This is a genomic window from bacterium SCSIO 12643, from assembly GCA_024398135.1.
In the GTDB taxonomy this organism is placed as follows: domain Bacteria; phylum Bacteroidota; class Bacteroidia; order Flavobacteriales_G; family Salibacteraceae; genus CAJXZP01.
In genome coordinates, this window is the sequence record CP073750.1 from 1,095,759 (window position 1) to 1,153,429 (window position 57,671).

At 36.5% G+C, this 57,671-nt stretch carries 47 protein-coding genes (2 of these 47 cut by a window edge); 20 read left to right on the forward strand and 27 right to left on the reverse strand.

All coding sequences use genetic code 11. The annotated features are described in order from the left end of the window. The 3 genes from KFE94_04790 to metK all read right to left on the reverse strand — a co-directional run. On the reverse strand, positions 1-2,456 hold the 5' portion of the coding sequence (locus KFE94_04790; protein UTW67432.1) for a right-handed parallel beta-helix repeat-containing protein. It extends 889 nt beyond the left edge of the window; the window shows 2,456 of its 3,345 coding nt (coding positions 1-2,456); its start codon is at positions 2,454-2,456; its stop codon lies off the left edge, out of view. A 140-nt stretch (positions 2,457-2,596) separates the two neighbouring features. Further along, positions 2,597-5,947, reverse strand: coding sequence for a T9SS type A sorting domain-containing protein (locus KFE94_04795; protein ID UTW67433.1), 3,351 nt, complete (start codon positions 5,945-5,947; stop codon positions 2,597-2,599). Positions 5,948-6,255: 308 nt separating this feature from the next. After that, complete coding sequence (gene metK / locus KFE94_04800) at positions 6,256-7,530, reverse strand: methionine adenosyltransferase (protein UTW67434.1); 1,275 nt, start codon at positions 7,528-7,530, stop codon at positions 6,256-6,258. Between the two features lie 275 nt (positions 7,531-7,805). Here metK and kynU point away from each other — a divergent pair, with 275 nt between their 5' ends. From kynU to KFE94_04820, 4 genes are read left to right on the forward strand one after another with little or no spacing between them, the layout of a single operon-like run. Next, entirely contained in the window at positions 7,806-9,086 is a 1,281-nt protein-coding gene (gene kynU / locus KFE94_04805; protein ID UTW67435.1) for a kynureninase, read from the forward strand. Positions 9,087-9,090: 4 nt separating this feature from the next. Then, positions 9,091-9,252: a hypothetical protein gene (locus KFE94_04810; protein ID UTW67436.1), complete on the forward strand. Its 162-nt coding sequence runs from the start codon at positions 9,091-9,093 to the stop codon at positions 9,250-9,252. A gap of 33 nt (positions 9,253-9,285) precedes the next feature. Further along, positions 9,286-10,626 (forward strand): FAD-dependent monooxygenase, encoded by a 1,341-nt coding sequence (locus KFE94_04815; GenBank protein UTW67437.1) that lies wholly within the window; start codon positions 9,286-9,288, stop codon positions 10,624-10,626. After that, complete coding sequence (locus tag KFE94_04820; GenBank protein ID UTW67438.1) at positions 10,626-11,444, forward strand: hypothetical protein; 819 nt, start codon at positions 10,626-10,628, stop codon at positions 11,442-11,444. The genes KFE94_04815 and KFE94_04820 overlap by 1 nt, the downstream gene beginning before the upstream one ends. Here KFE94_04820 and KFE94_04825 read toward each other — a convergent pair. From KFE94_04825 to KFE94_04835, 3 genes are read right to left on the reverse strand one after another with little or no spacing between them, the layout of a single operon-like run. After that, positions 11,441-12,055, reverse strand: coding sequence for a deoxynucleoside kinase (locus KFE94_04825; GenBank protein ID UTW67439.1), 615 nt, complete (start codon positions 12,053-12,055; stop codon positions 11,441-11,443). The two genes, KFE94_04820 and KFE94_04825, sit on opposite strands and share 4 nt — an antisense overlap. A gap of 53 nt (positions 12,056-12,108) precedes the next feature. After that, positions 12,109-12,885, reverse strand: coding sequence for a hypothetical protein (locus tag KFE94_04830; protein ID UTW67440.1), 777 nt, complete (start codon positions 12,883-12,885; stop codon positions 12,109-12,111). A gap of 13 nt (positions 12,886-12,898) precedes the next feature. Continuing rightward, positions 12,899-14,413 (reverse strand): GH3 auxin-responsive promoter family protein, encoded by a 1,515-nt coding sequence (locus KFE94_04835; protein UTW67441.1) that lies wholly within the window; start codon positions 14,411-14,413, stop codon positions 12,899-12,901. Positions 14,414-14,521: 108 nt separating this feature from the next. Here KFE94_04835 and KFE94_04840 point away from each other — a divergent pair, with 108 nt between their 5' ends. Further along, the gene (locus KFE94_04840; protein ID UTW67442.1) at positions 14,522-15,745 is read left to right on the forward strand and encodes a hypothetical protein; all 1,224 of its coding nucleotides are present in this window, start codon (positions 14,522-14,524) and stop codon (positions 15,743-15,745) included. A 68-nt stretch (positions 15,746-15,813) separates the two neighbouring features. Then, a complete protein-coding gene (gene recG / locus KFE94_04845) occupies positions 15,814-17,913 on the forward strand; it encodes an ATP-dependent DNA helicase RecG (GenBank protein UTW67443.1) in 2,100 nt (699 codons plus the stop codon). Between the two features lie 42 nt (positions 17,914-17,955). Here the strand turns inward: recG and KFE94_04850 are convergent, their stop codons facing one another. The 8 genes from KFE94_04850 to KFE94_04885 form a co-directional block, all read right to left on the reverse strand. Further along, entirely contained in the window at positions 17,956-18,408 is a 453-nt protein-coding gene (locus tag KFE94_04850) for a hypothetical protein (protein ID UTW67444.1), read from the reverse strand. Then, entirely contained in the window at positions 18,401-20,914 is a 2,514-nt protein-coding gene (locus KFE94_04855; GenBank protein ID UTW67445.1) for a T9SS type A sorting domain-containing protein, read from the reverse strand. The genes KFE94_04850 and KFE94_04855 overlap by 8 nt, the downstream gene beginning before the upstream one ends. Before the next feature lie 178 nt (positions 20,915-21,092). Next, positions 21,093-22,745, reverse strand: a complete 1,653-nt coding sequence (locus tag KFE94_04860; GenBank protein ID UTW67446.1) for a tetratricopeptide repeat protein — start codon at positions 22,743-22,745, stop codon at positions 21,093-21,095. A gap of 55 nt (positions 22,746-22,800) precedes the next feature. Continuing rightward, entirely contained in the window at positions 22,801-23,412 is a 612-nt protein-coding gene (locus KFE94_04865) for a class I SAM-dependent methyltransferase (GenBank protein UTW67447.1), read from the reverse strand. Between the two features lie 9 nt (positions 23,413-23,421). Next, a complete protein-coding gene (locus tag KFE94_04870; GenBank protein ID UTW67448.1) occupies positions 23,422-24,300 on the reverse strand; it encodes a hypothetical protein in 879 nt (292 codons plus the stop codon). Between the two features lie 82 nt (positions 24,301-24,382). Continuing rightward, complete coding sequence (locus KFE94_04875; protein UTW67449.1) at positions 24,383-24,973, reverse strand: transferase hexapeptide repeat family protein; 591 nt, start codon at positions 24,971-24,973, stop codon at positions 24,383-24,385. A 39-nt stretch (positions 24,974-25,012) separates the two neighbouring features. Beyond that, positions 25,013-25,345 (reverse strand): DUF962 domain-containing protein, encoded by a 333-nt coding sequence (locus KFE94_04880; GenBank protein UTW67450.1) that lies wholly within the window; start codon positions 25,343-25,345, stop codon positions 25,013-25,015. Next, the gene (locus KFE94_04885; protein ID UTW67451.1) at positions 25,338-27,110 is read right to left on the reverse strand and encodes a long-chain fatty acid--CoA ligase; all 1,773 of its coding nucleotides are present in this window, start codon (positions 27,108-27,110) and stop codon (positions 25,338-25,340) included. The genes KFE94_04880 and KFE94_04885 overlap by 8 nt, the downstream gene beginning before the upstream one ends. Before the next feature lie 90 nt (positions 27,111-27,200). Here KFE94_04885 and KFE94_04890 point away from each other — a divergent pair, with 90 nt between their 5' ends. Then, positions 27,201-28,217 carry a nitronate monooxygenase gene (locus KFE94_04890; GenBank protein UTW67452.1) on the forward strand — a complete coding sequence of 339 codons (1,017 nt, stop codon included), beginning with the start codon at positions 27,201-27,203 and terminating at the stop codon, positions 28,215-28,217. Here the strand turns inward: KFE94_04890 and KFE94_04895 are convergent. Both KFE94_04895 and KFE94_04900 read right to left on the reverse strand, forming a co-directional pair. Then, positions 28,214-28,846 carry a CAP domain-containing protein gene (locus KFE94_04895; protein ID UTW67453.1) on the reverse strand — a complete coding sequence of 211 codons (633 nt, stop codon included), beginning with the start codon at positions 28,844-28,846 and terminating at the stop codon, positions 28,214-28,216. The genes KFE94_04890 and KFE94_04895 overlap by 4 nt on opposite strands. Before the next feature lie 78 nt (positions 28,847-28,924). Further along, positions 28,925-30,556 (reverse strand): amidohydrolase, encoded by a 1,632-nt coding sequence (locus KFE94_04900; protein ID UTW68213.1) that lies wholly within the window; start codon positions 30,554-30,556, stop codon positions 28,925-28,927. A 139-nt stretch (positions 30,557-30,695) separates the two neighbouring features. Between KFE94_04900 and KFE94_04905 the strand changes: the two genes are divergently transcribed. Continuing rightward, a complete protein-coding gene (locus tag KFE94_04905; protein UTW67454.1) occupies positions 30,696-31,661 on the forward strand; it encodes a hypothetical protein in 966 nt (321 codons plus the stop codon). Next, complete coding sequence (locus KFE94_04910; protein ID UTW67455.1) at positions 31,658-32,833, forward strand: hypothetical protein; 1,176 nt, start codon at positions 31,658-31,660, stop codon at positions 32,831-32,833. Before KFE94_04905 ends, KFE94_04910 begins: the two co-directional genes overlap by 4 nt. Position 32,834: 1 nt before the next feature. On the opposite strand, the gene KFE94_04915 is transcribed toward KFE94_04910, so the two are convergent. From KFE94_04915 to KFE94_04945, 7 genes are all read right to left on the reverse strand, one after another. After that, positions 32,835-33,686, reverse strand: coding sequence for a CDP-alcohol phosphatidyltransferase family protein (locus tag KFE94_04915; protein UTW67456.1), 852 nt, complete (start codon positions 33,684-33,686; stop codon positions 32,835-32,837). Positions 33,687-33,830: 144 nt separating this feature from the next. Then, entirely contained in the window at positions 33,831-36,359 is a 2,529-nt protein-coding gene (locus KFE94_04920) for a T9SS type A sorting domain-containing protein (protein UTW67457.1), read from the reverse strand. 22 nt (positions 36,360-36,381) lie between these two features. Beyond that, a complete protein-coding gene (locus KFE94_04925) occupies positions 36,382-37,212 on the reverse strand; it encodes a hypothetical protein (protein ID UTW67458.1) in 831 nt (276 codons plus the stop codon). Continuing rightward, a complete protein-coding gene (locus tag KFE94_04930) occupies positions 37,212-37,940 on the reverse strand; it encodes a tail fiber domain-containing protein (protein ID UTW67459.1) in 729 nt (242 codons plus the stop codon). The genes KFE94_04925 and KFE94_04930 overlap by 1 nt, the downstream gene beginning before the upstream one ends. A 292-nt stretch (positions 37,941-38,232) precedes the next feature. Further along, entirely contained in the window at positions 38,233-39,468 is a 1,236-nt protein-coding gene (gene odhB / locus KFE94_04935) for a 2-oxoglutarate dehydrogenase complex dihydrolipoyllysine-residue succinyltransferase (protein UTW67460.1), read from the reverse strand. Between the two features lie 3 nt (positions 39,469-39,471). Beyond that, complete coding sequence (locus KFE94_04940; GenBank protein UTW67461.1) at positions 39,472-42,168, reverse strand: 2-oxoglutarate dehydrogenase E1 component; 2,697 nt, start codon at positions 42,166-42,168, stop codon at positions 39,472-39,474. A 169-nt stretch (positions 42,169-42,337) separates the two neighbouring features. Further along, positions 42,338-43,786 (reverse strand): oligosaccharide flippase family protein, encoded by a 1,449-nt coding sequence (locus KFE94_04945; GenBank protein UTW67462.1) that lies wholly within the window; start codon positions 43,784-43,786, stop codon positions 42,338-42,340. Positions 43,787-43,989: 203 nt separating this feature from the next. Here KFE94_04945 and KFE94_04950 point away from each other — a divergent pair, with 203 nt between their 5' ends. Genes KFE94_04950 through KFE94_04960 form a run of 3 tightly spaced genes read left to right on the forward strand, consistent with a single transcriptional unit; the run spans position 43,990 to position 46,497 of the window. Continuing rightward, positions 43,990-45,120, forward strand: coding sequence for a glycosyltransferase family 4 protein (locus KFE94_04950; protein ID UTW68214.1), 1,131 nt, complete (start codon positions 43,990-43,992; stop codon positions 45,118-45,120). Further along, positions 45,110-45,700 carry a ribonuclease HII gene (locus KFE94_04955; GenBank protein ID UTW67463.1) on the forward strand — a complete coding sequence of 197 codons (591 nt, stop codon included), beginning with the start codon at positions 45,110-45,112 and terminating at the stop codon, positions 45,698-45,700. The genes KFE94_04950 and KFE94_04955 overlap by 11 nt, the downstream gene beginning before the upstream one ends. Then, positions 45,700-46,497, forward strand: a complete 798-nt coding sequence (locus KFE94_04960) for a peptidylprolyl isomerase (GenBank protein UTW67464.1) — start codon at positions 45,700-45,702, stop codon at positions 46,495-46,497. The genes KFE94_04955 and KFE94_04960 overlap by 1 nt, the downstream gene beginning before the upstream one ends. 2 nt (positions 46,498-46,499) lie before the next feature. Here KFE94_04960 and KFE94_04965 read toward each other — a convergent pair whose 3' ends face one another. The 3 genes from KFE94_04965 to KFE94_04975 are packed head-to-tail and all read right to left on the reverse strand — an operon-like array spanning position 46,500 to position 48,242. Next, on the reverse strand, positions 46,500-46,745 hold the full coding sequence (locus KFE94_04965; protein ID UTW67465.1) for a hypothetical protein: 246 nt from the start codon (positions 46,743-46,745) through the stop codon (positions 46,500-46,502). 1 nt (position 46,746) lies between these two features. Further along, the gene (locus tag KFE94_04970) at positions 46,747-47,316 is read right to left on the reverse strand and encodes a leucine-rich repeat domain-containing protein (GenBank protein UTW67466.1); all 570 of its coding nucleotides are present in this window, start codon (positions 47,314-47,316) and stop codon (positions 46,747-46,749) included. Next, entirely contained in the window at positions 47,313-48,242 is a 930-nt protein-coding gene (locus KFE94_04975; protein ID UTW67467.1) for a bifunctional riboflavin kinase/FAD synthetase, read from the reverse strand. Before KFE94_04975 ends, KFE94_04970 begins: the two co-directional genes overlap by 4 nt. A 240-nt stretch (positions 48,243-48,482) precedes the next feature. Here KFE94_04975 and KFE94_04980 point away from each other — a divergent pair, with 240 nt between their 5' ends. The 8 genes from KFE94_04980 (at position 48,483) to KFE94_05015 (ending at position 56,797) form a co-directional block, all read left to right on the forward strand. Beyond that, positions 48,483-49,706: a T9SS type A sorting domain-containing protein gene (locus KFE94_04980; protein ID UTW67468.1), complete on the forward strand. Its 1,224-nt coding sequence runs from the start codon at positions 48,483-48,485 to the stop codon at positions 49,704-49,706. Positions 49,707-49,772: 66 nt separating this feature from the next. Next, on the forward strand, positions 49,773-52,037 hold the full coding sequence (locus tag KFE94_04985; GenBank protein ID UTW67469.1) for a TonB-dependent receptor: 2,265 nt from the start codon (positions 49,773-49,775) through the stop codon (positions 52,035-52,037). A gap of 11 nt (positions 52,038-52,048) precedes the next feature. Next, a complete protein-coding gene (locus KFE94_04990; protein ID UTW67470.1) occupies positions 52,049-52,291 on the forward strand; it encodes a ferrous iron transport protein A in 243 nt (80 codons plus the stop codon). A gap of 1 nt (position 52,292) precedes the next feature. Further along, a complete protein-coding gene (feoB, locus tag KFE94_04995; GenBank protein ID UTW67471.1) occupies positions 52,293-54,407 on the forward strand; it encodes a ferrous iron transport protein B in 2,115 nt (704 codons plus the stop codon). Between the two features lie 11 nt (positions 54,408-54,418). Then, positions 54,419-55,414, forward strand: a complete 996-nt coding sequence (locus KFE94_05000) for an HmuY family protein (protein ID UTW67472.1) — start codon at positions 54,419-54,421, stop codon at positions 55,412-55,414. 120 nt (positions 55,415-55,534) lie between these two features. After that, positions 55,535-55,933 carry a hypothetical protein gene (locus KFE94_05005; GenBank protein UTW67473.1) on the forward strand — a complete coding sequence of 133 codons (399 nt, stop codon included), beginning with the start codon at positions 55,535-55,537 and terminating at the stop codon, positions 55,931-55,933. A 15-nt stretch (positions 55,934-55,948) separates the two neighbouring features. Next, complete coding sequence (locus KFE94_05010; protein UTW67474.1) at positions 55,949-56,386, forward strand: hypothetical protein; 438 nt, start codon at positions 55,949-55,951, stop codon at positions 56,384-56,386. A gap of 210 nt (positions 56,387-56,596) precedes the next feature. Beyond that, positions 56,597-56,797 carry a hypothetical protein gene (locus KFE94_05015; GenBank protein UTW67475.1) on the forward strand — a complete coding sequence of 67 codons (201 nt, stop codon included), beginning with the start codon at positions 56,597-56,599 and terminating at the stop codon, positions 56,795-56,797. Positions 56,798-56,801: 4 nt separating this feature from the next. Here KFE94_05015 and KFE94_05020 read toward each other — a convergent pair whose 3' ends face one another. Then, positions 56,802-57,671, reverse strand: partial view of a T9SS type A sorting domain-containing protein gene (locus KFE94_05020; GenBank protein ID UTW67476.1) — the 3' portion only. Its footprint extends 582 nt past the window's final position; only the last 870 of its 1,452 coding nucleotides appear in the window; the start codon falls outside the window, past its right edge — the gene reads right to left on this strand; the stop codon is at positions 56,802-56,804.

The following is a 57,671-nucleotide window of genomic DNA, read 5'->3' on the forward strand; positions in this document are numbered from 1 at the left end:
GCAGAAGTTCCCTCACATAAGTTCGTATCTCCTACAGTGGCTACCTGCTGTGGCATTACTGTGAACACAGATGTATCTGATCCACATAAATCATATACAGCCACTTGTTGCGTACCAGGAGCGGTAATATCATAAGTGTTTGAAGTATCTGTTGTATTCCATACTACAGTATCAAAATAATCCTGTACCAGAGTTAATGTATCTCCACTACATAAAACCGGACTATTTGTAAATCCAAATTGAGAAATTGGCATAAACTCATCTGCTCCAATACATGGAGGATCTTGCCTCACATCTCCCTCATAGTCTACAGCATACATTGGCATTGCTGTACCCACATTCCATAACGAATCATTACATACTTTAAATGAAGCAGTATCGCTCATTACATTATTTACGTTCACAGAATTTGAATCTAATTGTGTTGCAGCAACCCAATCAGTTAAGGTAGCTTGATTAGAACCGTTATAACCAATATTACCTCCGTTTGGCGCACTTAAGTTATTATAATCCATTTCATAGATTCCAGATCCCGACATGTAAACTGCAGCTCCAGAACCTCCATTGATGAAAATATTATTTTTTACAGTGTTAAAACTACCACCCGTAAAGTATAAAGCTCCATAAGAAGTTGAACTACTATTCATGTAAACCGAATTATGAGCTACTTCCACAAACAAACAACTTGATGCATATATTCCATAATAACCGCTTGATTTTGGCATTATAATTCGGTTATTATAAACAGGCAAAAATGTATTTAAGTCACCAGTTACAGATGTTAAATACAATCCATATCTCGGCCAATTTGCGTTTCCTTCAATATGGTTGTTAGAGATTTCAGTTCTTAGAGTCTGCCCAATATAGAATGAATAACCAGAGTTATAAGTTGTATTTGAAGTTGCATGATTTCCTGTAAACATACCGTCTTCTTGATAATAGAAATACGCAGATCTATAATACTGATCCATGAATTCATTATTTTCAACTATATTGTTTTTACCATTAGCACTAAAGTTTCCATAAAGATACAAACCGTAGTTACCATTCATAATCGTATTATTTACAATCGTCCAATTATCATTACCTGGACCATAGATGTATGAAACATATTCATCAGAATCCCATGTTGATGTTGAAGGCATACCTACCCACTTACATCCATCAATAGTAATATTTGTATTTCCACCCGAAGTTGGAGTGGTTACTACTCTTGAATAATCTGCTCCTAAATTTTGAAGCGTCATATTGGCAATCGTAATATATGAAGCTTCATCAAAGTTCAAAATATAGTTATCTGCACTTCCAGTAGCTGAATATGAAATAATCACACTATCCGCATTTCCAGACTGAGAACGGAAGGTTAAAGTATTCATAGAAGACATACCTGGAAAAGTAGAAAGATTTAACTGTTCTACATAAGTTCCGTTTACTGCCTCAACAATCAAACTACCACATACACCGTAGATATCAATATTATTAATCGCATCTGTAAATGAAACGAAATCACCTGCTCCAGAAGGATCAATAGTCATTACACCACTGTAACCTTGAATATACTCCAATTGTGTAGAATCATTGTACGCAGCCGAATCCATAATACCATTTGGCATAGAGGTCCATACATCAATAATATCACCAAAAGCAATATTTGAATTTGTACCTACAGTAACAGTATCTAAATCGCTTGTCGCCAAAGATCCCGTCCAGGAATAAGGCATTTGGAGATTACCATTAATTGACCAGTTGATTTGAGCAGAAGTCAGGTTTCCCGATCCATAATTTTTCAACTCTACTGTAACCACAGAGTCTAAAGTACAACCTGGAAGTTCTGGATTTAACACTGCTGTTAAACCTGCATTATTCACTAAATCAGAAAAAATCTCAACGTCATCTAAAGCGATATCATTCCAGTAAGGTGTCCCTCCTGTTTGATCTACATTAAAACGAAATTTAGCAGGTCCACTAAAAGTGTATGCTGATAAAGAAACAGAGAATTGTTCCCAATCTTGATTAGCCGTATTATTAGCAAATGTAAATGCTCCGGTATGCCAGGTAGCTCCGTCAAATACATCTACACTAAATGTATTAAAAGTGGTATTGTATCCTGTAATATCACTTTTTAACCAAAAACGTAATTCAGGATTCACAACACCAGTCATATTCACGTTATCGGTTTCTAAAATTGAAGTCAGATTGTTAGGAGTAGAACCGTCAACCCAGGCATAAGAACCACCATTTCCAGTATGATCAGATGTACCACTCATCGCGTAATCCGGATCGCCATCAAATTTCCACAATGCATTGGTACTTGTACTACCTGTAGATGAAGTATTTGACCACCCCACAGGCATAGTTGTGTTATCAAATGTTTCTGTATACTGAGCAGAAACGGAAAGTCCACACGCTGTTAACACCCCCAGCATGAGGCTTTTAATCGGATAATTTTTACTCATAATTTATATTTGTGTTCACTAAATAAGCCCCCAAATATATCCGATATAACTACTTACACAAAGTTTTTTTTGCTTCAAAAAAAAGAGCCATGGCAACAATTGTCACCACGGCTCCTACCAATTTAGTATATTGATTTGGTTTATTTCACAGACACTCTATAAACTGCTGTTTCACCATCTAAGGTTACTTTAACAAAATAGATTCCTTGTGCTGCTCCTTCCAAGTTAATGGTTCTGTTTACTTCACCATTTACTTTTCCGTAAGACTGTACAAATACCTGAGCACCTCTGATATCAAGTACTTGTACTGACATATCTTTAGCCTCATCAGATTTTACATTTACTGTAAAGATTCCAGCATTTGGATTCGGATACACAGAGATTAATGATGCTAGCTCCACTTCAGATACGCTTACCATCACACCCACTCTTACACAATCGTTTGTATAAGTGTGAGATCCACAGCTATTTGTTACAGTTAATGTCACCACATAACAAATACTATCTTCATTGGTCCATGGGTATACATGAACTGGATTTTCATCTGTAGAAGTTGTTCCATCACCGAAATCCCATAAGTATGAAGTTCCGTTTTGAGACGTATTTGTAAACGCTACAGTATAGAATGAAGATGAATCAGAGAATGCAGCTACTGCATCTAAAATCTCAGTTACATTCGTAGACGCTGAACTTACACAGTTTTGATCTGTTACAGTTACTGAATAAGACCCAGGAGATGTTACTGATAAAGTTTGGTTTGTTGAACCATCACTCCATAAGTAAGTCCCTTGCATGTTTGCATCTAATACCACATTAGCTCCTTCACAGAAACTTGCTGAATCATCTAGTACCACATCAAAACTTTGAGTCACAATAGCTGTATCCATAGAACTACATCCATGCATATCCACTACTTCAACATAAACAGTCATCGCAGTATCCACTACTACAACTGAATCTGTAGATGTATCAGAGTTTAAGTCATTACTCCACATATAAGTACCACCAGAAATTCCAGTATTTAATGTTGCAGAAGTTCCTTCACATAAGTTAGTATCTCCAACTACTGCTACTTGTTGCGCCAGTACATCGAATACAGAAGTATCAGATCCACATTGATCATATACCGCAACTTGTTGTGTACCAGGAGCGGTAATATCATAAGTGTTTGAAGTATCTGTTGTATTCCATACTACAGTATCAAAATAATCTTGTTGTAATGTTAAAGTATCACCATCACATAATACAGGATTATCATTAAATCCGAACTCAGAGATTGGCATGAATTCATCTGCACCAATACATGGAGGATCTTGTCGCATATCTCCTTCAAAATCCATTGAGTATGCAGGCATATACATACCTACTCCGTAAAGAGAATCATTACACACCTTAAAAGTAGCTGTATCACTCATTACATTATTTACATTCACAGAATTTGAATCAAAACCTGTTGCCGCAACCCAATCAGTCAATGTCGCTTGAGCAGAACCATTATAACCAATCACACCACCATTAGGGGCACTTAAATTATTATAATCCATTTCATATACACCAGAACCTGAAATATACATAGCCGATCCTGTTCCTCCATTGATCAGGATATTATTCTTAACAGAGTTAAAACTACCACCAGTGAAATACAACGCTGGACTGAAGTTTGAAGTACTGTTCATATAAACTGAGTTATGCGCAAACTCTACAAATAACCAGTTAGACGCGTATACACCTCTTGACGCATTCGGTCTTGGCATAACCACTCTATTATTCACTACAGGCATAAATGTATTTAGATCACCTGTAAGGTTGATCATATACATACCATATCTTGGCCAAACATTTGTACCGTCAATGTGATTATTTGTAATCTGAGTTCTACTATGTCCACTCAAGTACATTGCGTACCCACTAGTATAGGTAGAAGTAGAAGCTACATAGTTATTATCAAATATCGCATCTTCTTGATAGTAGAAGTGAATACCTCTATAACGTTGATCGATACACTCATTGTTAGCAATAACAGTATTCTTGTTATAATTTGAGAAGTTACCATAGAAGTAAATTCCATAACTACCATTAATAAACTGGTTATTGGTAATTGTCCAGTTATCATTATCCGCACCATAGATATACGTCAAACTTCTTAATGTAGAAGTCGAAGTTGTTGTACTTGCTTTAATAATACAGTTGTTAATGGTATTATCATGGCTACCTCCAGAAGTTGGTGTAGTCAATACGCGCAAATAAGTTGACCCAAGGTTTTCCATGGTAATATCTTCAAACGTAAAATAAGAAGCACCATTAAAGTTTACCACATAATTATCAGCTGATCCGGTTGCTGCGTACGATAAAATTACGCTATCCGCATCTCCAGCCTGAGATCTAAATGTTACATTATTTGTACTGGACATACCTGTGTAAGAACCTAATTCAATTTGCTCTACATAAGTATTACTTAATACCTCAAATACTGTTGGACCACATAGCCCATATGCATCCATAGCGTTAACCGCATCTGTAAAAGTGGTATAATCTCCACCTGTACCAATAGTATATGTACCATTTAATGCAGGTTCAAATACTCCAGACGCAGTATCATTACTGGTATCCGTATCCTGAACCCCATTTGGCCATTTTGTCCAAACAGTAATGTTCGTTGCTCCAGCAGGCATAGTTAAAGTATCCAAGGTAACTATTGTATCCGTTGCACCAGTACCTCCAAAAGTATCTAATGGTGCAATAAACCATGCTGAATCCATAACACTGTTCACATCCCAAACAACCATAAAGCTGTCTACCTGATTTGTTCCGAAGTTAGACACTTTCACGCTAATAGAATCAAAACCACCGGCACAATAAACTCCCGGAGTTTCAATTGAAGATAAACTAACGTTATCTGGCGAAGTACTTGCTGGCACATAAGTTACACTACCATTAAATTGTCTTGTACTAAATGTAGGATTTGGAATTGAACCTCCATATCCAACACCAGGACCTGTTTCAATAGTTGTAAACGCATCTGTAAAAGTACTTTGATTAGACGAGTTGTAAGTCGTATATACTACCGATGAAGACGCTCCTCCAACGTAAAACCCATAAGTTCCAGGACCCAATACTAATGGCGTATTTAATGTCAAACTTGAAACTACAGGTGTTAAACCTATTGATTGACCTGTCACAGTACCAGATTGAATCATCGTCCAACCATTTGCTGCTGAAATTGTAGGTGGTCCACTAATAGGCGTTGTGCTATACCAAATCTCGTACGGTTGCGTACTACTTTGGAAAGCCTGACCAATTTCAGTAACGATAATTGGTGCAGTAACGGTCAGGTTGAACGTACTACCTCCTGATCCATTTCCACCATTTAACGGTGGAACCGTAGAATTGACAAACTGCCCGTTCACTGTAATCGTTGCACTCACGAAAAACAGGGTTAACATGGCAGCTATCGTTAAAAAATTCTTTTTACGAAGTAAAATTTTTCTCATACACTAAGCTGTTAAAAGTTGATAATTTTATTGATTTTAAGGGTACTAAAATAATTTATAAATACTTTAACTGAAAAACAGAAGCGTATTTTTTAATTCCAATTCAATACGAAACAAATTTATTTTTATGACTTTTATCATAAAACATAAGGGCTACAGCAATTTTAATGATGTTAAAAAAAATTAACTTTTTCATAACTTTTGAGTACCCAACCTTTCTAAAAAATGGAACAATCAGCTCTATTTAAAACAAAAAAGCCCCTAACTTTTATCAAGTTAGAGGCTTCAATCTCTATATTTTAAACTACTTAGTTCATTAACGCTTTAATCGCATCTACTTTATTCAACTTTTCCCAGGTAAACAACTCCACTTCTTCTTTCTTACTTCCTCCGTCCAGAGTTTTAAACTCTTTTACAACCGTTTCATTCTTTCTTCCCATATGTCCATAAGCTGCAGTTTCAGAATATATCGGATTTCTTAATTTTAAATCTCTTTCAATAATTCCTGGTCTTAAATCAAACACTTCCTTAACAATCTCAGCAATACGAATATCAGTCAATCCATTTTTTGCAGAACCATATGTATTTACGTTAATACCTGTAGGCTCAACAACACCAATTGCATAAGAAACCTGAACCAACACCTGCTTAGCTACTCCTGCGGCTACCAAATTCTTGGCGATCCATCTTGTGGCGTATGCAGCTGAACGATCCACTTTACTCGGGTCCTTTCCTGAAAAAGCCCCACCTCCATGTGCACCTTTTCCACCATAGGTATCCACAATAATTTTTCGACCTGTCAATCCGGTATCTCCATGAGGACCTCCAATCACAAATTTCCCGGTTGGATTAATATGATATTTAATATCTGTTGTAAACAGACTTTGAATATGTTCCGGCAACTTCGACTTTACACGTGGAATCAAAACATTTACAATATCATTATAAATCTTTTCTTGCATTTGTTGCTCAGCCAACTTTGGATTTCCTTCGTCAACTATAAACTCATCATGTTGAGTTGAAATAACAATAGAATCTATTCTAATCGGATTATGGTTCTCATCATACTCAATTGTCACCTGCGACTTGGCATCCGGTCTTAAGTATTTGATTTCAGATTCTTCTCTACGAATAACAGCTAGCTCTCTTAGAAGCAAGTGTGATAAATCCAACGCTAATGGCATGTAGTTTTCTGTTTCGTCAGTGGCATATCCAAACATCATCCCCTGATCACCTGCACCTTGCTCTTCCACACCACCTCTATCAACTCCCTGGTTGATATCGTTAGATTGTCCGTGAATGGCAGTGAGCACTCCACAAGAATTTCCATCAAACTTGTATTCGCTTTTTGTATATCCGATTTTATTAATTGTTTCTCTTGCGATTTGTTGCACATCAACATAAGCATCAGTTTTCACTTCTCCTGCTGCTACTACCTGCCCGGTGGTCACTAATGTTTCACAAGCTACCTTAGAGTTTTTATCAAATGCTAAAAAGTGATCTAACAAAGCATCACTAATTTGATCCGCTACTTTATCCGGATGACCTTCAGAAACTGATTCTGATGTAAAAAGGTAAGACATATATAATTATATAATTAATTTAAAATACTTTCTTCATGTCAATTCTAAGAATATTACGTCAATAAGAAAGTATCCAATTTTGTTTTTTGACTTTATTTAGACGAAAGGGTCGTGCGGCTTACAATTTAGCATTTTTTACTGTGGTTGCAAGCGTTCAAATCCTTCCACCGTGCAAATGTAATTTTTTTATATTAGCATTTGTCAATCTCCTGTTTCATATTATCAAATAACCATTCAAAACCTTACATTTGACGCTCATATAGAATTACAATTAAATGAGCGATTTTGAATTTTCTTTAGCATATGCTAAAAAACAAGATGAACTAGATCCACTTAAAGATTTTCGTCAGAAATTCCACTTTCCACAACATAACAATCAAGACACGGTATACTTTACCGGTAACTCATTGGGGTTAGCTCCCAAAACCGCTCTATCCGCTCTTGAACAAGAAGTCAATGATTGGAAAAAATATGGTGTTGAGGGCCACTTTCAAGCTAAAAACCCGTGGGTAAGCTATCATGAAATGTTTGCTGAGCCTTTAGCCAATTTAATGGGGGCTAAACCTGAAGAAGTGGCTGCCATGAATGGCCTTACTTCAAACCTTCATTTACTGATGGTTTCGTTTTATCGCCCAACAAAAGATCGATATAAAATTATTTGTGAAGGCAAAGCATTTCCTTCTGATCAGTATGCACTTCAAAGCCAGGTAAAGCATCATGGTTTAAAACCTGAAGATGCTATTATTCAATTATTCCCTCGTGAAGGTGAGCATACATTAAGAACTGAAGATATTATTCAAACCATTCAGGACACGGGCTCTGAACTGGCATTGGTTATGATTGGTGGAGTCAATTATTATACGGGGCAATATTTTGACATTCCTCAAATTACCAAAGCAGGTCATGAAACCGGAGCAATCGTTGGATGGGATTTGGCACATGCTGCAGGAAATATTCCTATGCAGCTGCATGAGTGGGAGGTTGATTTTGCTGCATGGTGTTCATATAAATACATGAATTCCGGGCCAGGAAGTATTTCCGGTATTTTTGTACATGAAAAACACTGTAAGAATCCTGATCTTCCAAGATTTGCCGGATGGTGGGGACATAATAAAGAACGTAGATTTTTAATGGAGCCTGAATTTGAACCAATTCAAACGGCAGAATCATGGCAATTAAGTAATGCTCCAGTTTTGGCAATGGCTGTTCACAAAGCTTCTCTGGATATATTTATGGAAGCCGGAATCGAAAACTTAAGAGCCAAAAGCATCCATTTAACCGCTTATCTGGAATATGTGATTCAACAGGTTTCAAACGATGATCCAAATACGTCATTTGAAATCATTACCCCTTCAGTTCCTGAAGAAAGAGGAGCCCAATTATCCATTCTATCTCATGGAAAGGGCAAAGAACTTTTTGACCACCTCACTAATGAAGGAGTTATAGCAGACTGGCGAGAACCTAACGTGATTAGAATCGCACCAGTACCTTTATATAATAACTATGAAGATGTGTATCGATTTGGTACAATTCTTCAAAATGGGCTAAAAGCATAAACCAATGGAAGAACTCCTCCCATCTGCAATGAGAGAATTCAAACATCTGTTTTGGGTGTTTGGTGCATTACTTGTGGGTATAGTGATTATGCGTTTGGGGATCAAAAAATCAGTAAAACCTCCAAAAGGGGGTCGATTTTTTAAACGAAAAATGGAAGATAAATAAAGAATTAAACGGGACTAAATAAAGAATTAAAGCATGGAAAAAGTAGTAATTGTTGGCGCAGGATTAGTCGGGTCATTATGGGCTGTATATTTATCTAAAGCAGGATATAACGTTACCATTTATGAACGTAGACCAGATATTAGACGCGCTGATATTTCTGCGGGAAAATCTATTAACCTTGCTCTTTCTACCAGAGGTTGGAAAGCTCTTGATGCTGTGGGTATCGGAGATGAAGTAAGAAAAATGGCTATTCCAATGACTGGCAGAATCATGCATGATTTAAATGGTAATTTAACTTATCAACCGTATGGTAAAGAAGGGCAAGCCATTTACTCCATCTCGAGAGGTGGAGCCAATGCTAAGATGATGGATTTAGCTGAATCTCATGGAAATGCAAAAATCCATTACAACATGCAATGTACTAATGTAGATGTTGAAAATGGAGTTATCTATTTAAAAAATACTGAAACTGGTGAAACATCTACCGATCAGGCTGATTTAATTTTCGCATGTGATGGCGCTTTTTCAGCAGTAAGATATAATGCTTTACAAAAACTAGATCGATTTGACTTCTCACAGAAATATGTAGAAGATGGATATCGAGAAATTCTATTACCTGCCAATGAAGATGGTTCTTATAAGCTAGACAAGAATGCGCTTCATATTTGGCCTCGCGGACGTTTCATGCTGATTGCGTTAGCTAATGAAGATGGGTCTTTTACATGTACTTTGTTTATGCCTCATGAAAACGATGAAAACGCGTTTGACAAACTAAACAGTAAGGAATCTGTAGATCAATTCTTTAAATCCACATTCCCTGACTTTTACGAAATGATGCCAAATATTGCGGATGCCTGGGAAGATCATCCTCTTTCTTCTTTAGCCATAGTTCGTTGTTATCCTTGGACAGCTGGAAAAGTTGCTTTAATGGGAGACGCAGCACATGCTACCGTTCCATTCTATGGCCAGGGAATGAATGCTGGTTTTGAAGATTGTAGCATTATGTGGGAATTGATGCAAAAGCATGGCAAAGATTGGGATGCTATTTTTAAAGAGTATCAAATCTCTCGCAAGCCTAATGGTGACGCTGTTCAGGATTTATCAATTCACAATTACCATGTCATGCGCGACTTTGTAGGTGACCCAATGTTCTTATTACAGAAAAAAATTGAAGCGAAATTCTCCGCAAATCACCCCGATAAATGGATGCCTTTATACTCTCAGGTAACATTCAGCAATATTCCATATTCTGAAGCGTTAGAAGTAGGGAAACGACAAGATGCAATCATGAAAGAAATCATGAAAACAGAAAACATTGATGAGATTTGGGATTCTGTGGAAATTGAAGAAGCTATCTTAAACGCCATTAAATAATGATTCGAATAAGCCTCATATTTTTAAGCTTTTTATTCTTTTCTGCTCCAGCATGGAGTCAGAGAAAAGCATATAAAATTCAGAAAAAACAAAAGAACTACTATGAGGCTTATCCAAACCCTTTTGATTTTAGACCTACCGGATGGTTATTTGAAGGAGGTGTAACCGGAACGAAGGGTTTCGCAGATCCATCATCATTAGTTTCTGGAGATTCTACATTTTCTTTTTCTTCAGCTATTCGTCCGGGTGTCGCCTTATCTGTTGGAAGATATCTCAGTCTTAAAAAAGGTCATAAGATCATTAAATACATTGACTATACAGCCGGGTACAAGATGCTATGGAACCATGAAGGGCAAGACTTAAATGTGACGAATTCTTCTGCAAATCAATCCTTTTCAAACAATGCTGTTGCACATTATGCCAGTGCGAATCTCAATTTGAATAATGTAATCAGCATAAACGATTACAATTTTATTCAAAACTCGATTGGAATTAACTTAGATTATAGATTCGCTCAGAATTTGTCAGGAGATGGTATCAATCAACAAATTGCACCCGACAAGTTTATTATTCAATTACACTATAAATTGGCGTGGGGCTTTATGATTGATAATGACAAGGCACTTATCCCATATATTGAAATTCCAGTGTTTAATCTTACACCTTCCCAAAAGAACTTTTCTCAGTTAGATTATTTCAGTCAATCTTACCAAAGCGTAATTGTAGGAGTACGTTTAATGTTATTTAGATTGGGACAGAAAGAATGTCCGAAAGCCATAAATTACCAGGCTGATCCGAACCAAAAAAACGGATACTAAAACAAGCCGTGTAATTCAGTGTCAATCTTGTGGATGATTAGACCTAAATCTTCCTTGTCTTCCTTGAAATTATTGTCATCCACATCAATGATCAATAATTTACCACGGGTATAGGAATTAATCCAGGATTCGTATCTTTCATTCAAACTTTTTAAATAATCCAAACGAATAGATTCTTCATAATCTCTACCACGAGACTGGATTTGTCTTACCAAAGTAGGAACTGAAGCACGTAAATAGATTAATAAATCTGGTGGTTGCACGAAAGAACCGATTAGGTTAAACATAGAAAAGAAATTCTCGAAATCTCTGGTTGTCATTAAACCCATTGAATGCAAGTTCGGAGCAAAAATATATGCATCTTCATAGATCGTACGATCTTGAATAAAATCTTTGCCGCTTTCTCTAACTTTTAAAATTTGAGAAAATCTACTCGTCAGGAAATACACCTGAAGGTTGAAAGACCAACGCTGCATATCATTGTAAAAATCGTTTAGATATGGATTTTCATCTACATCCTCAAAGTGTGGCTCCCATTTATAATGATCTGACAACAATCTGGTTAGTGTAGTTTTTCCTGATCCAATATTTCCTGATACCGCAATATGCATAATCCTTAATTTCTATTAATTTCAATATTTAAAAGGTGTCCAAATTTAAAATTTTACTTCACAACTATTCTATAAATCAACAACTCATTTTGGGTAATTAATAACAATTTGTCATCATGCAGAGTAAAGTCAATGATATCAGCTTGCTCCAACTTCATTTCCGAAGTTTCAGCGGTTTTAAGATCATATGAAAATAATTTATTTTCTAATACGTAAAACATTTTATCCGATCTCAGCACCATTTTTTTCAATCCTACTACGGGAATTCTTTTAGTGTAACTACCATACCAGTCAAAGACCAAAACACCTTCATTTGGATCATTTACATATAGCCACTTATTATACTCTCGAATGTAATTAGGTTCTGGCACAAAGCCCAAGATTTGAGATAGATTTCCACTTTGTGCAGTAGGTTCTAATTGTTCATCTAATCGAGTTAACTCAAAGGTGGTTTGATCAAAAATCCAAATCCCCTCATTGTACGATCTGCAAACTGCTGTCCCCTGAACATATCCAATCATATCCAATGAAACCCGGTCACCTCTTTCTGACAGCTGATTATCTATATAAATGATTTGAGACAAATCCTTAAAAAAAGTGATCATTTTTAATGCATTAGATGCATCTAATGAAGATATTTCCCCAAATGCCAATGCACTATTTTTTAACACAAAATTACCAGACTCGGTATACTTTCTGATTTCCCCACCTTTTACTAAATAGATATTTCCAATATTATCAGACTCTATAAAATCCGCCTGGATGGAAACCTTTTTTTCCAATTCCAAATATGACTCCTGACCATTAGTTTGACTAGCCAGCAAAAGCATCCATAAGCATATTTTAAAACGCCAAAATATCATCCATGTATTTTCTAGTATTCGACAATCTCGGCACTTTATTCTGCCCCCCGAGTTTACCTTTCCCTTTCATCCAGTTATAAAACGTTCCCGCAGGCAATTTATGTATAATTGGTGCTTGCAAAACAAAATCTTTATATCGCTTAGCCTCATAATCACTATTTAAAGACTTTAACGCAGTATCCAGAATTTCATTAAACTGCTCCATACTTTGAGGCGGTTTTGAAAACTCTATCGCCCATTCATGCCCGCCTCGATCTTTATCTTTCATAAAGATGGGGCAAGCCGTAAAATCAGTCATGGAAGCCTGAGTCCGATCACATGCAATTTTAATGGCCTGTTCTGCATTTTCAACCATCAGTTCTTCCCCAAATACATTCATAAACTGCTTCGTTCTACCCGTAACTTTTATTCTAAACGGATACAGATGCGTAAACATAATCGTATCTCCTATCTGATATCTCCATAAACCCGCATTGGTAGAAATAATCAAAGCATAATGTACTCCTACCTCTACCTCATCTAAGGTAAGCGTTTCCGGGTTTTCATCATCAAGTCTATCCAATGGTAAAAACTCGTAAAACACGCCATAATCCAGCATTAAAAGTAATCCACCATCAAAACTTTCACCATATAAATCCTGAATCCCGAAAAAACCTTCAGACGCACTATAAGTCTCCATATAATTAAGTCCCGGCAAATCAAAAATTTGATCAAACTGCTTTTTAAACGGCACAAAACTGACACCACCATGCGTATAGGTTTCTAAGTTTGGCCATACTTCACGAATGGTTTTTGCGCCTTTAATCTCTAACACCTTATTCAATAAAACCAAAGTCCAGGAAGGCACTCCTGCCAACGTGGTGATATTCTGATCTGCGGTGCGCTCCGCCATTTTTGTAAGTTTTTCCTCCCACTCCGACATTAAAGCAATCTTCTTGGATGGAGTTCTATGTAATTCAGCCCAAATAGGTAAGTTATCAATGATAATTGAAGACAAGTCACCAGAATATGAAGCCGGATTCGTCTTATTGATTTCACTACTTCCACCCAGTACCAGGCCTCTACCCGTAAACATTTTAGAGTCAGGTTTATATTTGATATACAGGGAAATTAAATCCTTCCCACCCTTATAATGACACGTCTCAAGCGCTTCAGGTGTTACCGGGATGAATTTACTCTTATCATTGGTTGTTCCAGATGATTTTGCAAACCATTTCGTCTCACCCGACCATAACACATTTTGTTCCCCGTTCTTCGCACGATCAATAAAAGGTTTTAAACTATTGTAATCCTGAATTGGAACTCGATTCTTAAATTCCTGAATTGATTTTATATCTGAATAACCGTATTTCTTTCCCCATTCCGTATTTTGGGATGTTTGAATTAGCTTGTTAAACCAATCATTTTGTACTTCAACAGGGTATTTAATAAAAAGGTCGATTTGATGAATTCGTTTCTTCATCGCCCAAACCAATATCGAGTTTAGTATTTCCATTCAAAATATTTAGTGGTACACAAATGTAATCTTTGAATCTATTCTCCGAAATTGTTGCTTTTTATTTTTTGTCAAACAAAAAACTATGTTTGTAACAAATAATCTAAAATGAAACAAACTCTAGTTCTTTTTGCTTTTATATCCCTATGTATTTCTTCCTGTATTAAAGAAGAGCCTCCGGTTGGGCATCCACTACCTGAAGTTGTTATCATAGATGAAGACATTGTTTTAGACACCACATGGAAGGGGAACAAAGTATATCAAATTACCACAAACATCAACATTAGAAATTCTGCAACACTTACCATAGAACCAGGATGTATCATTAAGTGCGACCGTGATGTACTGATCAAAATTCCAGAATATAGTAATGGTGCCATCCATGCAGTCGGAACGAATCAGAAAAACATTATTTTCACTTCTTCAGGTAATCGTCAAGATTATAATGAATGGGGAGGCATTCAGATTTTTGAGTATTATACCGAATCTGTATTTGAAAATTGTATAATCGAACATGCCAATCATACTTTTTCTTATGGAGGAACCTTTAGCCCCAATATTTATGGTGGCGGTTCACTTGTTTGCTTAGGTCAATACATAACAATAAAGGAATGCACTTTTAGGAACGGAAATGGGGTATATATGTGTCCCATATCAAAATTTAATTCTTCCGGAATTGCTATTGGACCATCTTCCAGATTTACATCTTTTATCAATAACAACTTTGAGCTAAACGTGAGTGTTCCTTTGGTTATTGGAGCTAATTCGGTTTCAACAATTGGTGAGGGGAATAAATTCAACCCTCAGTCCGTCATCAATGTACAAGAAAATTTGAATGAAGCAGGCTCGCATAACTGGATTAATCCTGGCATTCCATACGTACTCAATAATTACTTTTCTATTTGGGGCGTTTCTGGCAATCCTTGTACTATGATTCTGGAACCAGGGACCGAACTCAAGTGCCCTACCGGTTTTTCTGTAGGTCAAAACTCCGGTTCCGGTGGTTTAATTGCTAATGGAACACCTGAAAACCCAATTATCTTTAGAGGAAGTTACGCAGCCGATCAAAACTCTCCTCGAGACTGGAATGGTTTATCGATAGAAAACCTAAATTCCGATGGAGTTGTATTAAATCACTGTGTGGTTACAAATGGAGGGAAATATAGAGGTAACATTTACATTGGCAGCTCTATTGTAACTCCAATAACCATATCCAATTGTGAAATTAAAAACTCGTATAAATTTGGCATTTTTAAAGAACAGTTTGCCACAGAACCTATCCTTTTAAACAACACTTTTAAAAATAATGCCAGTGGCGACAAAAACTGGTAATCCTAACTGGTTTTACATCTCATCTATTTCATAAAACGCATTACTTTTGGATTCAAACGAAATAGCATTTGAATCCACTTCAAACCAAAATAGAATTCTTAAAAGGTGTCGGACCTAAACGCGCTTTATTATTAAATAAAGAACTAGGTATTTTCACATTTGGGGATTTACTATTTCATTTTCCTTTTCGTTATGTAGATCGATCAAAATTTCATCCGGTAAGTGCGGCAAATCAGGATCAGGCGTTTATGCAATTCAAAGGACGTTTACGCAAGATCAAAAAAATTGGTCAGACCAGAAAAATGAGATTAACAGCTGAGTTCTATGATGCTTCAGGAAGTATTGAACTGGTTTGGTTTAAAGGAATTAAATGGGTTGAACCTAAACTAGATACGGATAGTGAATTTGTTTTGTTCGGGAAACCTACCCGATTCAACGGAAAATACAATATTGCGCACCCTGAACTCGAGTTAGCCAGTACGGCAAAAGTCACACAAGGACGTGCATTACAACCGATATATCACACAACTGAAAAACTGTCAAACAAAAACCTCCATTCCAAAGCTCTTGAAAAACTGGTCTATACTTTAACACAACAAATCCAGGTTAACATTCCTGAAAATCTGACTCCGGATTTGGCAAAAAAATGGAATTTAATCCCCAGGAATCGCGCCCTGTTTGAAGTTCATTTTCCAAGTAATGCCGAATATTTAAAGCTCGCCAGATATCGATTAAAATTTGAAGAATTGTTTTTTATGCAACTTCAAATTTTAAGGTTTAAAAACTTCAGAAAATCCGAGCGTAAAGGCTTTATATTTGGACAAGTTGGCCCATATTTCAAGAAATTCTATGATGAAGTTCTCCCTTTCGATCTGACTGGTGCACAGAAAAGAGTTATAAAAGAAATTCGTGCTGATGTCAAAAGTGGAGATCAGATGAATCGCCTATTACAAGGTGATGTTGGAAGTGGTAAAACCATCGTAGCAGTTCTTACCATCTTATTGGCCATCGACAATGGGTTTCAAGCTGCTTTGATGGCTCCAACAGAAATTTTGGCTACACAGCATTATGAAGGGGTATCTGAATTGCTAGACAAAGTAGGTATCAAAACAACACTTCTTACAGGCTCAACTAAAGCAAAAGCCAGAACACCAATGCTCGAACAGCTCAAAAATGGCGAGATCGAGGTAATCATTGGCACACATGCTTTACTAGAAGATCGGGTTCAATTTAAAAATCTTGGGGTAGTCATTATTGACGAACAGCATCGTTTTGGAGTCGCTCAGAGATCGCGCATGTGGGCTAAAAGCAAAGTTCCTCCACATATTCTTATTATGTCGGCCACTCCAATTCCTCGAACATTGGCCATGTCATTTTATGGTGACCTGGATGTGAGTATTATCGATGAATTGCCTCCGGGTAGAAAACCTATCCAAACCATTCATAAATATGATGCAAACCGTTTGGGAATTTTTGGTTTTATCCGAAAACAAATTCAAATTGGACGACAGATTTATATTGTATATCCACTAATTGAAGAATCTGAACATTTCCAATATAAGGATTTGATGGATGGATTTGAATCTATATCCAGAGAGTTCCCTCCGCCACAGTTTCAGGTTTCCATTGTACATGGTAAAATGAAACCTGCGGATAAAGATTTAGAAATGCAGCGTTTTGTGAATGGTCAAACGCATATCATGGTGGCAACCACGGTCATCGAAGTAGGTGTTAATGTCCCAAATGCCTCTGTTATGATTATTGAAAGTGCAGAGAAATTCGGGCTGGCACAGTTACATCAACTTCGAGGTCGTGTAGGTCGAGGTGCCGAACAGTCTTATTGCATTTTGATCACAGACTACAAACTTTCTTCTGAAGCCCGAACCCGTATTGAAACCATGGTACGTACCAATGATGGATTTGAAGTAGCAGAAGCCGATCTTAACCTTCGAGGTCCGGGAAACATTATGGGCACACAACAAAGTGGAATTTTAGACTTTGCAATTGCTGATTTAGCCAAAGACGGAAAAATCTTAAAAGTCGCCAGGGAAGCAGCTATATCCGTTTTGGAACAAGATCCTAATTTAGAGTTACCTCAACACCATAATCTTAGAAGGCACTTCATCTCATATGTAAAGAAGCATCCAAATTGGGGTAATATTTCTTAAAAAAGGGCTCCCATAATTAATTTACGGAACCCCTTTCTCATTTTAATTTCTTCGCATTTTCACACCTTCATTATTGAAATCATCCACCATCAGTTTTTGATTTTTACCATTGACATCGTAAAAAACTTCAATAGTCAGTTTTTCCGAATTAGACACCTCCTTTTTGATAGCTTTAGATGTATTCAAATAGACCGAAAATGTAGTCTGATCTACCGAATTTTTCAAGGTCTTACGTAATTCTTCATCATTTAAAACAATATCGTTATAGTAATAGTCATGCCCTTCATACCCATAGACTATCGCTTTTGTCACATGAATAGAGTCGTGCTTCGCCTTATTGAATACCAGAATAAATTCAGTGAACATTTCTTGCCCCTGATGACCCGGGCGAACTACTTTGTAAGAAGCAGTGCCCACCGTTAACGGAGACTTGCATGAAAAAACTAATAGCGTAATTAACCCCATTAAAAAAGAGCTTTTTTTAGTTCTACTCATATTTAACGATTTGATGTGTGAAGTAATCCTTTCCTTTCTTGATTGTAACGAAATAATTGCCATCAGCAAACTCAGAAATATCAATCATGGTTTTACCATCATGAATAGATTGTGTTTTTACAACCCCTCCAATTGAATTATAAATAATCACCTCATAATCAATTGCAGATTCTTTTTCGTTTAATTCAATAGTAAATACGCCTTGATTTAGAGTTGGAAAAACTTTAGAATGCTCCTTGATCTCTATACTTCCAACACTAGTCGGATTCGTATTATTTTCAAGAGGTGATTTCCAAATTCCTCTTCCATAAGTCGCGGCAAAAACACTATTTGATGCATAATGTATCTCTAATTCTTTTACTTGAGTATATGGTAAATTCGTTCTAAACTCAGTCCATGAATTCCCTCCATTTGTATTGAAGTAAACCCCTAAGTCTGTTGCCAAATATAAATCATCATTTGTCCCGGTTGCATATACCATATGGCTGGTTGGAACATTCGGTAAATTATACGTCATATTTATCCAGGTCGTTCCTCCATCCGTAGATTTAAATACTTTTTTAGAAGCATCAAACCCACTTAAGGTCGCATAAATCTCATCTGGCTTCGTTCCATTTACAGCTAATGAGGTAATCATCGTATTACCTGAAATTGGCAAACTCGTCAACTGAGACCAATTCTGCCCGTTGTCTGATGTCTTTTCTAAAACGCCACTAGATGTTGCAATATACATCACGGTTGGATCTGAAGGCGCAATTGCAAAAGCTGTCAACTCACCACCATTCACAGAATATAATGCAGTCCAATTCACGCCTTGATCTGAACTTTTCACCAATTTATTTCCTCCAAAAAAAATGGTAGAAGGATCTGTTGGATGCATAGCTACAATTACATCCCAATTGGCATAAAACCCGGCTCCAATGGTTATACTTGATGCTGTCTGCCAACCATCGGTTGTCTTCTCTACATAACCTGCACCTGTGGTAGTGATATAAGAGATATTTGGATTAGAGTAATCGATCAAACCATCATATCCATCGGAACCCGCTAACAAACCTTTCACTACATTCCCATTGATATAAACACCATCGTTATCCTGTGCTCCGGCAACCACAACTTTATCATCAGTACGTAATCCTCCCAACCCATAATATTGAGTGATATACATATTCCCGGTTACGTCAACAAACGTTGTGTTCTGAGTAAAATCTCCATAATAAACACCTCCGTCATTACCAATAAAAACTGTATCACTTCCTCCGGAAACAAACTTCATTACGTGATGATCAGAATGCACATAGAAATACGGATTACCCTGTTCCCAATAACCATCTAAATATAGCTCCCAGGTATCTCCACCATTAAAACTTCTCCATCCATTAATCCCTCCAATTAAGATTTTATTTTTATCTCCAGGAGAAACTGCAACGGTCATATTATATCCTCCCTGACTATCAAAAGATGAGGGGCCAGAAACGTTAGACCAACTTTGCCCACCATCATTTGATTTAGCCATAGTACCAGAAGCATCTAATGCAAAGATGAAATTTGCATCATCGGGAGTTATTCCCAACTCGATTCTACCAGAAAAAGATGGATTCCCGGGAGTTACATCCACCCAGGTATTTCCTGAATTAGTGGTTTTCAAAATTTTTCCGGTACTCGTTCCTGAATAAAACACCTGATCATTCACCTTCACAATACAATATCCTAACTCATTACTTACCTTGGTCCAGTTGACTCCTCCATCTACAGATTTATGGATTCCATCATTAGCAGTTGCCACAATTGTATTTGCAGGAGAATTTAAAATGACCATCCTTCTCAATATATACTCATCATCGTAATTATGATTTAACCCCACAATTGTCCAACTATCACCTCCATCAACCGATTTCAACATACCTGTAGAATACGGATTTCGACCACCATCTGCGTCACCAGTTATTGCATATAGAATGTTGACATTATTCGGGTCGTAAACAATATCACTGATTCCTACATTCGGTAACATATCCGTTCTTGGACTCCAATTCGCACCTTTATCTGTAGACTTCCAGATTCCAGAACCTGCAGCTCCCGCAATTAAAATATTATGATTTGACGGATGAATCGCAATGGCATTCACACGCCCAAACCCGGGATAATATGCCACACTAGACTGTGGTAAAACCTTTGGACCAAAGTAAGTCCAATTTGAAGCATTTATCGATCTAAAAGACTGCATATCCAGAGCTTCCAGATATCCTTCGTTTAACGTACTTGATGTTGGAAACCCTCCATCCGGTAATAAACTATGCTTCCAAAAAAACTCCCATCTTTTAAACTGCATGTATTCCCTTAAGAAATTTGGTTTTCCTTTTATAAATGATTTACCCTCGAATTTCTGATTCATATAATCACAAATCTCTTCAAATGTTTTTCCTTCGGTCTGTAACATCTGTGCACTTTGCCCAAAAGCCGCCATAGAAAATGCTACCAATAAAGCTGTTAATATCCTTTTCATAATCCTAGTTATTTGATCCACAGCTCAAAACTAACTTCATCGTTTTCAAATAATAATGCTTAAATCTCAACATCTGGTATATAAAGCCTGATTTTCTTCTATAATTTGGTTAACAGATCAAAAAGCTAACATTTGAAAATCAACACTTTAAATGCCGTCAAAGGTTTACAAACTGGATTTAAGCGTTTAAGAAGTCAATTAAAGTAATATCCTTTGGAACATTCAATTTTGACCTTAATCGATGTCTACTCATCTTCACCGCTTGCTCTGAAACATTGTTGATTATTGAAATTTCTTTGGAAGATAAACCTAGTTTTAACAGAACGATGAGTTTCTTTTCGTTTCTGGTTAACTTTAAATCACCAGATTGATATTTATCTACAAAGTCATTTTCCAAAGCTTCTGCCTGAACATAAAAATCTTCAATATCCGAACCAAGCCCCTGAATGTTGCGAATTTCAGAATTGATTTGTTTTAATTTCAAGTTCAACTTTTCATCTGAAGTTTTTAGTTTTTGAAGATTCTGTCTTAACTCATCAATCAATTTCTTTTTCCAGATGATATGTAATCCAAAATTGGTCAATGAAGTTTTTTTAATCTCCAAATCCTTCTTTTGAGCCTCAGTAAGTAATCTGAGATTCATTAACTCGGTTTCCAATAATTTAGATTTATTCTCAACCAAAATCTTTTGTCTACTCGCTTTTAAACGCAAAGAATAAACAACAAACACAAGAATAATAATGATTAAAACAGCTACAACTGAGCCGAACCAGACCAATTGCGTTCTGAGTTTATTCTCCTTCTCCAATTTTTCTTCAGCTAACTTCAGCTCATATTTATTTTCGACCTCCTGGACTTTAATCAAATCATCCGCAAATAGAAGACTATCCTGAAACCTGTTTATTTCCTCAAAATAATAGATCGCTTTCTTGTACTGACCTCTACTCTTATAGATATCAGCCATTTCAACATATATGGTCATCAATAATCCTTGATCTAATACCTGTTCATTTTTAAAATGGAGTACCGAATCAAAATAATTTAGAGCTTCGCCCTGCTGCCCCATCTTGTTCTTCAATACCCCCAGATTGGTATAAAAAATCATTCGATCTTCATATGGTGTATCATCTCTTTCAACAAATTCCAAAGCCAATAAATACAGTTTTTCTGCTTCTACATAATCTTCCAGCTCTTCCTGGATAATGGCCATATTAATGTAATAAGCAAACAAGGATGCTGTATCTCCGATTTCCTTATAAACATCTAAGGAAAGGTCATAATACTTAATGGCCTCGGGATAATCCTCTTTCTCAGCATAAATGTTCCCCAGGTTATTGAAAATACTACCTATTTCATCTTTTCGCTCTAGAGTTGAAAATAATTCTAAGGCCTGTTGGTTATAATTTATTGCTTTTTCGTAATCACCAAGATCATGATAGAATAGCCCCATCGAATTGTAAACTGTTCCTAAACCGTAGACATCATCTAAACGTTTAAATATTTGAATACTCTCTAAATAATACTCCAGTGCGATTTGCGTATTTCCCTGAGTCACATAAAAATCTGCCAGAGTTACCATACAATCTGCGATCAGAAGTTCAGAGTCATTCTTTTGAGCAATTGCTAATGCCTTCTTTAAATATTTCTCCAGTCCATTTTGATCAAAATCACCACAACATCCCAACTCTAAATAGGCCTCCACCGAATGAATCGAATTTGGTTCATTCTGAACAATATTCAGTAAGCTATCTATTTCATTTTGGTCTTTACTCCATCCATGAATCGGACTCCATAAAATCCAAATAATAAATATGAACTTAAAAGCATTCATTATAATCTTTGTCTGACTCTATCTTCGAATTTAATCTAAAGGAATAAGATATATCTTATTTTCTACCTATCAACATAAACAACGGATACTCTTTGATTTCTCCCGCGCGTTCTTTTTTAATCGTATAGCAAACACTGTACTGGATTGGAGTAAATCCCGCTTCTTTCATCTGATACTCTAACTCATCTCGATCAAATCCCAAATGACCGTCAAATTTATGATTATGAAATGAGCCATCTTCAGTCACTAAATCAATCAAAACCAAATATCCCGATGGATTCAATAAAGATTGAAACGACTCCAATATACTCTCCACATCATCAATATGATGAAGCGTCATCAACGAATAAATCAGATCGACTTTAAAATGAGGCAATTCATCCTCCAATAGGTTATACTTTACCGGATGAAAATGAATAATCCCTGCTTGCTCACATTTTCGATCCACTTCCTGAATCATCAATGCAGACTCATCCATTAAAGTAACCTCATCAATCCCATCTTTTAATGCAAAGCTTAATAACCCCGTTCCACAACCATATTCCAGAGCCGTACGTATCTGTGATAAATCTAACTCCGAATTGATGGCATTGGCAATCTCATTAGCTCTTCGAATTCTTTCAGAATTCTCATCCCATGTAGCTGCTTTTGAATCGAATTCCTGCACCGAGTTGATTTACATGATATAAAAACTTCCATCCTCAGGATTCTCATCCTGATGTTGAAAATCCTTACCTACCATTTGGTTTAAATTTAATTCAATGGTACGCGCAATCGTAGTCATTGCAATATCCGTTTTATTGTTATTAAACGGGTTTTGTAAATTCAATGCTGTTTTCTCTAACAAGAAAAATGGCACACTAATCACCAATAAAAGCGGTGCCACCAAATACCCAAAATAATCGGTCAAACCTAAAGGCAACATCATTACGAAGAGATAAAGTAGAAACTCTACCAAAATGGTATATGTAATTGGGAAAATCGTACTCTTGATTCGTTCAGCTTTCCCCATTGCAGCAGTTAAACGTGTGATAGAATCATCTATTTGAATCACATGGAATCCGGTTACCCATTCTTTTTCCATAGCTTCTTTCAAGCACTTTGCATGCAATTTTAGTATCGCATTGGGAATATTTGATTCTCTGGCTACCTCTTCTAGTTGATCCGGATCTAACTTGTCCTTAATCGTTGCAACCACATCTTGACCTCTTAAAGATTTTCCCAACGCATGGACAAAAGCTACCTGAATTTTCACCATTTCAAGATGCATTTTTTCGGATTGCTCTGGATTATTTTGATCATGGATAAATGTCATAGCCTGACGTACCAAAGTTCTGGAGTCATTCACAATTTCACCCCAAATCTTTCTGGCTTCCCACCATCTATCGTATGACTGAGCAATTCTAAACGCCAGAATCAACGATATTGTAGTTCCCAAAATAGATGGAACGGCAATAGGTATGGACATACGCTCTACGTGTACATAGTCATGAAAAAACACAATTCCAATGGCATAAATTGAAACCACGATCAACTCGGGTTTAATCTTTCCCAATGAATAAACAATTGGTAATTTATTGTCTAATAACATTTATTCTAATTATTTTTCAATTCATTAATTCTTTACGAACCCACAACTATTTGGTTTCATTCCACGGCTTAAAGATATCTCCCTGATCTACTCTATCTTCTGGAACTTCCCTAAGTGGCTCAACTTCTTTCAAACCTTCATGACTATCTGCGGCTAATTTTTGATACAGTAAGGTCCCTTCGGTTTTCCAACCTAGCATTTTATCCGAAACTTCCTTCACTAATTTCACAGGGTTTCCTACCCCAACACTTCTATTTGGGATTTCTTTACCAGCTGGCACAAAACACAATGCCCCGATTACACATTCGTCTCCAATTTCTGCATCATCCATCAACACCGCATTCATACCGATTAATGTATTTCTGCCTACATTGGCTCCATGGACAATAGCTCCATGCCCAATATGCGCCATCTCTTTTAATCGCACTGTTTTTCCTGGAAACATATGTACAATACAATTTTCCTGTACATTGCATCCATCTTCAATAATAATCTTTCCAATATCACCGCGAATTGCAGCTCCTGATCCAACAAAAACATTTGCGCCAATCTGAACATTTCCAATAACTGAAGCCAGAGGATGAACAAATGCGGTTTCGTGTATTACGGGAACAAACCCGTCATATTCGTATATCACTTCTCTAAATTCTTTATAACAAAACTAAATTTATACGGTCTAAACATCATTGTTTTCAGGATTAAACTTCTCTTTACCGATCAATAGATCTTTAAACATTATAAAGTCAGAAGCTAAAGAATAAAACGGGTATTGGAAAGTTGCAGGTTTATTCTTCTCAAAAAAATAATGTCCCACCCAGGCAAATCCATATCCTACCACTGGCAATAACCAGAGATAGATATACTCGTTAAAATATATTGCTCCAAAAAGAATGACGAATAAAAGTAAAGTGCCGGTAAAATGTAAGCCCCGACAAACCGGATGTAAATGTTCACTTAAGTAGTAAGGATAAAACTCAGAAAGACTGTTATATTTCCTTGTACTACCCATAAATACGATCTACTTCCTCTTTATGTTTTTCCAAGATTCTCTTACGCTTTAACTTTAATGTTGGAGTCAATTCATCATTTTCAACACTCCACATTTCCTTACATAGTTCCATCTTCTTTGGAATTTCCCACTTACCTAGGTCTTTGGTGATTTTCACAACATCTTTCCAGATTCTTTCCTGAACCTCTTCACAATTTGCAATTTGTTCATTCGACTCACATACCAAATCATGACGTTTACACCATTCCATTACAAACTCATAAGCCGGCACCACCAATACCGCAGGGTGTTTTCGATTTTCACCAATTACCATTGCCTGCTCAATGAATCTAGATTCTTTCAGCATATTTTCGATAATCTGAGGCGCAATATACTTCCCTCCTGAAGTCTTAAACATCTCTTTCTTACGATCTGTAATCTTAAGAAAATCTTTATTTGGGCCTACCATTTCGCCAATGTCACCGGTATGAAACCATCCATCTTCGGTTAAGACTTCTCTGGTTTTTTCAGGATCTTTATAATATCCCATCATCACGTTCGGACCTTTACACAGAATTTCTCCATCATCACCAAATTTCACTTCCACTTTATCCAACACTCTTCCTACAGTTCCAATCATCAATCCTTCCCTATCTAACTCGTTAACGGATATTACCGGAGAGGTTTCCGTTAATCCATAACCCTCGTAAATTGGAATCTGAGCTGCATTAAAAACTCGAGCCAAACGCGGTTGAAGTGCGGCACTTCCCGATGCTATAGCCAAAACATTATTCCCTAAAGCCTCTCTCCATTTGCTAAAAATCAATTTATTCGCAATTCCCAACTGCCATTCGTAGAAACCTCCATTTGCGCGATTCGGCTCCCATTTTTCTCCAAGTCCAACCGCCCAGAAAAACAGCATTTTCTTAATTCCTGTAAGCTCTTGTCCCTTTGCAATAATCTTATCAAATACTTTTTCCAATAATCTTGGTACGGCTGAGAAGACTTCCGGCTGCACTTCTTTGATGTTATCTCCAATAGTCTCCATACTCTCCGCAAAATAGACACTCGTTCCTTCTTTTAGGTATAAATACAATAAGGTGCGTTCGTAAATATGACAAACAGGTAAGAAGGATAATGATTTCTGTCCATGTTTCGCTGGAAACCTAAATCCACTAGCTACAACATTTGACATGATATTATCATGAGACAACATAACCCCTTTAGGCTTCCCGGTAGTTCCGGAAGTGTAAATAATTGACGCTAAATCAGAACTATTTACTCCATCCATTAGTTTTTGCACTTCGCTTTGCTCCGCACCATCTTTCTTTGCAGGAATTTCAGTCCAATGTTGTTCTCCGGATATACTGTCAAAAGTATACACCCCCATTAACGAAGGTACTTTTGATTTGATCTGATTCACTTTGGCTAAAATATCTTCAGATGAAACCACCACTAATTTCAATTCTGCATGATTAAAAATATACTCATAATCATCAGCAGAAATAGTTGGATAAATAGGCACATTAATCGCTCCAATTTGCAGAATCCCGATATCCATAATATGCCATTCATATCTATTGTTCGAAATTAAACCAATCTTATCTCCTGGTTTGATCCCCATGGCTAACAACCCTCTACTCACCTCATTAGATCGATCCACCAATTCTTTTGTGGAGACACCTTCCCATGAACCATTTACTTTAGAAGACAAACAATGTTCCAACGGGTAATTTTCCAATTGATAATAAGGAAGGTCAAATAATCTTTTCGGTTCTATAGCCATAATTCTGTGATTCTTTTAATTGTAGATCACTAAAATAGGTAAATTTGAAGAAACATCCGGGTTCTAAAACACCTCTTTAATTGAATTCTAATGAAATTTAACACATCACTAAATGCGCTTCTAGATATTGATTTTCCTATGATTATGGCACCTATGTTTTTAGTTTCCAATTTAGGAATGATCAAGTCGGGTATTGATTCTGGGATTGCAGCCGCTTTTCCCTCCTTAAATTTCAGAACCGAGGAAGATCTTTCAAATGCGCTTCAAACGCTTAACGAATATTCGAATGACAAACCCGGAAAATATGGTGTAAACCTCATTGCTCAAAAAAGCAATCCTTATTTCGAAAAACACCTCGCTATTTGTGTAGAACATCAAGTTCCATTTTATATCACTTCACTTGGGAATCCGCAAAAAGTTATGGAACAAGCACATCAATATGGGGCTAAAGTGTTTTGCGATGTGGTCAATATGGAACATGCGCAAAAAGTATATGATTTAGGGTGCGATGGTTTTATCGCTGTTGGACAGGGAGCTGGAGGTCATTCAGGACCGAACCCTCTTCAAATCTTAGTACGTGCGTTAAAAAACAAATTTGATATTCCGGTAATTGCTGCCGGTGGAATTGCAGATGGTTGGGGTATGGCATCTATGTTTGCTTTAGGAGCGGAGGGAGTCTCCATCGGCACCAAATTCATAGCTTCAAAAGAAGCTTCAGTAAATGAAGCTTATAAAGATGCGATTGTAAGAGCCCAAATGAAAGATATTGTGATGTCCAACAAAATTTCCGGTTCATGGGCAACAGTCATCAATACGCCATACGCGAAGAAAATTGGGCACCAACAAAGCTTTTTAGAGCGTTTCTTATCTAATAATCGGACCACTAAGAAATACTTTAAAATGTGGGTACAATATATTGGTATGAAAAAATTGGAACAATCTATTTTACCTGCCAATTACAAAACGCTTTGGATTGCGGGTAAGTCCTCCGAATTAGTGAATAAAATTGAACCTGTTGCGGATATCATTCAGCAACTTCAAAAAGAATTGGATCAGGCGTTGGATGAGATGGAACAATTGAGATTACCTTCAAATTTGAAGCTTTAATTGGCTTCTAACTGGCCAAAATCCATCACACAGCCTTTGATGTAATTTTTGTGATTTCCCAAGGAGACTCCCACACAATTGTAGTTCGGACTAAGTATCGCTTTTCGGTGACCAACATCTTTAACTCCATCATCTATCAATAGTCCGATTACATTATCCAATGGAGTTTCAAATCCCAGTCCTACATTTTCTGAAACTGAGATATAGGTTTTAAATAAATGATCTACACGTTTTTTAAATGTTTTACCATTGGAACCCGTATGTCCTTCTATTCCCTTTTCACCAATATCATCCAAATGCGATTTGGAAACCTCATATAAATCTTGTTTCATCGTCAAAGGCTTCACCGAGTTCGCTTTCTTTAAATCGGAATACAATGATTTCACATAGTGGTTTTTATTCAACTCATAATGGGCTACATACGGTTTCAATATCGCTTCCATAAAAATCTGCGGTTCCAAACGCACCAGATTCATATAAAAAACAACATCCTGCTCCTCTTTTGTCATAAAAGACACTTCCGAGTTCGCTTTAGCCAAAGTCAACGTTTCTCGAGAAAATTCACTTAAGTCGGGTTGATACATTTCCCTGGCCATTCCAAACAAGGGCAATAACAATATCCAGAACATCCATCTCATATTCTTTAAACTCCTCACCTGTCTATAAATTGTATGAATTGTTTCACGCATCGCTATAACTCCCTCAGATTATTTTTGATATACCATTTCTCCGTCCACTATAGTATAAGTTACCTGGAGTTTATCAAATGACTCCGGTCTCACCGTCATTAAATCCATATTCAGAATCGTAATATTGGCTTTTTTACCAATTTCCAAACTACCTTTTTCTTGTTCTTCAAAATTGGCCAAAGCATTCCAAATAGTCATTCCACGAATGGCTTCTTCTCTGGTTAATGCATTTTCTGCATTAAAACCTCCATCCGGATACCCTTTTATATCCTGTCTAAATACAGCCGCATAAAATGTTTTTAAAGGAGAGATATCTTCAATTGGGAAATCTGTACCCAAAGCCAAAATGTAGTTTTGATTCAACAAATCTTTATACGCATATGCCGTTTTAATTCGATTTTCTCCCAAGCGCTCTTCTGCCCAGTACATATCAGAAGTTGCATGGGTAGGTTGAACTGATGGAATGATGGTATACTTCTTGAACTTATCTAAATCAATAGGAGTAACGACCTGAGCATGTTCAATTCTCCAACGCATATCATTTACTCCGGTTAACACATTCCCGTAGATATCTAACAATACACGATTTGCAGAATCTCCAATACAATGGGTATTCATTTGATAACCTGCATTTTTGATTTCCTGAGCTAATTCTTCCATATGTGCTAATGGTGTAATTATCATACCATGATTTTCATGGTCATCAGTATACGGATGGATCAATGCCGCCCCTCTTGACCCCAAGGCTCCGTCAGCATAAACCTTAATCGACCTAACAGTCAACTTCTCTTTTGAAATAATTCCTTTCTTCAGAAAATATGATACATTCTCCGGTTTATCAGACACCATTGCATATATGTTCATCTTTAACAATGAATCCTCTTGTAACTTTTCAATCAATTCGATTTGCGCACGGTCCAATCCAGCATCGTCCACAGTAGTTAGCCCCACTTCAAAACACATGGTTTGCGCATATAAAATAGCTTTTTGAATCATTTCAGCATCCGGTTCAGGAATTTGATCTAATACCAGATCGACTGCATTATCTACTAATACTCCTGTAGGTTTACCATCCATCATCGCAATCATTCCGCCATCAATTTCAGTGGATGCATTGATTCCTGCAATTTCTAATGCTTTCTGATTTGCAATAGCCCCATGTCCATCAATTCGTCTTAATAATACCGGAGTATCCGGAAACAACTCGTTCAACTTTTTATTGGTTGGATATTCTGCAACCTCCCAGTCATTTTGATCCCAACCTCTTCCTGTAATCCAATCTACTTTATTTGATTTTGAAAATGATACTACACGCTCTATACACTCTTCCCAACTTTTGGTTCCTACCAAATTCACCTTCTGAAGACTCAAACCATATCCTACAAAATGACAATGTCCATCGATAAATCCAGGATACACAAATTGTTTTTTGGCGTTTATGGTTTGGTCACTCTGATATTTATTCATGATCTCATGCTCTGGTCCAATCGCCACAATCTTCCCTTGATGAATCGCCAGTGCCTCCTCTTTAGAAAAAGATTCATCCACAGTATAAACAGTCGCATTGTGGATGATCATATCTACTTTTTCTTTTTGTAAACCTGAACACGCCACTAACGACACAATACTCAACATCCACAGCCACTTCATATTTTGCATAAAACTCATTTAAAATCACCCAAAAATAGAAAAAGTCACAGGGAGTCTTTTGGGTTTTAAACAAAGCCATTCACATTGCATTTTTAAAAACGCGAGCATTCAATTTAAAATATTCTTAATTTAGCCCGTAATGGATTCTCCGCATAAAGAACTTTACGAAAAACATATTCTATCCTCAGAACAATTTGAGTATCTGGATAAAATCAAATCGGGCCGACTTATTTCGCTCTATGTAGAGTTAAGAACTCTTCTGTACTTAGGCGTCCTACTTCTCTCTACAGGCATTGGTTTGATGATTTACATTCACATGGAAAATTGGGGACATCTGGTTTTAATTCTAGGTTTAACGGTCCTGGAAATTGCATGTATATATTACATCAGCCAACATATTCCACCATATTCTAACGAAGTACAAAAGCCTCCTACACCCTACTTTGATTACATCTTGTTGTTGGCGGCATTAGTTTTTGTTTCGATCTCTTCATATGTACTCATTCAATACGATCTTATTGAACCCCTGATTAAATGGTCCTCACTCCTGACTTCATTTCTATTCTTTTATGTAGCGTTTAGATTTGACCATAGAGGAATTTTATCATTAGCCATTACCGCATTTGCAGCATTTTGGGGACTTCAGGTAAGTTTCACACAATGGTATCATTCTGATTTTGTGAACCTACTCTCACTATACAATACCGGAATTTGGGTTGGTGCTTTATTCGCTCTAACCGGATACGGATTGTATTACAAAAACATAAAACCACACTTCTCATTCACGTTCAAAAGCTTCGGGCTCTTGCTCTTTTTTGGTTCCATCGTTTCTGCTTCTTTTACCAGCGACTATTGGGTCTTTTATGCATTAGTTGCGTTAATCTCAGGAATAAGTGTGGCCGTCAACTCCTGGAAAAGACAAGAATATTTATTTTTCATAATGGGTATCTTATGTGGCTACATCACAGGCACCCGATTGCTCTTTGAAATCCTGGAAGATTTACCATTCGAATTATGGTTGATGTATTTTATGGCATCAACCGGAGGAATTGTGTTTATGATTGAACGCATCATTAGAAACATGAAAAAAAATCGTCAGTTATGATCGCATATAATCCGGAAGAACTGAAAAAAATTGAAATCATGGATGAAGCACATTCGTGGCACAAGAGTGGTGTGATTGATGATGATCAATGGAACGTTGTAACACAAGAATTCTCATCTAATTTATACCACCCCCCTATTTGGCTTAGAGTACTTCTTTTTATTGTTACGATCATTGGGGTGAATGCCGGAATGGGATTATTTGCGAGTACTTTCTTATTTAATACAGACAGTGATAATGCGGTTAGAGTACTTCTCGCACTTGCAGGAATCAGTTATTTGTTGATTTTGGAATTAGGTTTAATCAAATCCAAACAACATTATAAATCCGGGGTTTCAGAAGCCTTCCTGTTTTTAGGGTTGGGACAACTGATCATAACTTTTTACTGGGATGATGATATTTCTCTGTTCTTAGTTTTCATACTTCTTATAGCCGGAGTTTTTATAGCACTACGATATCTTAATCTCATTGGAGTCATTATTGCCGCTGGTGCATTTGCATATTTGATATTTGACACACTATATGCCATAGGTGGCTTCGCTCAGGCTATAATTCCAATGGTATTTGTGGTCCTTTTTGGAATTCTCTATATCCTCAGTCAATATGTCCAAAAATCGTTTAAAATTCCATTTTACTATAAAAATCATTTTATCCTTATTGATATTATTCTACTAATATTGACATATTTGGGAGGCAATTATCTCGTTGTACGTGAACTTAGTATTGAATTAATGGGACTGGATTTAGCTCCTGGGGAAGACATTCCATTTGCATTTGTTTTCTACTTTCTAACTTCTGTGATTCCTTTGATATATCTTCTTATTGGGCTTCGAAAAAAGAATATTATTCTCATTAGAACAGGTGTTCTGATTCTATTTGCAAGTGTAATCACCTTTAAATATTATTACAGCTCGGGTCATACTGAGTTCACTTTAACTCTTGCTGGCAGTGTGGTTTTAGGGCTTGCTATTTGGGCCTTAAACTATCTCAAAACCATGAAACATGGCTATACGAGAGAGCAACTATTATCGGATAAATGGTCAAACCTAAACGCAGAAAGTATTTTGGTTTCTTCTACCATGGGTGGAAACGCTTCCATTGAAGAACCTATGAATGATGTGGATTTAGGCGGAGGAGAATTTGGTGGTGGCGGTGCCGGAGATCAGTATTAATCTATTTCTTTACTAAAAAATGAATGACCAAACTGTAAATCATATAAAACAATACAATGATCGGAATAACTGTATAATCTAAATAAGGAAAACCCGGAATTGAAAACCAATAAGGCAGAAAGACCGTAATTATCAATAACCCTACAACAATTAGAAAGATATATCTGTGTTTGTTTCCTGCCCAGCTCATTTCTTTAAATTTAAAATTGAGCATGGTTACAGGAGCTACCATCATTATAGATAAGAAGATACTGATCAGAATATACCATTCCGAATAGAACAGATTATACACCAAATGAAAATCGAAGTGACTCCAATAGTTCATTACCATTAAGCTTCCTAATTGTTCGTCACCTAATGGATAATACATATTTAGGTTATACTGTACTGATAATATAATGGTAAATGACGCTACAAATAATGCCGCTGCCGGTGTTGGCACTCCAATAAAAGAATCGGATTGATTTTCATCGATATTAAATTGCGCTAGTCTTAAAGCAGCAAACAAAGCATAGAGTATACCTACAAGCGACAATAACACATGACCTATCGGACGTGCTTCAATGGGCATAAAATACTCTCCAAAGCCAATAGTAATGTGCTGATATAACATCACACCCGGCAACACCCCAAATGTGACCATATCTGCCAATGAATCCAATTGCTTTCCAAATTCTCCGCTCACTCCAAGCGCACGCGCGGCTAAGCCATCAAAAAAATCAAGTACGGCAGCAATTCCCATACATAAGGCTGCGCCAAACATATTGGCCTGGAACGTTAAAATAATTCCCATTATACCAAATGCTAAATTTCCTAAAGTTATCGAATTGGGTACTGCTGCTTTGTAATTCATGAACACAAATATAATGACATGGCTTATGCAAAAACGGGACGTTTTAAGAAGTTTTATATTTTATTCCATAAAAAAGGCTTCCAAAAAGAAAGCCTCTCATATTTATTTAATTATCTGAACAATTTTTAAGGTAAACCAAGACTATCATTTTGTAATGATAAGTTTCTTTGATGTAATCTGACCTTGAATCTGTATATGGACAATATACATACCCGAGGGAATAGATCGAATTGGAATCTTAATACTATTTTCAAAATATGTATCCTTTGGTTTTATTGTTTTCCCCGATAAATCAGTAATCCATACTTCAGCATCTACATCATTGATATTGAAAGTAATATTTATAACTTCTTTTGCTGGATTAGGATAAATTTTAATATTCATATTGAATTTATCAAATTCACTATTAAATTCAAAAACATCTCTTTTTGAATAATAAGGATTGAAGGATTTACAGAAATCCCCTAGATACTCATCACCAACAGGTTCGCTAGGTTCCCAGCATCCTGGATAAACTTCGTTAGGATCAATTCTTAAAGTTACACCAGCATTAAGTTTTACATTATTACCAACATTAATGTGTTTCCCAGAAACAATATCACTAATCCCATTAATATTTAATGTTTGAGAAGAATTTCCATTCATATTAACTTCATAAAGCCCAAAATAATCTCCCGGAGGATAAGTATTTGGAGACGTCATGTTTAGAATATTCTCTATATTGTCAAACATATTTACCCAGTTTGGATCAGATGCGGTTGTGAAGCCATTAACATAATAGCTATAATCACCATAGCTATTACCAATCAAGTCCTGCACATAATCTACATGTCCACCTTCTTGTAATATTAAATTACACATAGGTGTTTCTTCCAAAGTAACTTTTGTAGGTGTTTCTACATTATAGGTAGCAATAAAAATAACAGGCTCTCCTTTTCCATCTTTTCTTTCTAGGACAGCACGGATACGGAAGGTGATTTCAGGATCATTTGAACCTCCATAATCCCATTCTGGATAGTTGTTCCACTCGTAGGCCCTGTTAACAAAAACCCTAAATTGGTTGTTTTTCATACAGGATAACGAAGAGTATGGTGTTTTAAATGTAAGAGAGTCTAACCAATCATCATCATCAACTTCCCATCTATTAATTTCAATGCCTTGATCAAATAATGATTCCTCATAGTTATTGAAGTCAATCGGTTCAGTATTTGCTGGTCCAATAGGACCATGCATTACATTCGAAGCTCCATTGATAGTTATATTTGAAACGTAATCGTTTGATAGTACTTTAGTTTTATTATCCCTTGGCCCTCCAATACGGTAAAGAAACGCACCTTCTATACTTTTCAGTTCTAAATTAGAGTGCGGATTAAGCGCGAATTTAATATCTTTTTTTAGTTTATATTGTCGTACTTTTGGTAATCTACTTACGATGTTTTGTCCGTTAGGTAATAATGCTCCAGTTGGTGTAGATAGGAGCATATTATATTCTATATACTCTACTTCTGGTGCTTCCATTAGATTTATAATTCCTAAAGGGTTATGATACTTTGGTACCAATAGTGGATTTAAGTTTTGAGCGCCATCTGCCCCGGGAGCTAATACTTTTTGTTTTATATAATCATTTGATGTAGTTATCGTTCCCCATGCTTTTGAAGATGGAACCATGGCTACATTTGTCTCTTTATGCTCATCTGCACCTCCGGCAATAAAAAAGTCAAGTAAATTCATTACTCCAGAAATACCATTTAACCAACTATTGGCTGTACTTAAGATGCCAGCGTTGATCAAGTTTTTTAAAGGAGCGGTTTGCGTTTGTTTTTGTTGAGCTTCAGATACTTTTATTTGTGTAAAGCTATCTTTTATGACTTTAGTTTGTTTGCTACCAGTTTGTATTCCAGAAAAAGTAGCTTTAAACCAATCACTTCCTGTATTTGTGACCCCTCCCTGAACAACTTGAGAATTATTAATAGGATTCTGATTTATTATCATTTCAATATCTGATTCTTGGATAAGGGAAGCTCTAAACAATAAAAAAGATTCTTTTTCACAAATACATGGATCATAAATAATGGGAAAATCTGCAAATAGCCAAAAGTGTTGATCTACTACATATTGATTTGGTTTAGCAAATTGTATATTTGAATGGGTTGAGTTAAACTTATTCATAGCATCCATAGGTGTTTTATATCCGCTTAGATAGGCGTTTCCCATTTTTACGTTGTTAGAATTTTCTGCCCACTCTAAATATACTATAGCTTTTTTAGCTTCAGCATCATCATTGATTAAGAGCATGAAAACTCTTAGAATTCCCTTGTATCGATTGTAAAGAACAAATACTGGATCATTTACAGCATTTGAGGGTGTTCCAAAATCATAATAAACGACCTCCCATCCATCTTCAGGCCTAAAATCTTTCAACAAAGGCACTGCAGGTATATTTAAGTTGGGTTGACCTTGAGGGTAAAAGAAAGGAGAACCAAAATTTACTTGCTGTGGTCCTGTGGGAATATATACCTCACCATCGTTTAATAATTCTAAACGCCAATCAAACCCTCCAGTAATATCCGGATTGGTTGTTTCTGTGTTTTGCTTACAATAAGGAACTTGTTGTGCATGTATAGAAGAATACAATCCTAAGCAAAGGATTATAATTAGATTTAAGGATTTCATAATAATATTTATATTAATAAGGTTAATCTTGCTCAATTCCAGAGTAAGTGAATCTTTGATACTTGTTATCTATGAGAAACTCATATTCAATATTTAAAGTGTTTAATTTAGAATTGAAAATAGCTACGGTAGTCCCTAATTCATATGCATCTGAGGTAACAAACCCATTATAAGAGAATCTTGTAACAGGGCGATTTGGAATATTTATTCCATCCGGAGGAACAGGCATTTGATAACCACTAGGAAAATTTGTTAAGAAAGCTACAGGAAGCCTTTGATTATAACCCATACCCGCATAATATGTTAAAGTATCTATATCGGTTATAAAGACTTCATTTGGATTCAAATTACTTTCTCCTTGATATTTCCCCAAATAAGGAACATCCCACCACTTTCTTACTTTTAATGTTTTATATACAGTATCAATAATAGCTTCATTACCTAGGCACTTAGCCACAGAGTTTTTATAAGCAATACATCTGATTTTTACATCTCCAAAAGCTTCTTTAAAATAGATTTCCAATTTTTTTTCTCTACGAATTCTTGGGTCAGTACCGATCGTCCAGTGCACACTATCTACATTTTCGTCTAAAATTGAAAAATAAATAGTATTGCCTTCAATTGTATTTTCTGTTTCTACAAATTGCCCCATGTCAAATTCCATGATGCGTTCTTCCATTTTAAAATCTGCAAAATTCCCAGAAACGCATAAGCAAGGATCGTAATTGGGACAACTAGGATCATTTGGATTATCACATTTACAATTTTGTAATAGAAAAAATGATAATACCAACAGGGTATAAATTACCTTTCTTACATTAATAGTATTTGCAATATGATTTAAACTGAACATTATTTAGTATTTGCTTGAATTTCTTCAAGTTTTTTCTGTAACTCTTCTATTTGTAATTGTTGTTCTTTTATCGCTTCCAAAAGCACAGGTATCATCATAGAATAATTTACCCCTAGATATTCCGTTCCGGGAATATTTGTAACCATTTCTGGAAACTCATCTTGAAGTTCTTGAGCAATAAACCCAATCTGATTACTTGATTCCAATGCTATTTCAGCTTTTTTCTCTTCTGGAACATTTTCATACTTCGTTGCATCCATATCATATCGATATGCATTTAATTTCATTACTTTAGATAATGCACTTCCATCCCAAAGCTTGATGTTAGTTTTTAGTCTTCTATCTGAAAAGTATACTGTAGGGTTTGGAGAATAAAAACGAGTAGCAAAAACTCTATAAATTTCATTATTAGCATTTCCAATCCAAGCAGTTTTACTGAATTGTGGGAGAAGTATTGGTTCGTCAAACCAAGTTGTACCAGTACCTCCAGTAGAAGTTGTATTATTATGATAATTTCTAAAGTAAAAACCAGAATTAGAACTTCCAAATGCGGAGCTTACAGGATGAATATAAAAATCACCGTTAATATTCACTTTTTCAGTAGGTTGAGCATTTGCATAACCCATGGTAATATTACTATTTTGCCATACTTGAATTTGTGAATAAGAATTATAACTAATTGTCGATAATACGAATAGAGTCAATAATGGTAATAGATTAAATTTCATTTTAATTAGGTATTAAGATTAACAATAGTACAATATTACGAATTTAATATGTGCTATGCAAAGAAGTGTATATTAAAATAATAGCTCCAGTTTTTTGATAAATAGAGCTATTATTCTTTCGTTTAACTAGAAGTTTAATTTTATGCTGAATATTATATATATACTCAATCCCCATAATTCATCCAAACTATCCCTACTATTATGTATTCATGAGCATCTGAAATAACAATCCATTTTCTATTAAGGCAAAAGAGGTCCAAAAGACCTCTTCTTAATTTCATATATGGATTTCTTATAGACCCAATAAAACTTCTGCCGGTTCTTTTCCTCCAAAGATCAACTTCGTTGGGTTTTCCAACATTTCTTTTACAGTTTTCAAGAATCCAACTGAATCTTTTCCATCAATAATTCTGTGATCATAGCTTAATGCTACATACATAATCGGGCGAATTTCTACCTTACCGTCAATGGCCACCGGACGCTCAACAATATTGTGCATTCCTAAAATAGCGCTTTGAGGAGGATTGATAATTGGTGTACTCAACATCGATCCAAACACCCCACCATTGGTGATCGTAAATGTTCCTCCGGTCATTTCATCCAAACTCAATTTACCTTCACGTGCTTTCAATGCCAAACGTTTCACTTCTGCTTCAATCTCGGCTAAGCTCATCGTCTCTGCATTACGAATCACAGGAACCATCAATCCTTTAGGAGCTGAAACCGCAATTGCGATATCTGCATAATCGTAAGAAATGATTTCCTCACCATCGATCATTGAGTTAACCAATGGATATAGATTCAACGCTTCCGCACATGCCTTAGTGAAAAATGACATAAACCCTAAGCCTACACCATGTTTCTCTCCGAATGCTTGTTTGTATTTTTTACGTAAATCCATGATTGGCTTCATGTCTACCTCATTAAATGTGGTCAACATAGCCGTATCATTCTTAACTGAAACTAAACGCTTAGATAGTTTTCTACGTAACATACTCATCTTCTTACGACTTTCGTTACGCTCTCCGGTTGGTGTATAAATGGTAGACGCATCTACTCCTCCAGTTAAATATAAATCTACATCACCTCTAACGATTTTACCATTAGAACCTGATGGATTTACCTTAGCAGGATTCACAGCGTTTTGCTTCATTACTTCTTTGGCCAAAGGTGTTGCTTTTACATCCACTGCTGGTGCAGAAGCTGTTGGAGCTGGCTTAGATTCAGCTGTAGGTGCGGGAGCCTCTTCTTTAGTTTCCGCTACTGCAGACTCAAAGCCTTCTGGTTTTTCAGCGTCTGTATCAATATTACAAACCACTTGCCCTACCTCAACAGTATCACCTTCTTCAGCAATTAAAGTTATCACCCCTGAAGCTTCAGCAGGTAATTCCAATGTAGCTTTATCCGAATCAATCTCAGCTATAATTTGATCCGTTTCTACATAGTCGCCCGACTCTACAAGCCATTGTGCGATTTCTACTTCCGTTATCGATTCTCCCGGACTCGGGATTTTCATTTCCAAACTCATAATCTATTTAAAAACTTGATCAATAATTTTATTTTGACGATACTCAAATGCTTTTGAAGATCCTGATGCAGGACTTCCACTTGATCTACGCGAAATTACATCTAAATTGAACTTACGCATCTTACGTAAGATATATCCCCAGGCACCCATATTTTCTGGCTCTTCCTGTACCCAGAATAATTCAGCACCTTTATATTTCTCCACAATCGCTTCTATTTTCTCCATATTCAATGGATACAATTGCTCTAATCTAACGATCGCTACATCATCTCGCTTCAACTCTTCACGCTTTGCAATTAAATCGTAATAGATCTTACCGTTTAAGAATACCACACGTTTCACATTTGCAGCATCTACCGTATCATCAATAATTTCTTCAAATGCTCCATTGGCAAAGTCCGAAACTTTAGAGACACATTGTGGATGTCTTAAAAGCGATTTTGGTGTAAACACAACCAATGGCTTACGGAAATCACGTTTTAACTGTCTTCTTAATAAATGGAAGTAATTTGCAGGGCTTGTACAATTTGCCACTACAAAATTATCCTCAGCTGCCAATTGTAGGAAACGCTCCATACGAGCACTAGAGTGCTCTGCTCCCTGTCCTTCATATCCATGAGGCAATAATATCACCATACCATTCATGGTCTTCCACTTGTCTTCTGCAGCAGATAAGAACTGGTCAAAAATGATTTGTGCTCCATTGGCAAAATCACCAAACTGTGCCTCCCAAATCACCAATGAATTTGGAGATGCCGAAGCATATCCATAATCAAATCCTAATACCGCGTATTCAGATAAGAATGAATTGTAAATGCTAAAACTTCCTTGTTTCTCTTGCAGATTTCTTAAAGGCACATACTTTTCTTCGCTGTCTTCTACCATTACAGTAGCATGTCTATGCGAGAAAGTCCCTCTTTCCACATCCTGTCCACTGATTCTTACATCATGTCCTTCAGTCAATAAACTCGCATAAGCCAAAAGTTCTCCCATGGCCCAATCCAGTTTATCCGTATTCAACATTTCTTTACGTGCATCAAATAATTTTTGAATTTTTCTAAAGAACTTTTTGTCTTTAGGCAAATCGTTCAATGCCACCCCAAGTGTTCTCACCTGATCTTCAGAAATTGCTGTTTCCACCGGTTTCAATACATCACCAATCACAGGAACAGATAAATCTTTCCAGGTTTCTTTCATGAAGTCTTGAATATCTGCATGCTCTTCAGTCTTCGCTACTTCTAAACCTTTATTTAATTCCTTTTCAAAAGCTTCCTTAGTTTCTTTCGCATAAGAAGCGGAAAGGATTCCTTCCTGAATCAATTTCGCAGCATAAATATCTTTTGGGTTCTTATGCTTCGCAATTGCTTTGTATAAAATTGGCTGTGTAAATCTTGGCTCATCACCTTCGTTATGACCAAACTTACGATAGCCTAATAAATCAATAAAAACGTCTTTTTTATAACGTTGTCTGAAATCCATTGCGATTTCCATCACATGTACAACAGACTCTACATCGTCACCATTTACATGGAAAACCGGAGATAAAGAAACTTTACCTACATCGGTACAGTATGTACTGGAACGTCCATCGATATAATTCGTAGTAAATCCGACTTGATTATTGATTACAATATGAATTGTACCCCCTGTTTTATATCCATTCAATTGTGCCATTTGAACCACTTCGTACACTACTCCCTGACCTGAAATAGATGCATCTCCATGAATCACTATTGGCAACGCTTCATCTGAACTTTCTAATTCGTTATCGATCTTTGCTCTGGTAATTCCTTCTACCACCGGACCTACAGCCTCCAGGTGAGATGGATTCGGAGCTAAAGTCAATTTCAACTCTTTTCCTTTATTGGTTTTCACCAATCTGGTTGATCCCAGGTGATATTTTACATCACCGTCAAACAATTCATCATCATAATCTAACCCCGCAAACTCCGTAAAAATTCTTTCTAAAGGCTTTTTAAAGATATTTGCTAAAACATTCAAACGACCACGATGTGCCATTCCAATAATCAACTCTTTCACACCAAGATCAGAACCATTTTCCATCAAAGCATACAAAGCAGGAATTAATGCTTCGCCACCTTCTAATGAAAACCTCTTTTGCCCTACGAATTTCTTATGTAGAAAACTTTCAAATTCTACGGCATCATTTAGCTTACCGTAAATTCGAAGTTTTTGATCTTTAGAATAATCAGGTGTATTTCTGTTTTTCTCTACCCGCTTCACAATCCAGTCTAATTGCTCTGGCTTACGGTTGTAAACATACTCTACTCCAATTGACTTACAGTACGTTTGCTCTAAGAACGCAATAATTTCCTTAAGCGTAGTTGATCCGATACCTAATGTTTTTCCTGCATGGAAAACAGTATTTAAATCACTTTCTTGTAGTCCGTAATATTCAATTGAAATCGTGTCGGTGTACGCTCTTCTGGTACGAACAGGGTTTGTCTTTGTAAACAGGTGTCCTCTTGTTCTGTAGCCATCAATGAGTTGATAAACCTTAAACTCTTTTTCTACATTGGCTGGTATTTCCCCGCCATCATATTGCTCTAACGCAAATTCGAATCCCTGAAAAAATTCTTTCCAAGTTGCATCTACATTCTCAGGATTCGCTTTGTATTGCTCATAAACCTCGTTTATGGCGTTCACATCTCCGTTCCCTACGTAGGAATAATTGTCCATTTCTTGGCTCGTTGATTTATTGGCAAATTTAGATTCAATTTCGGGGTAAAAGAAATGAAAGTTTGATTTATTTGGAAATATTTTAATACTTAAGTTACACACGATTTATAATCTCATAACATTGGAGACGAGCGAACTCCCGTATCCTTTATTATTATTGAGACACGCGCTATTTATCACCAAATTTTAAAATATTATAAATCCCTTTTAAGTTAATTAATCGGGTGACAAAAGCCCAACCCACAGAGAAGATCAGGAGTATCGCCATCATTAATTTATGATCAATGTCAAACAAACAAATGATTTCAGCCATGGCATATAGCCCTCCAGAGAACAAAATAAGACTCGCAATCAGTTGCCATCTGGGTTTTACTACAAACGCTTTTTTGATGTATAATAACTGAAGTCCGACCACAACAATTTGAGTAACTAAAGTGGCCATTGCAGCTCCTTTAATTCCAATACTTGGGATCAAACCATAATTTAACCCCACGTTGATTATCAACCCTATAAATGAGATCACATTGAGCACCTTCATATCTCCATTTGCTGTGAGCAGTGTTCCAAAAACATAGGTAGAAGCCAATGGAATAAATGTATACATCAGGATAGTTTGAATCTCTGCTGATTTTTCAAACTCAGCATCAAACAAAATTCTAACCACATCAATACTGAAGAAAGAAATGACTATTGCTCCAATAATTGCCGGGGTAACCAATAACCTAAATGAAAGCGACATCAGATTCTCAATCTTTTCTTTTTGCGCCAGCATTTTTGAGAACATGGGTAACAATAATGTGGCGAATAATAATGCAAACATACTTGCCATCTCAGGTAAACGATATCCTTGTGCATAAATCCCAGCCTCTTTTGCGCCATCTGGTAAAATACTTTCAATCATGATGACATCTATTCTATAATAAATCGTCATGATCAAGGTCAACATCGCGTAAGGGAAACTATCCTTTACGATTTTAGGCAAGACATCAAACTGTGGCTTTTCAATTTTGACTTTTGCTTCAAACAATAAAATGGCCAAAGCCACTACTATTGTTGACATATACGCAGCGCCCTGAGCATACGCAAACCACTCAATTCTAAAAGGAACTTTTATCAAATCGGTCCATAACAGCACGCCACAAATTGCAATCATCAGGAGTCTATCCAGTACCGAAATGATACTATCCACTTTAAAGAATTGAAGTCCGGCTAAATTGGCTCTCAGAAACAACACGATTGAAAGTAACACTTGATTTACTCCAATGAGCAGAAGAAGGTAGAGATAATGATCGGGATAATTTTTGACATACTTCCCGATAGTCATTACCAAAATCACGAACAACAATCCAAATCCCAGTTTGACTACCGACAAGGTAGACAACAACTGTCCGGCTGCTTTTGGATTCTGGGAAATATTCCGGTTTTGGAAATTATTAATACCGAAATCCAGGAAAATATGGAACAAAAAAGAGAAGTTCAGCATGGTAAAATAAATCCCATACGATTCAATTCCAACTGCATTCTGGACCCCAATACCAATCCCTAAAACCCAAAAAGGCTTAATCAGTAGATTCAGAAATAAGAGAAATCCTAAATTGGTAATGAACTTCTTTTGCACATTATTGGTTTTGGGTCAAGCTTTAACATCTCACCCTTATTATAGTGGCCGTAAAAGTAATAAGTTTTAGGCTGGGCTCCCATTAAATTTATTGTTCTGCAATTCAAATGACATCTATCGCTTTTGGCCATTGACAATATTTTTTGCAATTATCCCCATTGAAAATGTTACTTTCGTCTCGTTATTTCAGAAACTCATTCAGATTGAAAATTGCAGTCAATACAAGGTTATTACTACCGGGTAAACTAGAAGGTATCGGATGGTTTACATATGAAACTCTAAAACGCATCACTGAATCACATCCTGAACATGAGTTCTTATTCTTGTTTGATCGTCAGTATAGCGAAGAGTTTATTTTTTCTGATAATGTAACCCCCATCATCGTACCGCTTCAGGCCAGACATCCGATTTTATATTATATCTGGTTTGAATGGCTGATTCCCCCGATTTTAAGGAAAAATAATGTAGACTTATTTCTATCTCCGGATGGGTACTTAAGTTTAAATTCAGAGAAAAAACAACTTGCGGTCATACACGACATCAACTTTGAATATTACCCAAGGCATCTGCCATGGTTTGCCAGAAAGTACTACCGTTTCTTTTTTCCGAAGTTCTCTGATAAAGCTAAAAGAATTGCTACAGTATCTCAATTTAGTAAGGAAGACCTGATCAGACATTATGAGGCAGAACCTGAAAAAATTGATGTGGTCTATAATGGTGTGAGCGATGTGTACAAACCTGTTTCTGAAGAAGTAAAAAAACAAACCAGAGATCAACATACGCAAGGGGCGCCATACTTCATTTTTATCGGATCTATCCAACCCCGAAAAAACCTCACTCAGTTATTCAAGGCTTTTGATCTTTTCAAAAAAGCACATGATACGGATATCAAATTGTTAATCGTAGGAGAAAAAAGATGGTGGACCAAAGCCATTCGAACAGCTTTCGATGAAATGCAATTTCAGGATGATGTTATTTTTTCAGGTAGATTAGAACAAAAAGAATTAAGTGAAGCGCTGGCATCTGCGTTGGCATTAGTCTATGTTTCCTTCTTTGAAGGATTTGGAATTCCAATTGTAGAATCTATGAATTGTAATGTTCCGGTAATTACTTCAAATGTAACATCTATGCCAGAAGTTGCCGGAAAAGCAGGTGTATACGTGAGCCCTTTTGACTCTGCCTCTATTCGTGAGGGAATGGAAAAAATAGCATTCGACCAAAAACTTGTTGGAGAATTGATCGAAGCTGGCAAAGTGCAAAGAGAAAAATTCAGTTGGGATAAAACAGCTCAGGCATTATGGAATTCGATTGAAAAATGTGTTTATGAGTCTTAAGCCTTTCTCTCAGGAAAATATTTTAGAAGCCGGATGTGATGAAGCTGGGCGTGGGTGTTTGTCAGGACCTGTGGTAGCCGCTGCGGTAATCCTCCCTCCCAATTTTGCCAATGATGTTCTGAACGACTCCAAAAAACTAAGCGAAAAGAAACGCTACGAATTACGCCCCATCATTGAGCGCGAAGCTATTGCATGGGCGGTTGGAATTGTTTCAAATACTAAAATTGATGAAATCAATATTTTGAATGCTTCTTTTCTAGCCATGACTCAAGCGGTAAAAAAACTGAATCAGGTTCCGGAACATTTATTAATTGATGGAAACCGATTTAAATCTGATTTAGACATTCCTTTTTCATGTATGGTAAAAGGAGACTCCAGATTTATGAGCATCGCTGCCGCTTCGGTGCTGGCTAAAACCTATCGTGACGACATCATGCTCGAACTTCATAAAGAATATCCGGTTTACGATTGGGATAAAAACAAGGGGTATCCAACTCAAAAGCATCGTCAACAAATTGCCATTCATGGCGCTACTCCACATCATAGAAAATCGTTTACACTTCTACCTAAAACAGTATAATGTATAAATATTTTCTTTTCGCCATACTGTTTATGGGGCTATTCGCCTGCTCTTCAGAACCTAAAACTGAGACAGTAGCACCATCTCAACCTAAAATTGAAAAGAAAAAGGAAACTCCGGTTAAAGAGAAAGTAAAACCTCAACCGATCAAAAAAGAATATCCACGCATTACCAATCAGAATGTGGTTCAATTTTTAACTCGATACGGGAAAGAAAATAAAGAAACCGTAATTCGACTGACTTGTCCATATGGGGATATCGATATCAAACTTTACAACAACACGCCACTACACCGTGCCAACATGATCTACCTGACAAAAAGAGGTTATTTTGATCTCACTCAATTTTATAGAGTCTCTAAAGATTTTGTGGATCAAGCTGGAAATTCTGACGAATGGGAATGTCAGGAAATGCGTGCGGAAATTGGGGGGTATACACTTCCTGCAGAATTCAACACGCAAAACATCCATAAATATGGTGCAGTAGCTATGGCCAGACGTTATGATAAAAACCCAACCAAAAGGTCATCCCCTTTTGAATTCTATATCACTTTAGGGCGTCCATATAATGCCACAGAAATTCGTGCCCACGAAAGAGAGTTTGGCACTTCTTATTCGGATGAACAAAAGACGATCTATAAGAAAATCGGAGGTACCCCATTCTTAGATCAACAGCATACGGTAATTGGCGAAGTGATCAGTGGAATTGAAGTTGCACAAGAACTGAACAAGGTAAAAGTGGACAACAGAGAGTGGCCGTTGACAGAGATTCCAATCTCTATGAAAGTGATTCGTTAATCCTAACTCAAATCCATTGGGATCAACTTCATTGCAAAAACAACTTTAGAATCTTCTTTAGACGTACGTTCAATTTCGTCCTGAACAATCTGCATCACTTCTTTGTATTCTCCAAATACCTGTGTACTCATATTGTTTTCATGAATCGTCACATTTGTATTGGATTTCAATCTCTCGATAAAATCGAGAATTGGAGGCTTATAATCCGGATTTAAAGGATACATGCTGATATCTATAGATACTTTCATCTTAATTGCAATTACAAGTTAAAGGGAATAATTTGATACAATCATGCGGCAGCATTTTTCTGATTTTATCTGCTGTTTCAGGCTCCACATATGAATGTCTAATATTCAAAAAACTAAGATTTCTACAATAGGCTAATTCATCCGGAACATCTTTCAAATTGGTATAATCTACATCTAAATATTCCAAACGTTTTAAGTTCCCAATGGATCCTGGCAAGTATCGAAACGAATTATGATGTAATTCCAATACTCTAAGATTTATTAATTGTCCCAATTCTCCGGGAATAGAATCAATCTTATTTCGGCTCAGATTCAGTTCTTTTAATTCCGTTAGTTTAGAAATTTCTGCTGGGATTTCAGTAATCTTATTCTTACTTAAATTGAGTTCCTGAAGATTTTTGAGGTTACAAACCTCCATCGGAAACTCCGTAAGTTTTTGTTTCTTTAAAATCAAGACCTTCACACTATCTCCGGCTTGAATAGCTTTATCCAGATCAGTATATACACTATCCTGCTGTGCTGACAAGATCAACGAAAAACTTAAAGCCCAAATGGTCAAAAACCATTTCATATTCCCAGGATTTGTAATACTTCGGTTTGATCTTTTTGCAATTGAACTCCTAAAGCTTCAATGTTCGCAAACTTCTTTTCGCTTCGGGTTCTTTTTTTAAAGTTCACCTGAATGGGTTCTCCATAAATAGTACGATTAAAATTGAAGATATGCACTTCTATACTCCTACTACGTTCATCACTTACGGTAGGGTTGTAGCCAATATTAAGCATCCCACCATACATCTCATCTCCAATCAACACTTCCACAGCATACACTCCGGTTGCAGGAATTATTTTATACGCACTTTCAATTTCGATATTTGCGGTTGGGAACCCTATCGAAGATCCTTTTTTACGTCCATGTGCTACCTTTCCCGAAATCATAAAATCATATCCCAGAAAGACATTTGCGGTTTCAATATCCCCTTCTTCTAGTGCTTTGCGAATCTTGGTACTACTGATGTTAATATTCTCAAATGTACGTGCTTCAATTTGTTCAATCTCGAAGTCGTAAACTTTTGAAAACTCTTCTAAATCCGTAATTGAACCTTCTCTATTCCTCCCAAATTGATGATCATAACCAATCACCAAAAGTTTAGTTTGCAACTCTTTAATCAAGATATCACGGACAAAAGAAAGCGAACTGGTTCGTGAAAACTCTTTGGTAAAAGGAATGATGACAAAATGATCAATCCCTGCTTTTTCCAGGCGATCGATTTTCTCATCAATAGTATGCAACAACTTAATGTCTATATCCGGATGAATCACTGTACGTGGATGTGGATCAAAAGTCACAACTACCGTCTCTCCATCATGCTTTTTCGCCAACGTCTTTATCCTATTTAATATCTCTTCATGCCCACAATGTACGCCATCAAAAGTCCCAGTAGTCACCACCGCATATTTGGGTGGTTCAAACTTTTCTATTCCGTGATATACCTTCAAATCCTCTACTTTTATTTAAGGGATACAAAACTAATAATCATGATGAATTGAAACACGCATAATTATCAGATCAGCTAATCACCTCTTTTCCCTAATGTTAATTCCTCTCAAGCCCCTATCAATTAGCAAATTCACTACTTTTAGGTAGAGCCTTATGACTTAAACATGACAATCTAACTTTTCCCTTTGCTGTTACTTTGCAGTCACAAATTTTAATAAGGGCAATTACTAAAAAACATCATGAAAAAACTTTTACTTTTTATTGTTATCTGTTTACCAGCTTTAGGTTTTTCTCAAGCTGATTCTGTATCAATCGATGCGGGTTACACTCACCAGGCTTTCTATAGTTTTAGCAATGGACTTGTAAAGAAATCTACATCAGATTGGGATCTTGCATTTGGAATTGGAGGTTTCAATATTGACATTAGAACTAACGAAGGTCACGCAGTAAAATTATACTTATATCCTAACGGGGATACCGCTGCATGGAACAACATTGACACTACCGGACTTCAAAACTGGACTCCAAGACATAATGATGAAAATGACTGGAGTAACACCGCTTTTACTACTGCAGGTTCTCACCCTGATTACGGTTGGGGCGTGTATAATTCAACAACTCACGATGTATTAGGAGATAGTATTTATATCATACAAACTAAAGGTGGTGATTTCAAAAAATTACGTATCGATGGCATGTATGCAATGACTGGTTCATTTGTAATCACTTATGCAGACCTTGATGGTAACAACGAAATGACCGGAACTATTAAAAAAACAGATTATACAGGCAAAAACTTCGCTTACTATTCTATTGACAATAATACTGTTCTTGATTTAGAGCCAATGGCTGCAGATTGGGATATCGTTTTCAGCAAATATGGAGCGGCACAACCACAAGGTGGTTATTACAACGTAACCGGAATTCAAACCAATAAAAACAGAACTTCTGCCGAAGCCAGAGGTGTCGACATCAATACTGTTGATTGGAACACTCAAAATTTTGTTAGTGAAGTTGGAACAATCGGATGGGATTGGAAATCATTTAATATGAATACTTTCTCTTATGACATCGAAGATAGTTTGACTTACTTCGTTGCAGATACCAACAACAATGTATGGCAAATCACTATGACTGCTTTTGATTACACGGTTGGAAAATTTGTATTCAACAAGAAAAGAGTAAACGGTGTAAGTGTTGAAGACATTACTAACGGGTTTAACGAGGTGAAATTATTCCCAAATCCAGCTACAGAAAATGTAACACTTAACATTGAAAGTGAGCAAGTAATAAACGATATCGATGTAAACATTTATTCTCTTACCGGACAATTGGTTTGGTCTCGTAAAGTGGATATCGTTTCTCAAACAAACATTAACATTCCAGTTCACAACTGGCAAAAAGGAATTTACATTGTTAGAGTTGGTTCTGGCAACGTAGTAAAACAACTTGTAATACAATAAACCAGTACTCCAATTTAGCAAAGGTGAATCGTAGGATTCATCTTTGCTTTTTTATTTTCGGACCATATGTATTCAACGGTTAAATATCATATTCAGAGAGTCATTCTGCTATTAGGAATGACTTTTTCGGTTCTATATGTTAACGCTCAGGATACTAAAGTAACTGTGATTGATAAGTCTATGGGATCTACCATTCCATATGCTCACGTGCAGTTTACCGATATCAAAACCTCCAGGTCCGAAATTGTTTTAACAGATCATGATGGTGTTGCCACACTACCTGCATCTGAAAACTTCAACCAACAAATTGCACTACATATTACCTACATTGGTTTCAAAACATATAATGATACCATTCAAAAAGGAACTTCGGTGAAGGTGAAACTATCTGAAAATATTCAACATTTGGATCAGGTGGTGGTGACTGGCCAATTCTCTGCTTCCAGCCCTGAAAAAGCACTTCACAAAATCACATTAATCAGTAGAGAAAAGATAGATGCCTTAAATGCGGTTTCTTTGGATCAGGTTTTAGCGCGTGAGTTAAACATGAATATTTCCAAAGACAATGTTTTGGGAAGTAGCATCAGCATTCAAGGTTTATCTGGTGAAAATGTAAAGATTCTTGTTGACGGTGTTCCAATGATTGGGCGTCTTAACGGAAATATAGACCTCAGTCAAATCAATCTCAACGACATTGAAAGAATTGAAGTCGTAGAAGGACCTCTTTCCGTATCATACGGTAGTAATGCACTGGCTGGAACCATCAACTTAATTACCAAAAAAGATCAACAAAAACCACTTTCTGTTAATGCCCGATATTATGGAGAGAATATCGGTACACATAACATTGATGGAAGGGTCGGATTTAAAAAAGGAACTTTTTTCGGGGCAGGAAATTTCACCAGAAACTTCTTTGATGGTTGGAATGTAGAAGACCCTAACTGGAAAAACCCTGCTCTCGTTGCTGACTCATCAAGAGTGCAATTGTGGAAACCCAGAACTCAATATTTAGCGGGATTCAAACTGGGAAAAAAATTAAAACACGGTACGGTGTTATACAACATCAATGGTTTTGATGAAAAAATCACCAATCGCGGTACACCTAGAGGCCCTTATGGCGAAAGTGCATTTGACGATTTATATCTGACTAAACGTTTAGATAATTCTGTAAATCTTAATGTAAGTATAGATACGATCAACCAGCTTAACATACTTGCAGCTTACAATTTGTACGAAAGAAAAAGAGAAGCATATATCACAGATTTAACTGGCGTGTATTCAAGACCAAATCCTACCGAAGGTATTAGTGACACAACCAAGACCACATTAATGATGCTTCGCTCTACTTTTACAGGAAAACCCGAAGGAAAAAACTGGCGTTACCAATTAGGGATTGACTTAAACAATGAAATAGCTTTTGGAGAACGAATCAAAGATAAAGAACAAAGTATTGGCGATTATGCAGGATTTGCTAGCCTGGAATGGCAACCTACCTATAAATGGACTGTTCGTCCCGGATTACGAATGAGTTATAACACACAATATGGAGCCCCGGTAGTACCTTCTTTATATGCAAAATACCAACTCAAACCTACTATGGCCATTCGTGGTTCGATTGCTCGCGGATTTAGAGCTCCATCGGTAAAAGAATTATATATGGACTTTGTCGATGTAAATCACAATATTCAGGGGAATACTGACTTAAAAGCGGAAACGGCTTTACACACCAGCTTAAATTATTCTTTTGTCCAACTAAAGAAAGGGCGTACTTTAAAGATTAAAGTGGGATTATTTTACAACCAAATCCAAAACAAAATCACTCTGGCACAGAGTAACACCACACTTTATTCTTATGCCAATATTGAAGAGGCATTATCTCTTGGTTTCAATTTAGAAGGTCAATATAACATAGGTCATTTGAAAACCAGTTTGGGATTCTCATATACCGGGACACAAAACAGTTTGGCTAACACGGAAACCAAACCGGATATCGGCTATAGTCCACAAATGACATCATCATTATCTTATGATTTCAAAAAATACAAATCCAATATTTCAGTTTTCTGGAAATTCGCAGGGCAGGTTCCACAAATCATCATAGATGAAAATGACAACTTGCAACAGTCTTTCATAGATTCTTACCACATTTTGGATGTAACAGCAAACAAAAAATTTTGGAAAGACCGGGTTATTTTAGGGTTAGGAGTCAAGAACATTTTAGATGTGACCAACATCTCATCTTCAGGTGGCGGAGGCGCACATAGTGGAGGTAGTTCTCGTCCAATTGCACCGGGTAGAGTTTATTTTGTTAAACTTGGGCTCCAGTTATAGCACACAATATTTTGAAGAATACCAACATAAATAAAAGACGGGCAACGGACCTAAAAATCGGAGAGTCTAGTGTGATTGATAGTTTCGAAAACGAAGAATTTTCATCTCAGTTTTTAGAGATTGGATGTCTTCCTAATGCACCCGTAGAATTGGTGCGTAAAGGACCTGCCGGACAAACTCTATATTTACGGGTGAATGGACACGCGTATGCTTTTAGAAAAGAAGAAGCTTCTCACATTATTTTAAAGTTTTAGGATGGGTACAAGTGAAGAAGTTTTAAAAATTGCGCTGATCGGGAACCCAAACGCGGGAAAGACTTCTGTTTTCAACAGACTCACAGGATTAAATCAAACTGTTGGTAATTTCCCAGGAGTAACCGTTGACAAGAAGTCTGGATCATATCCACTACCAAATGGTCATCAAGCCATCATTACAGATTTGCCAGGGACCTATAGTCTGTATCCCAATTCAACGGATGAAAAAATTGTACTAGAGACCCTACTAAATCAAGATAATAGCGCTTATCCTGATTTGGTTTTATATGTAGCCGATGCCAATAATCTGGAAAGACATCTGGTCTTACTTACACAGATTATGGACTTCGGTATCCCAATTATTCTATTGCTCAACATGATTGATGTAGCTAAGAGTGAAGGAAAATCGTGCAATGATCTAAAACTTTCGCAAAGTCTGGGAATTCCAGTAGTAAAAGTGAATGGAAGAACCGGAGAAGGTACGGAGAATATTGGACCGGTAATTTTACAATTGGAGGGATCACATCCAGAACCATTTTTAAATGTAGAACCGTATGCATTTGAAATGGAAAATGAGGTCAAAAAGCTATTTGGATTTGACAACAACTATCGCGCGCTTCTAACTGTCCATAACTATCAGAAATTAGATTTCATCAGTGATCAGGATAAAAGTTACCTGGATCAATTAGTTGAGAAACTCGAATTTAAAAGCATTGGATTACAGTTTGATGAAATCATGGCGCGCTATGATCAGCTCCATCCCATTATGGAAGCTATGGTTACCGACACCAGTGAAAATGCAGAAACCAAGACGGCTAAAGCCGATAAAGTTTTAACGCATCCAGTATGGGGTAGCCTGATATTTATATCTACGCTCTTTATCATTTTCCAGGCCATTTTCGCCTGGGCTTCATATCCTATGGATTTGATTGATGAAGGCATGTCATGGGTGATTGAGAGCACAAAAAACATTCTTCCCCCAGGATTATTTTCTGATTTCTTTACGGATGGAATTCTTGCCGGAATTGGTGGCATCATCATATTCGTTCCTCAAATTACCATTTTATTTATCCTCGTCTCTATCCTCGAAGAAGTGGGATATATGTCTCGAGCAGTCTTTCTCTCAGACACCTTGATGCGAAAATTTGGTCTCAATGGCCGAAGTATCGTTTCATTGATTTCCGGTGCTGCCTGTGCTGTCCCGGCCATTATGGCTACTCGTACGATTAGCAACTGGAAAGAGCGTTTAATCACCATTTTTGTCACTCCTTTTATTAGTTGCTCTGCACGGATTCCCGTTTTTGCGGTATTAGTGGCTTTTGCCGTACCAGATAAAACTGTGGGCTCATTTTTAAACCTTCAAGGCCTGGTGATGATGGGACTGTATACACTTGGGGTTGTGGCAGCGTTAGGGTCTGCATGGGTAATGAAGCTGGTTTTAAAAACCAATGATGCTTCTTTCTTAATGATGGAACTTCCAACCTATAAAATGCCTTATTGGAAAAACATTGGAATCACTGTAGTTCAAAAGGTAGGTATCTTCATCAAAAACGCGGGTAAGATCATATTGATTATATCTATGATACTTTGGGTATTGGCTTCTTTTGGTCCTGGAAACTCATTGGAAACCATTGAAGAAAATGTTAGAACGGAGTATGCGTCACAATCCATTGATGAAAGTGAGCTAGATAACATTATTGCATCAAAAAAGATTGAAGGTTCTTATGCCGGGATTTTAGGTAAAGAGATTGAGCCTATTATTCAGCCTTTGGGATTTGACTGGAAAATTGGGATTGCCTTAATTACTTCTTTTGCAGCCAGAGAAGTTTTCATTAGTACAATGGCCACCATTTATAGTGTAGGTAGTGATGGTGATGCTTTATCAGTAATGAATAAAATGCGTCAGGAACGAAACTCCACCACCGGAGAATTAGTATATACATCTGCAACCGCATTTTCACTACTGATTTTCTATGTATTGGCCATGCAGTGTATGAGTACTTTGGCCATTGTTAAAAGAGAAACAAAAAGTTGGGTCATTCCTATGGTTCAGCTATTTTACATGACCGGACTCGCATATGTTTTAAGTTTTATCACTTATCAACTATTATCGTAAAATTGAAACAGATGAATTTCACATATTTCAAAACAAATATTTGGTTGATTTTATCCGTATTATCGGTTTTGTTTTTTGCGTCTTGCGAAAAGGATGAAATTCCGATTGAACCGCATCCACCAGGCAATGTGGTTTCGCAACAAGTGGAAATGGGGTATTATTATCCGGATCAAATTTGGTTCAATATTGAAACCGGATCTGAAGTATCCAGAAATCACAAAACAGCATGGGATTTAGCATTTGAATGTAACGATCCGGGCTGGAGAATTACCATCAATTCTGCAAATAATGCCTATATCGCACACACAGAAGAAACCGATATTAATGCTGTAAAAGATACCATTGGCATGGATTGGAAATGGGACGAGTTTTCCGGAAATCTGGATAGTACCGCCATTGGGGATTGGAAAACAAATCCTCAAATCTATATTCTGGACAGAGGAAAAGACGAAGTAGGCACACACCTGGGGTTGACCAAACTGATGATTGATAGTGTAAATGCAGATTCCTTTTATTTCAAATTTGCAGACCTCCAGGCTTCTTCCTGGGTCAATGCATCTGTATCAAAAGACAGCAGCTATTTCTTTAGCTATTTCAGCTTAAATTCAGGTGGACAGCAAGTCACTATTGCTCCTCCAAAAAAAGAATGGGATATTGTATTTACACAATACACATTTGCGTTCTATGATATGGACCCGGTAGTTCCTTATTTAGTAACAGGTGTTCTACTTAATCCATATCATGCTTATAGCACCAAATGTTATGATCAAAATTTTGCTGATATCACTTTAGCTAACACTAGCAGCTACAACTATAACCAAAGATTGGATAATATTGGTTATGACTGGAAATACTACGACTTTGATCAAGGCTATTATATCACACTACCTGAAAAGAACTATATTTTCCGATCTCATAATGGAAAGAAATATAAAATCCATTTCCTGGACTGGTACAATGACCAGGGGCAAAAAGGAAGTCCAACATTTGAATTCTCAGAATTGTAGATATTGTATTTGCGAAAGGCTTTAAGAATGATTCTTAAAGCCTTTTTGTTTTGGTTTATCAAGATTTAGCCCCATTAATTATTTCTGTACTTTTATAACTTGTTTTTTTAACTCTAAAAAGTGAAACGGATAATAAAACGATACTATTTAAACCAACTAATCATAGGTTTTGTTCTAACCTTCACCACCATCAATTTGATTGGTTTAGTAAACCAAACCGACTCATTTAGTGTTGGACACTTGTCTTTATTATCAATTGTCGGAGGTTTTCTATTTTCTATTGCTAATGCCCTTATCAATTCTTTAAATTTCTCTTTCCCAAATAAACAAAATCATATCCTAGCCTTTTACATCCCAATTTTACTTTGGTTTATTCCTTTAATAACTTCCGTTTCTAAAAGCATAGAAAACGAAGAATTTAAAATTTCTGATTGGTTAATCATCATCATTTGGATGGAACCAATTCTTTATAACTTAGCATTATCTAAACTGGCTTCTAAAACTACAAAGTCTAAATAGAAAACATGATTTCATATGACCATTAAATACAAACAACTCAATCAAGAATGGAATGCTGATCCAAATGCTCCTGAGGTTAGTTTACAAATAATTCATAGGAACCTTATCATAAAAACTTATCTGAATTATTTCGTTTATGATGATTTCAATGAAGGAGACTACGCAATAATTAAATTCAAAAATGTAACCTCATATTCTTTTAACACTTGCAATGATGAAGGATATTATTATGGTCAATATAGATTTGGGCCTAAAGAATTACCCTGGGGTGAATTCTATGAAATTGAATCAGGTTTAGATAGAAACTTCCCCGATCCCCTAATTACCATACAAAAAGGAATCGCTCAACATAAACACTATGTCTTCTTTTTTAAGGACAATACATTAGAGTGTATTGCGGAAAACTACGAAGTGAAAATGTTTACAAAGAACCCCAATGACAAACCCCAATAGAAAACATTGTCCATTCACAAATCCATACAGAAAATAACTGCCATACTAGAAATACTATTTCTAATCATTATCCTATTAAATTTTTCATGGGCTCGGTTTGATGGTAAACTATCTATGCCATTTCATTTAGAAGCCACTCCATTTAGAATGTTTATTACTTCCGGGATATCAATTATTGTGCTTATACGACTTTTTCAAGTAAGTAAGTTTATGATCACAAATAATGAATTCTCGAAAAAATCTCAATTCATCGTTATCGGATTATACCTTCTGATGATTGGGACGGATTTATACGAATTTGGCAAATGGAAGTATTATGCTGATATGTATGGTTACATCATTATTATATTATTAACCCCGGTTTTTCTGGGTGTTTCGAATAACATTAAATCTCAAAAAACCGATACCTAACAAATCATTCTAATTTCACCACTTTTTCAACTTTAGTTAGGTTTCCTTCTTGTATTTGAACTAAATAACTTCCTATCTCCAAATCTGATAAATCAAGGATTAACTGTTTATCTCGGGTTGTTTTTACTTCTTTCAAATTCCCACTCAAATCAAATACGGAAACTTCCTTAACTGCTTTACTATTCTTAAAGTCCAGAGTTAAATAGCTATCTGTTGGATTTGGATATAGTGAGAGTTCCTTTTCTAAAACATCTTCTACTCCAGTTGAAATAAAAGGAGCAAAACGCAATACTTTCACCTCAGAGTCATGGGACCAATCACAAAATACTACATAAAAATAATCATCAACTCCCTTAATCAAAGATTGATATTCTCCTAGTCTACTTGAAGAATATGTAGCTTTATACAATACCGTGGGCACACTAAATGAATTTCCGGAATCCAAGGAAAATATATAATTAAGCTGAAATATTCCCCCATTGTTTTCATTATAGATCATATGGATTTCACCGGTATCTTCACGATACATTTCCGCATATGATCCATTAGCTATCATACTCGAAGTCCATGTAAAAGTTGAATGGTCATAAAAATGATAATTGATTTTGGTATGGTCCATATGAGGACGATGTGATAAAACACCAAAATAACTTGTTCCAGAATCTCCCAGGGGCTTACAAATATTATTCACTTCATTATTTGAAATAGTATCCAAAACTGCCCATGAATCTCCCCTATCTACACTTTCTGTTATATAAATATTTTCCTCTTTATTATCACCAAAAACTATTCGCAAAACTCCATTCGAAGACCAACTTAAATCAGGACCACATGGGCTTTTCGATGGAATTTCAAAAGTTTCAGCTATCGACCA

Excerpts from the sequence above, each read along its gene's own strand:
- KFE94_04965 (UTW67465.1), bottom strand. The coding sequence starts at position 46,745 with ATGAAAGTATCTATAGATATCAGCATGTATCCTTTAAATCCGGATTAT.
- KFE94_04940 (UTW67461.1), bottom strand. The coding sequence starts at position 42,168 with ATGGACAATTATTCCTACGTAGGGAACGGAGATGTGAACGCCATAAAC.
- KFE94_04855 (UTW67445.1), bottom strand. The coding sequence starts at position 20,914 with ATGAAAAGGATATTAACAGCTTTATTGGTAGCATTTTCTATGGCGGCT.
- KFE94_04895 (UTW67453.1), bottom strand. The coding sequence starts at position 28,846 with ATGTTCTGGATATTGTTATTGCCCTTGTTTGGAATGGCCAGGGAAATG.
- KFE94_05015 (UTW67475.1), top strand. The coding sequence starts at position 56,597 with ATGATCACAAATAATGAATTCTCGAAAAAATCTCAATTCATCGTTATC.
- KFE94_04915 (UTW67456.1), bottom strand. The coding sequence starts at position 33,686 with ATGAATTACAAAGCAGCAGTACCCAATTCGATAACTTTAGGAAATTTA.
- KFE94_04980 (UTW67468.1), top strand. The coding sequence starts at position 48,483 with ATGAAAAAACTTTTACTTTTTATTGTTATCTGTTTACCAGCTTTAGGT.
- KFE94_04825 (UTW67439.1), bottom strand. The coding sequence starts at position 12,055 with ATGCATATTGCGGTATCAGGAAATATTGGATCAGGAAAAACTACACTA.
- KFE94_04835 (UTW67441.1), bottom strand. The coding sequence starts at position 14,413 with ATGGAAATACTAAACTCGATATTGGTTTGGGCGATGAAGAAACGAATT.
- metK (UTW67434.1), bottom strand. The coding sequence starts at position 7,530 with ATGTCTTACCTTTTTACATCAGAATCAGTTTCTGAAGGTCATCCGGAT.
- KFE94_05010 (UTW67474.1), top strand. The coding sequence starts at position 55,949 with ATGACCATTAAATACAAACAACTCAATCAAGAATGGAATGCTGATCCA.
- feoB (UTW67471.1), top strand. The coding sequence starts at position 52,293 with ATGGGTACAAGTGAAGAAGTTTTAAAAATTGCGCTGATCGGGAACCCA.
- KFE94_04890 (UTW67452.1), top strand. The coding sequence starts at position 27,201 with ATGAAATTTAACACATCACTAAATGCGCTTCTAGATATTGATTTTCCT.
- KFE94_04910 (UTW67455.1), top strand. The coding sequence starts at position 31,658 with ATGATCGCATATAATCCGGAAGAACTGAAAAAAATTGAAATCATGGAT.
- KFE94_04925 (UTW67458.1), bottom strand. The coding sequence starts at position 37,212 with ATGTTCAGTTTAAATCATATTGCAAATACTATTAATGTAAGAAAGGTA.
- KFE94_04880 (UTW67450.1), bottom strand. The coding sequence starts at position 25,345 with ATGGGTAGTACAAGGAAATATAACAGTCTTTCTGAGTTTTATCCTTAC.
- KFE94_04955 (UTW67463.1), top strand. The coding sequence starts at position 45,110 with ATGAGTCTTAAGCCTTTCTCTCAGGAAAATATTTTAGAAGCCGGATGT.
- KFE94_04930 (UTW67459.1), bottom strand. The coding sequence starts at position 37,940 with ATGAAATTTAATCTATTACCATTATTGACTCTATTCGTATTATCGACA.
- odhB (UTW67460.1), bottom strand. The coding sequence starts at position 39,468 with ATGAGTTTGGAAATGAAAATCCCGAGTCCGGGAGAATCGATAACGGAA.
- KFE94_04860 (UTW67446.1), bottom strand. The coding sequence starts at position 22,745 with ATGAATGCTTTTAAGTTCATATTTATTATTTGGATTTTATGGAGTCCG.
- KFE94_04960 (UTW67464.1), top strand. The coding sequence starts at position 45,700 with ATGTATAAATATTTTCTTTTCGCCATACTGTTTATGGGGCTATTCGCC.
- KFE94_04920 (UTW67457.1), bottom strand. The coding sequence starts at position 36,359 with ATGAAATCCTTAAATCTAATTATAATCCTTTGCTTAGGATTGTATTCT.
- KFE94_04820 (UTW67438.1), top strand. The coding sequence starts at position 10,626 with ATGATTCGAATAAGCCTCATATTTTTAAGCTTTTTATTCTTTTCTGCT.
- KFE94_04900 (UTW68213.1), bottom strand. The coding sequence starts at position 30,556 with ATGAAGTGGCTGTGGATGTTGAGTATTGTGTCGTTAGTGGCGTGTTCA.
- KFE94_04815 (UTW67437.1), top strand. The coding sequence starts at position 9,286 with ATGGAAAAAGTAGTAATTGTTGGCGCAGGATTAGTCGGGTCATTATGG.
- KFE94_04795 (UTW67433.1), bottom strand. The coding sequence starts at position 5,947 with ATGAGAAAAATTTTACTTCGTAAAAAGAATTTTTTAACGATAGCTGCC.
- KFE94_05000 (UTW67472.1), top strand. The coding sequence starts at position 54,419 with ATGAATTTCACATATTTCAAAACAAATATTTGGTTGATTTTATCCGTA.
- KFE94_04830 (UTW67440.1), bottom strand. The coding sequence starts at position 12,885 with ATGCTTTTGCTGGCTAGTCAAACTAATGGTCAGGAGTCATATTTGGAA.
- KFE94_04850 (UTW67444.1), bottom strand. The coding sequence starts at position 18,408 with ATGAGTAGAACTAAAAAAAGCTCTTTTTTAATGGGGTTAATTACGCTA.
- KFE94_04985 (UTW67469.1), top strand. The coding sequence starts at position 49,773 with ATGTATTCAACGGTTAAATATCATATTCAGAGAGTCATTCTGCTATTA.
- KFE94_04905 (UTW67454.1), top strand. The coding sequence starts at position 30,696 with ATGGATTCTCCGCATAAAGAACTTTACGAAAAACATATTCTATCCTCA.
- KFE94_04810 (UTW67436.1), top strand. The coding sequence starts at position 9,091 with ATGGAAGAACTCCTCCCATCTGCAATGAGAGAATTCAAACATCTGTTT.
- KFE94_04885 (UTW67451.1), bottom strand. The coding sequence starts at position 27,110 with ATGGCTATAGAACCGAAAAGATTATTTGACCTTCCTTATTATCAATTG.
- kynU (UTW67435.1), top strand. The coding sequence starts at position 7,806 with ATGAGCGATTTTGAATTTTCTTTAGCATATGCTAAAAAACAAGATGAA.
- KFE94_04840 (UTW67442.1), top strand. The coding sequence starts at position 14,522 with ATGAAACAAACTCTAGTTCTTTTTGCTTTTATATCCCTATGTATTTCT.
- KFE94_04970 (UTW67466.1), bottom strand. The coding sequence starts at position 47,316 with ATGAAATGGTTTTTGACCATTTGGGCTTTAAGTTTTTCGTTGATCTTG.